At 70.2% G+C, this 47,995-nt stretch carries 38 protein-coding genes and 1 tRNA gene; 14 read left to right on the top strand and 25 right to left on the bottom strand.

Annotated elements, in window-relative coordinates:
• Positions 1 to 85 precede the first annotated feature (85 nt).
• The 5 genes from GKQ77_RS02280 to GKQ77_RS02260 form a co-directional block, all read right to left on the bottom strand.
• The gene (locus GKQ77_RS02280) at positions 86 to 1,444 is read right to left on the bottom strand and encodes a radical SAM protein (RefSeq protein ID WP_219686900.1); all 1,359 of its coding nucleotides are present in this window, start codon (positions 1,442 to 1,444) and stop codon (positions 86 to 88) included.
• Positions 1,445 to 1,629: 185 nt separating this feature from the next.
• Complete coding sequence (locus GKQ77_RS02275; RefSeq protein ID WP_219686899.1) at positions 1,630 to 2,475, bottom strand: carbohydrate ABC transporter permease; 846 nt, start codon at positions 2,473 to 2,475, stop codon at positions 1,630 to 1,632.
• Positions 2,468 to 3,403: a carbohydrate ABC transporter permease gene (locus GKQ77_RS02270; RefSeq protein ID WP_219686898.1), complete on the bottom strand. Its 936-nt coding sequence runs from the start codon at positions 3,401 to 3,403 to the stop codon at positions 2,468 to 2,470. The genes GKQ77_RS02275 and GKQ77_RS02270 overlap by 8 nt, the downstream gene beginning before the upstream one ends.
• A complete protein-coding gene (locus GKQ77_RS02265) occupies positions 3,400 to 4,656 on the bottom strand; it encodes an ABC transporter substrate-binding protein (RefSeq protein WP_219686897.1) in 1,257 nt (418 codons plus the stop codon). Before GKQ77_RS02265 ends, GKQ77_RS02270 begins: the two co-directional genes overlap by 4 nt.
• 165 nt (positions 4,657 to 4,821) lie before the next feature.
• Positions 4,822 to 5,955, bottom strand: coding sequence for an amidinotransferase (locus GKQ77_RS02260; RefSeq protein WP_219686896.1), 1,134 nt, complete (start codon positions 5,953 to 5,955; stop codon positions 4,822 to 4,824).
• 344 nt (positions 5,956 to 6,299) lie between these two features.
• Here GKQ77_RS02260 and GKQ77_RS02255 point away from each other — a divergent pair, with 344 nt between their 5' ends.
• The 3 genes from GKQ77_RS02255 to GKQ77_RS02245 all read left to right on the top strand — a co-directional run bounded on the left by GKQ77_RS02255 (position 6,300) and on the right by GKQ77_RS02245 (position 8,907).
• The gene (locus GKQ77_RS02255) at positions 6,300 to 7,391 is read left to right on the top strand and encodes a mechanosensitive ion channel family protein (protein WP_219686895.1); all 1,092 of its coding nucleotides are present in this window, start codon (positions 6,300 to 6,302) and stop codon (positions 7,389 to 7,391) included.
• A gap of 69 nt (positions 7,392 to 7,460) precedes the next feature.
• Positions 7,461 to 8,402, top strand: a complete 942-nt coding sequence (locus GKQ77_RS02250) for a cation diffusion facilitator family transporter (RefSeq protein ID WP_219686894.1) — start codon at positions 7,461 to 7,463, stop codon at positions 8,400 to 8,402.
• 82 nt (positions 8,403 to 8,484) lie between these two features.
• Entirely contained in the window at positions 8,485 to 8,907 is a 423-nt protein-coding gene (locus GKQ77_RS02245) for a hypothetical protein (protein ID WP_219686893.1), read from the top strand.
• On the opposite strand, the gene GKQ77_RS02240 is transcribed toward GKQ77_RS02245, so the two are convergent.
• From GKQ77_RS02240 to GKQ77_RS02220, 5 genes are all read right to left on the bottom strand, one after another.
• Positions 8,904 to 10,406 carry a UDP-N-acetylmuramoyl-L-alanyl-D-glutamate--2,6-diaminopimelate ligase gene (locus GKQ77_RS02240; protein ID WP_219686892.1) on the bottom strand — a complete coding sequence of 501 codons (1,503 nt, stop codon included), beginning with the start codon at positions 10,404 to 10,406 and terminating at the stop codon, positions 8,904 to 8,906. The two genes, GKQ77_RS02245 and GKQ77_RS02240, sit on opposite strands and share 4 nt — an antisense overlap.
• A 392-nt stretch (positions 10,407 to 10,798) precedes the next feature.
• Complete coding sequence (menC, locus tag GKQ77_RS02235) at positions 10,799 to 11,899, bottom strand: o-succinylbenzoate synthase (protein ID WP_258020720.1); 1,101 nt, start codon at positions 11,897 to 11,899, stop codon at positions 10,799 to 10,801.
• 27 nt (positions 11,900 to 11,926) lie between these two features.
• Positions 11,927 to 12,748: a GNAT family N-acetyltransferase gene (locus tag GKQ77_RS02230; protein ID WP_308117527.1), complete on the bottom strand. Its 822-nt coding sequence runs from the start codon at positions 12,746 to 12,748 to the stop codon at positions 11,927 to 11,929.
• Positions 12,745 to 12,999, bottom strand: coding sequence for a hypothetical protein (locus GKQ77_RS02225; RefSeq protein WP_219686891.1), 255 nt, complete (start codon positions 12,997 to 12,999; stop codon positions 12,745 to 12,747). The genes GKQ77_RS02230 and GKQ77_RS02225 overlap by 4 nt, the downstream gene beginning before the upstream one ends.
• Before the next feature lie 167 nt (positions 13,000 to 13,166).
• A complete protein-coding gene (locus GKQ77_RS02220) occupies positions 13,167 to 13,658 on the bottom strand; it encodes a YbaK/EbsC family protein (protein ID WP_219686890.1) in 492 nt (163 codons plus the stop codon).
• A gap of 76 nt (positions 13,659 to 13,734) precedes the next feature.
• On the opposite strand from GKQ77_RS02220, the gene GKQ77_RS02215 reads away from it, so the two are divergent.
• On the top strand, positions 13,735 to 14,697 hold the full coding sequence (locus GKQ77_RS02215) for a carbon-nitrogen hydrolase family protein (protein WP_219686889.1): 963 nt from the start codon (positions 13,735 to 13,737) through the stop codon (positions 14,695 to 14,697).
• On the opposite strand, the gene GKQ77_RS02210 is transcribed toward GKQ77_RS02215, so the two are convergent.
• Entirely contained in the window at positions 14,667 to 15,935 is a 1,269-nt protein-coding gene (locus GKQ77_RS02210; protein WP_219686888.1) for an ATP-grasp domain-containing protein, read from the bottom strand. The two genes, GKQ77_RS02215 and GKQ77_RS02210, sit on opposite strands and share 31 nt — an antisense overlap.
• Positions 15,936 to 15,940: 5 nt before the next feature.
• On the bottom strand, positions 15,941 to 17,479 hold the full coding sequence (locus tag GKQ77_RS02205) for a PqqD family protein (RefSeq protein WP_258020719.1): 1,539 nt from the start codon (positions 17,477 to 17,479) through the stop codon (positions 15,941 to 15,943).
• A 477-nt stretch (positions 17,480 to 17,956) separates the two neighbouring features.
• Here GKQ77_RS02205 and GKQ77_RS02200 point away from each other — a divergent pair, with 477 nt between their 5' ends.
• Complete coding sequence (locus GKQ77_RS02200) at positions 17,957 to 18,766, top strand: SDR family NAD(P)-dependent oxidoreductase (RefSeq protein WP_219686887.1); 810 nt, start codon at positions 17,957 to 17,959, stop codon at positions 18,764 to 18,766.
• A gap of 42 nt (positions 18,767 to 18,808) precedes the next feature.
• Here the strand turns inward: GKQ77_RS02200 and GKQ77_RS02195 are convergent, their stop codons facing one another.
• Positions 18,809 to 19,096 carry an STAS domain-containing protein gene (locus tag GKQ77_RS02195; protein ID WP_219686886.1) on the bottom strand — a complete coding sequence of 96 codons (288 nt, stop codon included), beginning with the start codon at positions 19,094 to 19,096 and terminating at the stop codon, positions 18,809 to 18,811.
• A complete protein-coding gene (locus GKQ77_RS02190; RefSeq protein ID WP_372459818.1) occupies positions 19,096 to 23,256 on the bottom strand; it encodes a SpoIIE family protein phosphatase in 4,161 nt (1,386 codons plus the stop codon). Before GKQ77_RS02190 ends, GKQ77_RS02195 begins: the two co-directional genes overlap by 1 nt.
• A 263-nt stretch (positions 23,257 to 23,519) precedes the next feature.
• Between GKQ77_RS02190 and GKQ77_RS02185 the strand changes: the two genes are divergently transcribed.
• Positions 23,520 to 23,876 (top strand): STAS domain-containing protein, encoded by a 357-nt coding sequence (locus tag GKQ77_RS02185; protein WP_219686885.1) that lies wholly within the window; start codon positions 23,520 to 23,522, stop codon positions 23,874 to 23,876.
• An 11-nt stretch (positions 23,877 to 23,887) separates the two neighbouring features.
• Here the strand turns inward: GKQ77_RS02185 and GKQ77_RS02180 are convergent, their stop codons facing one another.
• Positions 23,888 to 24,745 carry a SigB/SigF/SigG family RNA polymerase sigma factor gene (locus tag GKQ77_RS02180; protein ID WP_219686884.1) on the bottom strand — a complete coding sequence of 286 codons (858 nt, stop codon included), beginning with the start codon at positions 24,743 to 24,745 and terminating at the stop codon, positions 23,888 to 23,890.
• A 198-nt stretch (positions 24,746 to 24,943) separates the two neighbouring features.
• On the opposite strand from GKQ77_RS02180, the gene GKQ77_RS02175 reads away from it, so the two are divergent.
• The 6 genes from GKQ77_RS02175 (at position 24,944) to GKQ77_RS02150 (ending at position 31,080) form a co-directional block, all read left to right on the top strand.
• A complete protein-coding gene (locus GKQ77_RS02175) occupies positions 24,944 to 26,428 on the top strand; it encodes a PP2C family protein-serine/threonine phosphatase (protein WP_219686883.1) in 1,485 nt (494 codons plus the stop codon).
• The gene (locus tag GKQ77_RS02170) at positions 26,428 to 26,793 is read left to right on the top strand and encodes an STAS domain-containing protein (RefSeq protein ID WP_219686882.1); all 366 of its coding nucleotides are present in this window, start codon (positions 26,428 to 26,430) and stop codon (positions 26,791 to 26,793) included. The genes GKQ77_RS02175 and GKQ77_RS02170 overlap by 1 nt, the downstream gene beginning before the upstream one ends.
• Positions 26,794 to 26,949: 156 nt before the next feature.
• Complete coding sequence (locus GKQ77_RS02165) at positions 26,950 to 27,978, top strand: FecCD family ABC transporter permease (RefSeq protein ID WP_219686881.1); 1,029 nt, start codon at positions 26,950 to 26,952, stop codon at positions 27,976 to 27,978.
• A 35-nt stretch (positions 27,979 to 28,013) separates the two neighbouring features.
• Entirely contained in the window at positions 28,014 to 29,102 is a 1,089-nt protein-coding gene (locus GKQ77_RS02160) for a FecCD family ABC transporter permease (RefSeq protein ID WP_219686880.1), read from the top strand.
• Complete coding sequence (locus GKQ77_RS02155; RefSeq protein WP_219686879.1) at positions 29,099 to 29,932, top strand: ABC transporter ATP-binding protein; 834 nt, start codon at positions 29,099 to 29,101, stop codon at positions 29,930 to 29,932. The genes GKQ77_RS02160 and GKQ77_RS02155 overlap by 4 nt, the downstream gene beginning before the upstream one ends.
• 191 nt (positions 29,933 to 30,123) lie before the next feature.
• Positions 30,124 to 31,080 carry an ABC transporter substrate-binding protein gene (locus GKQ77_RS02150; RefSeq protein ID WP_219686878.1) on the top strand — a complete coding sequence of 319 codons (957 nt, stop codon included), beginning with the start codon at positions 30,124 to 30,126 and terminating at the stop codon, positions 31,078 to 31,080.
• 83 nt (positions 31,081 to 31,163) lie between these two features.
• Here the strand turns inward: GKQ77_RS02150 and GKQ77_RS02145 are convergent, their stop codons facing one another.
• The 8 genes from GKQ77_RS02145 to GKQ77_RS02110 form a co-directional block, all read right to left on the bottom strand.
• Positions 31,164 to 32,522, bottom strand: a complete 1,359-nt coding sequence (locus tag GKQ77_RS02145) for a glutamine synthetase family protein (RefSeq protein WP_219686877.1) — start codon at positions 32,520 to 32,522, stop codon at positions 31,164 to 31,166.
• Complete coding sequence (locus GKQ77_RS02140; RefSeq protein WP_219686876.1) at positions 32,519 to 34,360, bottom strand: IucA/IucC family protein; 1,842 nt, start codon at positions 34,358 to 34,360, stop codon at positions 32,519 to 32,521. Before GKQ77_RS02140 ends, GKQ77_RS02145 begins: the two co-directional genes overlap by 4 nt.
• Positions 34,357 to 35,841: an MFS transporter gene (locus tag GKQ77_RS02135; protein WP_219686875.1), complete on the bottom strand. Its 1,485-nt coding sequence runs from the start codon at positions 35,839 to 35,841 to the stop codon at positions 34,357 to 34,359. The genes GKQ77_RS02140 and GKQ77_RS02135 overlap by 4 nt, the downstream gene beginning before the upstream one ends.
• Complete coding sequence (locus GKQ77_RS02130; protein WP_219686874.1) at positions 35,838 to 37,253, bottom strand: lysine N(6)-hydroxylase/L-ornithine N(5)-oxygenase family protein; 1,416 nt, start codon at positions 37,251 to 37,253, stop codon at positions 35,838 to 35,840. The genes GKQ77_RS02135 and GKQ77_RS02130 overlap by 4 nt, the downstream gene beginning before the upstream one ends.
• Entirely contained in the window at positions 37,250 to 39,073 is a 1,824-nt protein-coding gene (locus GKQ77_RS02125) for an IucA/IucC family protein (protein ID WP_308117525.1), read from the bottom strand. Before GKQ77_RS02125 ends, GKQ77_RS02130 begins: the two co-directional genes overlap by 4 nt.
• Positions 39,070 to 40,686 carry a pyridoxal phosphate-dependent decarboxylase family protein gene (locus tag GKQ77_RS02120; protein ID WP_308117524.1) on the bottom strand — a complete coding sequence of 539 codons (1,617 nt, stop codon included), beginning with the start codon at positions 40,684 to 40,686 and terminating at the stop codon, positions 39,070 to 39,072. Before GKQ77_RS02120 ends, GKQ77_RS02125 begins: the two co-directional genes overlap by 4 nt.
• Positions 40,683 to 42,080, bottom strand: a complete 1,398-nt coding sequence (locus GKQ77_RS02115; protein ID WP_219686873.1) for a diaminobutyrate--2-oxoglutarate transaminase — start codon at positions 42,078 to 42,080, stop codon at positions 40,683 to 40,685. The genes GKQ77_RS02120 and GKQ77_RS02115 overlap by 4 nt, the downstream gene beginning before the upstream one ends.
• Positions 42,081 to 42,171: 91 nt before the next feature.
• Entirely contained in the window at positions 42,172 to 43,416 is a 1,245-nt protein-coding gene (locus GKQ77_RS02110; RefSeq protein WP_219686872.1) for a type III PLP-dependent enzyme domain-containing protein, read from the bottom strand.
• A gap of 1,467 nt (positions 43,417 to 44,883) precedes the next feature.
• Here GKQ77_RS02110 and GKQ77_RS02105 point away from each other — a divergent pair.
• Together GKQ77_RS02105 and GKQ77_RS02100 are read left to right on the top strand one after the other, a co-directional pair.
• The gene (locus GKQ77_RS02105; RefSeq protein WP_219686871.1) at positions 44,884 to 45,981 is read left to right on the top strand and encodes a PLP-dependent cysteine synthase family protein; all 1,098 of its coding nucleotides are present in this window, start codon (positions 44,884 to 44,886) and stop codon (positions 45,979 to 45,981) included.
• Positions 45,978 to 47,276, top strand: a complete 1,299-nt coding sequence (locus GKQ77_RS02100) for an MFS transporter (protein WP_219686870.1) — start codon at positions 45,978 to 45,980, stop codon at positions 47,274 to 47,276. Before GKQ77_RS02105 ends, GKQ77_RS02100 begins: the two co-directional genes overlap by 4 nt.
• A 107-nt stretch (positions 47,277 to 47,383) precedes the next feature.
• On the opposite strand, the gene GKQ77_RS02095 is transcribed toward GKQ77_RS02100, so the two are convergent.
• Positions 47,384 to 47,457: transfer RNA gene (locus GKQ77_RS02095), tRNA-Pro, on the bottom strand.
• A gap of 141 nt (positions 47,458 to 47,598) precedes the next feature.
• Complete coding sequence (locus tag GKQ77_RS02090) at positions 47,599 to 47,979, bottom strand: MmcQ/YjbR family DNA-binding protein (RefSeq protein ID WP_219686869.1); 381 nt, start codon at positions 47,977 to 47,979, stop codon at positions 47,599 to 47,601.
• Positions 47,980 to 47,995: the final 16 nt, after the last annotated feature.

Here is a 47,995-nt window from a genome sequence, read left to right as displayed (position 1 = left end):
GCGGGGGACCCGGGAGCCGCCAAGCGGCGGGCCAGGCCGGGACGCAGGGGCCCCGAGCCAAGCAGAACCAGGCCCCCAGGAAGCCCTACCGCCCCCGCGCAGGGGCGACGACGTCCTCCGGGGCGGCCTCCTCCGCGGGCAGGCTGTCCATGAAGGAGCTGACGGAGAAGACCGCGTTGCCGGGCCCCGCCGGCCCGTACCCGGGCGGCGAGGTGAGCCCATTGGCCTCCATCGTCGCGCGGTAGGCCTCCAGGAGACGCACGTGATACTCCAGCGGCGCCCCCTGGGGATTCGCCTTGCCCAGCGGAGTCGTCGGCTCCGGACACCACGTGGTGAAGCGGGGCGTGATCCCCCGCGACATGAAGTACTGCAACCCCTCGACGGTGGAGTCGATGGCCTCGTCGACCGTCTTGAAGCCGAACGGCTCCGCCATCTCGACGCCCGCCACGAAGTTCGGGATCACGTTGCGCGGCCCGAACACCTCCGCGGAGTCCAGGATGCGGCGGTGCCACTCGTCCCGGCCGACGTACCGCTCCTTGCCGGGGCAGTACCGCTCGAAGAGGTAGGGGTCCCACACCTCGTAGTTGGGGTGGTAGATCCGTACGCCGTAGTCGTGGAAGCGCTGCACGTCCGCCTTGGGCAGGGCCTGGGCGACGACCTTGCCGATCCAGCGGCCGGGGAAGCGCTCCTCGATGGCCTTCGCGTACTGCCCGTAGAAGTCGGCCTCGTCCTTGCCGCCGATCTGCGAGGTGATGGCGCCGCCGGTCAGGGTGTAGGCGGTGGAGGACTTGTTGGTGTCGTACTTGTCGATGATGGCGAGGGCCTCCAGGACCTCCTCCACCGGCTTCACACCCGTGTAGGGCCGCCCGGCCGCCTTGTGCTGGCGCCAGTTGTGGTTGATGTCGCAGTACTGGCACTCCTCCTTGGCGCCGAAGTACTGGCAGACGCGGAAGACCGTCAGATAGATCAGGTAGCCCCACTGGATGGTCGGCGCGACCTCCATCACGGACTTGCCGTTCTCGAGCGTGTGCCGGTAGTAGTCCGGCATCGGCGGCAGGCCCACGTCGGAGATGCGGGCGCCGTCGAGGTAGAGGCCGAGGACGCCATGGTCGTCGGCGGCGACGCGGTAGGGCGAGGAGGGGTTCACGCGCACCGAGACGACGGTGCGGCGCAGCTCGTAGGGGCCGCCGGTGAGGACGATCTCCTCCGGCGGGCGGCGCAGCGCGGCGGCGCCCAGCTCGGGGAGGGTGCCGTGGTCGAAGGAGAAGATGAAGTACGACTTCGGCTTGACCTCGCCGCCTTCGTTGTCACTGAGCGCCGACTCGTCGAAGGCGATGCCGCCGCGCAGCAGATCCTCCTTGATCACGGCTTCCCGCGGCACGTGCGGGAACCGCTCCATGAGTGACTCGATGAGCTGGGTACGGTTCTCGCTGCGGCTTGGCATGGGCCGGGCACCTCGGATCCTGTGGGTCGATCTGTCCCGTCCACGCTAATACCCTCCCGATCCGATCGGGATCCGACTCCGGTCGCAGGCGGCATCCACCCCAGGTCTAGGCTTTGGACGTCATGCCATCCGGCCCCCGGGGCCAGGTCGGGCATGCCGGGGCGCGGCGGCACGACGCGGGAGGCTCACCCCTTGGTGCCGGACATGGCGACGCTCTGGACGAAGTGTCGCTGGAGGAAGACGTAGACGAGCAGCATCGGCAGGCTCGCGATGAGGGAGCCGGCCATCATCACGGGGTAGTTGGTTTCATACTGGCCCTCCAGGGAGGTCAGGCCTGCGCTGATCGGCATTTTCGCCGGGTCGGTGTTGACGATCAACGGCCACAGCAGGTCGTTCCAGGACCACATCGCCGTGATGACGGCGAGCGCGGCGAGCGCGGGCCTGATCAGCGGCAGCATGATGGACCAGAAGACGCGGAACGAGCCCGCGCCGTCGATGCGGGCGGCCTCCTCCAGCTCCTTGGGGAGCGCGAGGAAGAACTGGCGCAGCATGAACGTGCCGAACGCGCTGAACATGCCGGGCAGGAAGAGCGCGGGCGCGGAGTTCAGCAGGCCGAGCGCCTGGATGATGTCGTACTGCGGCAGTACGAGCAGGGAGCTGGGCACCATCAGTACGGAGAGGAAGAGCGCGAACAGGACGTCGCGGCCCCGGAATCGCATTCGGGCGAAAGCGTAGGCGGCGAGCGAGCAGAAGACGAGCTGGCCGAGGGTGCGGCCGACGGTGTTGAGCACGCTGTTGGTGAGCATTTCGCGGAACGGCAGCGCGGTGAAGACCTCTTCGAAGCTCGCCCCGTTCCATTTGTCGGGCAGGAAGGTCGGCGGCACGCGCGAGGTCTCCGCGAGGGTTTTCAGCGCGGTCAGCAGCTGCCACAGGAACGGGAAGACCATCACGAGCGCGCCCAGCGAAAGGACGGCGTGGGTGGCGATGGACCCGGCCCGCCCGCGCTTCCCGCGCTTTCGGGTGTCAGCCATAGTGCACCCACCTCTTCTGGAGCCGGAACTGCAGATATGTCAGGGCGGCGATGAGGAGCATGAGCAGGAAGGCGAGCGCGGCCGCGGCTCCTTGCGCGTTCTCGATGAACGCCCATTTGTAGAAGAGGCCGACGACGGACTGCGTATCGCCGATCGCGGGGTTCTTCTCGGCCATCATGATGTAGATCAGGTCGAAGGTCTGCAGTGAGTTGATCATGCAGATGACCGAGGCGAAGAAGAGGGTCGGGCTGAGGAGAGGGAGCGTGATGGTGAAGAACCGGCGCAGCGCCCCGGCCCCGTCGATCTCCGCGGCCTCGTAGTAGTCCCGCGGGATTCCCTTGATGCCCGCCATGAAAATGATCAGGTAGTAGCCGGTGGACGACCAGACCATCACCGTGCCGATCGCGTAGACGGCGGTGGACGGGTCGGACACCCAGTAGTGCCGGTCGACGCCGAACCGGCCGAGCATTTCGTTGAGGAGCCCGAAGTCGCCGTTGTAGAGCCAGTTCCATACGAGACCGACGGCGACGGGGAGCGTCACGAACGGCACGAAGTACAGGGCGCGGTATACGGCGACGCCCCGCAGGCCGCGCCGGTTCAGGAGGGCCGCGACGACGATCGCGACCGGAAGCGCGGTGAGCCCGATGAGGCTGTAGAGGAGCGTGTTGCCGAGCGCCTGCCAGACGGTCACGTCCTTCACGACGCGGAGGTAGTTGTCGGTACCGATGAACGTATGGCCGCCGAACGCACCGAATTCGGTGAAGCTGAAGTAGAAAGTCTGGAGCAGCGGCCAGAAGTAGAAGACGGCGAAGCCGAGACCGAGCGGCGCGATGAAGAGGTAGGCGGTGCGCTGGCCCCGCGGCTTGGAGCGGGTGGCGGCCGTGCGTTTCGCCGCCTTCGCGGCGGCCGTGGCGGGAAAGACACTCATGAGGCGCGTTCCTCCTCCAGGGCCCGGTCCATCTGCTCGCCCAGCGTGCGTGCCGCGCTCTCGATGCCGCCCTTTCCGCTGAACGCGGCGCCGAGGAGCGGGTATTGGAGGTTCTCCCAGACCGCGGTGTTCTCGGAGCTCGGATAGGGAACGGCGTATTTCTGCATCTCGATGAAGTGCTTCAGGTCGAATTCCGGCATCGACTTGAGCCAGGCGTCCTGTGTCCCTTCGTACGAGGAGATGGTGGCCCCCGCCTTCGCCTGGATCTCGGCGGCTTCCCGCCCCGCCATGAAGTGCACGAACTTCCAGGCGGCCGCCTTCTTGCGGCTCTTGGCGGAGATCACGTTCGCCAGACCGTGGATGATGGTGGCCCTGCGCCGCCCTTTCGGCAGGACCGCGATGCCGCCGTGGTCCTTGAGCGCGGGAACGGCGTACATCTGTCCGGCCATCGCGGACAGGTCGTAGTTCATGGCCACCTTCTCGGACCAGTAGCGCACCCGTCCGATGGATTCGACCATCGCGCTCTGCGGCGGCGACCAGCCCCGGTCGATCATGTCGGTGAGAAAGCGCAGGCCCTCGATGGACCGCTCGTCGCCGAAGCCGGAGCGGCCGTCCGCCAGGACGTAGCCGCCCGCGCCGCAGACGGCCGGGTAGATCTTCATCTGCCGCTCCATCTCGGCGGCGAAGCCGTGCACGCGCCGTCGCGGGTCGGTGAGTTCGGCGGCCGCGTCGCGTAGGTCGTCCCAAGTCCAGCTCGCGTCCGGGTACTTGATGCCCGCCTTGTCGAAGAGCGCCTTGTTGTACCAGAGGCCGACGGTGTCGAAGTCCTTGGGAAGCCCGTACTGCGTGCCGCGGTAGGCGTAGAGCCTCACCAGGGAGTCCGGGTGGCGGTCCACGGGCGTGGCGTCGGCCTTGATGTGCCCGGAGAGCGGTTCGAGGACGCCGCCCGCCGCGTACAGCTGGAAGTTGACGGCGTTCATCCAGAAGACGTCGGGTGCGGTCCCGCCGCGCATCGACGTCTTGAGGGTGGTCCAGTAGCTCGCCCAGGGCGTCAGCTCGACGCGTACGGAGATCCGCGGATGCCGCTTCTCGAACGCGGCGATGATCTTCTCCATGCCCGGCACCTGTGCCGGGTCCCACATCCCGTACGAGAGCGTGGTCGCGCCCCCGCCGTCCGTGCCGCCGCCCCCGCCGGAGCAGGCGGCGAGCAAGGGGGCGGCCAGCGCCCCGCCGAGCAGAGTCCTTCTGCGCATACGCGCCTCCGCCTCCCAGGAGGGCGCGGGACGACGTTGGTGTCCGGCCGCCGCGGTGCGCGGCGCACGCCCTCGCGCCGAGTTCCGCAGGACACTTCCACATCCGTCCCGGCCCGGGAACCCCGCCGACGGCATGCGTGCCGCACCGTGGCGGGCGCGAGGCGGTCAGTCGAAGTACGACTCCAGCGTGCCGCGGCGCCGGACGTCGAGCGTGGCGCAGTGGAACGAGCCGCCGAACGCCGCGTAGTGCAGCAGGTCGCACGGGATCGGTTCAAAACCCCACTCTTCGAGCGCGCGCAGCATGCCGGTGTGGTGCCGGTCCGCGATCACCCGTTTCTCGTCGAGCATCAGTACGTTCATGCTGAGCCACTTGCCGCACATCGAGGTCATCTTGAGCAGGCGCTCGTCGATCGGGTCGGGCTCGGGGGCGACCAGGACGTCCCACGAGCCGAGGACGTCGGGGAGGCGGTCGACATCCACGTACTCGGGATTGACCAGGACCTTGCCGGGCGCGAGCGGGACGAACGTGGTGTCGATGTGCATGGGCGTGCGGCAGCGGCTCTCGATCTCGTGGATGCGGTAGCCGGGCCCGAGGTGGCGGCGCAGCCATTCGATGCCCATGAGGTTGGTGACGTTGCTCCGCGTGACGAACAGGTCGCGGCCCGCGCGTACGAAATCGGCCGCGTCGAATACCGGCTCGAACTCCGTGAGGATGTACCGCATCGGCTCGTCGCCCTCGGGCGGACGGAAATCCTGCTCGTACAGCGCGTCGGTGAGCTGCGGCTTAGGGGCCGAGGTCCAGCGCGCGCCACGCCGGAAGTAGTCCTTCAGCAGCTCGCGATAGGAGTGGGTCTCGAAATACCGGCAGGGCCACGCCATCGGGGTCTCGATGATCTCGTCACCGATGACCAGCATGGCGTCACGCGGACAGGAATTGCAGAATCCGCGGGAGGACCAGTCGGGAGTGCCGAAGCGCTGCTTGTGGTCGACGGCCTCCGGGCGCGTGACCGTCACGCCGAGTGACCGCAGGAGAGCGATGAACTGGTCGAGTTCCTGCTGTGCCGGCTCGATCAGCCTGCGCGGATACTCGAAACCGGCGGCGAGCCCCTGCAGCCGGGCCGCCCAGGGCGGAATGTTGCAGGTCACCACCGGATGGCTGGAGGGAATCGTCGAGCCTTCGAGACGGCCGACGATGACTTCCTCCAGCGGGTCCCACTCATTGTGTGAATTCACCGGCGAGACGAGAGCTTCGTGGCCTGTCTCCCCTGCCGGAATTCCAGGACTGCGCACTACCGTCATGCTCAACCGCTTCCGTTCGCAGAAATCAACGACTCACCGGACACGACGCGGCGCGGGAAGAGTCCCCGCGAGGCGTCGAGTACCAGCATCCGCGATATCCATGCCATCGCCACCTCTGACACCGCGTCACGGCCGACGGGTTGACAGACGTGACTGGTTTGTAAAGATCCAGGTGGGGGTAGGCGCGCCCGCCGTGTGCGGATGGGGCAGGATGACGTCCGCGCCGGGCCGCTCCCCCGTACCGGCGTGACCGAGCCCCCGGAACCGAGCAGGTATCACAAGGTGACGACACATCACATAGCCCCCGTGCCGACGCACACCTCCCGTACGGCGGGGGTGAACTGATGACCCGTGCGCTCACACCGCACGACTGGATCGTGGCCGGCATCGCGGTGATCGCCGGTGTCGGGGCCGGGCTGCTGCTACGGGCCCTGCTGCGCTGGCTGGGCGAGCGGGCGAGCCGGACCCGGTGGAGCGGCGACGACGTCATCGTCGACGCGCTGCGCACGCTCGTGCCCTGCGCGGCCATCACCGCCGGGCTCGCCGCGGCGGCGGGCGCGCTGCCGCTCACCACGCGGACCGGCCGCAATGTGACCATGACGCTGACGGCGCTGCTCATCGTGGCGGCGACGCTGACGGCGGCGCGGATCGTCGCGGGGCTCGTCAGGGCCGTGACGCAGTCGCGCTCCGGAGTGGCGGGGTCGGCGACGATCTTCGTGAACATCACGCGGGTCGTCGTACTCGCGATGGGCTTCCTCGTCGTCCTGCAGACCCTCGGCATCTCCATCGCGCCGCTGCTCACCGCGCTCGGCGTGGGCGGTCTCGCGGTCGCCCTCGCGCTCCAGGACACCCTCGCCAACCTCTTCGCGGGCGTGCACATCCTCGCGGCCAAGACGGTCCAGCCCGGCGACTACATCCAGCTGAGCAGCGGCGAGGAGGGCTATGTGGTCGACATCAACTGGCGCAACACCACGGTGCGCCAGCTCTCCAACAACCTCGTGATCATCCCCAACGCCAAGCTGGCGAGCACCAACATGACCAACTACAGCCGCCCCGAGCAGGAGCTGTCGATCATGGTGCAGGCCGGGGTCAGCTACGACAGCGACCTGGAGCAGGTCGAGCGGGTGACGGCCGAGGTCGTGGACGAGGTCATGAAGGAGATCACGGGCGCGGTCCCCGACCACGAGGCGGCCATCCGCTTCCACACCTTCGGGGACTCGCGGATCAGCTTCACGGTGATCCTGGGCGTCGGCGAGTTCAGCGACCAGTACCGGATCAAGCACGAGTTCATCAAACGCCTGCACCAGCGCTACCGCGCCGAGGGCATCAGGGTCCCCGCCCCGGCCCGCACGGTCACCGTCCATCAGGGCGAGCTGCCGCCCGCCTTCGGCATCCCGCACCAGCGGGACACCTCGACGCCGCCGAGGGTGCACTGAGCCGCGGGGCTCACGGGTGAGCGGGTCGCCGAGTGGCGGCCCCCGGACGGTCATGATCCACTCGCGGGCATGGGGCACGACCACGGCCCGTCCACCGCGGCGACGGGCGGTACAGCTACGGGCGGCACGCTCAGCGGGACGTACCGCAGGAAACTGCTGTGGACCATCGGCATCAGCGCCTCGATCACCGTCATCCAGGTGGTCGGCGCGCTCCTGTCCGGCAGCCTCGCGCTCCTCGCCGACGCCGCGCACAGCCTGACCGACGCGGTCGGCGTCTCCCTCGCCCTCGGCGCCATCACCCTCGCCCAGCGCGCGCCGACACCGCGGCGCACGTTCGGGTTCTACCGGGTGGAGATCTTCTCGGCGGTCCTGAACGCGCTGCTCCTCGTCGCCATCTTCGGCTGGGTCCTGTGGTCGGCGATCGGCCGGTTCAGCGAGCCGGTGGAGGTCAAGGGCGGCCTGATGTTCGCGGTCGCGGTCGGCGGGCTGCTCGCCAATCTGGTGGGCCTGTGGCTGCTGCGGGACGCCAAGGAGAAGAGCCTCAACCTGCGGGGCGCCTATCTGGAGGTGCTGGGCGACGCGCTCGGCTCGGTCGCCGTCATCGCGGGCGGCCTGATCATCCTGCTCACGGGGTGGCAGGCCGCCGACCCGATCGCCTCGATCGTTATCGGCGTACTGATCGTGCCGCGCGCGTACGGACTGCTGCGGGAGTCCGTCCACGTCCTCCTGGAGGCGACCCCGCAGGACGTCGACCTCGGGGAGGTACGCCGCCACCTCCTGGCGCAACCTGGTGTGCGAGCCGTCCACGACCTGCACGGCTGGACCGTCACGTCGGGGATGCCGGTGCTCACCGCGCACGTGGTGGTCACGGACGCCGCCCTCGCGAGCGGGTACGGGGACCTTCTCGCGAGGCTTCAGCGGTGCGTCGCGGGCCACTTCGACGTGGCGCACTCGACGCTCCAGCTGGAGCCGGAGGGGCACGCGGAGGAAGGCGGGGCCCTGCACATATGACGAGAGCCTGCCGCACCACACGACTGACCTGACCAGCACCTGCCGTACACGACCGGCCCACCAGACAGACAGGGATGGCACATTGCACACGACCCACGTCAAGTACGCCGCCGCGCTCTCCGGTATCGCGACCGTGGCCGTACTCCTCGGACCCCCGGCGGGCCCGGCGTCCGCCGCCGACGACTCCTCGCCGCCGACACTCACCGCGCAGACCTCCGTGAGCAGCGTGCGGGCCGCGCAGGAGTTCCGCGTCTTCGGTGAGAGCCGGCACATGCCGCCCGGCACCCCCGTCTCCCTGCAGCAACAGCAGGGGACGCGCTGGGTGGACCTGCCCGCCTCGGTGCGCACCACGCCCCGGGGGACATACTCCATGCGGGTCGTGCTCGGCATCGAGGGCCGCAACGCCCTGCGCGTCACCGGCGGGGGCGCCGTCTCGCCGGTCGTGCACATCATGGTCCAGCCCGGGAGCAAGGCGCCTGACGCGGCGCGGCCCGTCGCGCCCTAGCGCTCCGACAGCTGACCTGTCGTCAGGGCGAGTTCGCGTACGACGGCCATGTCGCTGAAGGGAATCAGCTCCTCGCGGACGGTCTGGTGCGGTTCGCTGCCCTTGCCCGCGACGAGGACGGTGTCCTCGGGACCGGCCGCCGCCAGGGCGAAGGCGATGGCCTCGCGGCGGTCGACGAGGCGTTCGAACGGCGTGCCCGTCGCGGCGAGGCCGGGGACGATCTGGTCCAGGATGGCCTCCGGGTCCTCGTTGCGGGGATTGTCGGAGGTCAGCACGCACAGGTCGGAGTGGACCCCGGCGATCCTGCCCATGTCGGCCCGCTTCGTCGTGTCCCGGTCGCCGCCGCAGCCGAAGACGGTGATGACCCGGCCGCGCGTGTAGCCGCGGATGGCGGTCAGGACCTTGTCCAGGGAGTCGGGGGAATGCGCGTAGTCCACGACCACGGAGGTGCCCTGCCGGGTCTCGAAGCGTTCGAACCGGCCGGGGACGGGCGGCATCTGGCCGAGGGCGGCGATGAGAGCGCCCAGCTCGTGGCCGAGGACGTGGCAGGCGGCCAGCGTCGCGAGGGCGTTGGCCACCGAGTACCGGCCCGGGAACGGTATCGACGCCGGATACGCGCGCCCGCCGTGGTGGAGGGTGAACCGGGTGCCGGACGCGCTCGCGACGAGGTCGGTCGCGCGGTAGTCGGCGGGTACGTCAAGGGCGTACGTCGTCACGGCGCCGGGCATCATCGCCTCGATCCCGGCGCCCACGGGATCGTCGGCGTTGACGACCGCGCGCCGGCAGAGCCCCTGGAACAGCCGGAGCTTGGCGTCCCGGTAGTTGGCCATCGTCCCGTGGTCGTCCAGGTGGTCCTGCGTGAGATTGGTGAAGACCCCGACGTCGATGAAGGTCCGGTCAACGCGGTGGTTCAGCAGGGCCATCGAGGTGGCCTCGAGGACCACGCTGCCGGTCGCGCGGTCGCGCATATGGCCCAGCAGGTACTGCAGGTCGGGCGATTCCGGGGTGGTGAGCACCGAGTGCGGCATGGGGATCAGCTCGTCGCCGATGCGGCTGCCGGCCGTCCCGATGACCCCCGTCTTAGCCCCCGCGGAGATCCGCAGGACGGATTCGACCATGTACGAGACCGACGTCTTGCCGTTGGTGCCGGTGACCGCCACCACGTCCATCGCCCGGCCCGGCTCGCCGTAGTACCGGGAGGCCACGACCGCGGCGGCCCGTCGGGTGTCCGGCACCCGTACGGCGCACCGGCCCGCGGGCGGCGGTGTCGCGCCGAACGCCGGATCCGTCCCTTCGACGAGCACGGCGGCGGCCCCGCGGGCAAAGGCGGCGGTCACGGAGCCGGGCCCGCCCTCCCGGTGGCCGGGCACGGCGACGAACACGGAACCGGGCATGACCCGCTCGACGTCGAAGGTCACCCCGGCGGTGATCACGGTCTCGCCCGGGTCCCCGTGGAGTACATGACAATCCTGTCCGGCCAGTAGGTCGCTCAGCTTCACGATGGTCCCTTCGAAGAGGCGCGACCCGGTGGTGCGGTCACAGCCAGGCGGCAGCACCGGCGGAGACCGGAGGACTGCGGTGGTGATGTGGAGCGGGAACGGAGATCACCCGGCGGGGCTGAGCGAGCCGCCACTCGGCCGGGGGGGGGCGGGTCAGGCGCGCGGCGTGAGGAACGCGGCGGCCCGGTGCCGGTGAGAAGAGCGCGGGATTGACGGCTCGCCGGAGCGCTGGACGGCTAGATCGCTAACCGTGCTCGTGCAGCTGCCTCGCGGAACCCATACGACCCATGAGCCCGAGTGTACGGCCGTTCCGGCGAGGGACGGCCCACATCGGCGCCTGCGGCCTTCAGCTCCCCTCCAGTTCCGCTAGAGAGTTCCGCTGGAGAGTTCCGCTAGAGCCGGATCCACTCCTTGGCCGTGGTCATCCGCTCGAGGATCCCGTCGAGGGGTTCGACGCCGAGCCCGGGGCCGGTGGGGACGTCCAGGTGGCCGTCGGCGAGTTCGAAGGGCTCGGTGATGTCGGTGGCGAAGTAGCGGCGGGAGGCGGAGGTGTCGCCGGGCAGGGTGAAGCCGGGCAGGGCGGCGAGCGCCACGTTGGCGGCGCGGCCGATGCCGGTCTCCAGCATGCCTCCGCACCACACCGGCACGCCGTGGGCGACGCACAGGTCGTGGATGGCCTTGGCCTCCAGGTAGCCGCCGACGCGGCCCGGCTTGATGTTGATGACGGAGGCGGCGCCGAGCGTGATGGCCGCGGCGGCGTCCTCGGCGGACTCGATCGACTCGTCCAGGCAGACAGGCGTACGCAGCTGCTTGGCGAGGGCGGCGTGCTGGACGAGGTCGTCGTCGGCCAGCGGCTGCTCGACGAGCAGCAGGTCGAAGGCGTCGAGCCTGGCGAGTCGGCGGGCGTCGGCCAGGGTGTAGGCGGCGTTGGCGTCCACCTGGAGGAGCAGGTCGTCGCCGAACCGCTCCCGTACCGCGCGGACGGGCGCGATGTCCCAGCCGGGCTCGATCTTGAGCTTGATGCGGACGTACCCCTCGTCGATGAAGGCGCCCACGGAGTCGAGGAGTTCGGGGATGGAGTCCGTGATGCCGACCGAGACCCCGCACGGCACGCGCTCGCGCCCGGCGCCGAGGAAGGTACCGAAGGACTGGCCGGTGGTGCGCAGTTGGGCGTCGAGCACGGCCGTCTCCAGCGCGGCCTTGGCCATCTTGTGGCCCTTGAACGGCTTCAGGGCGCGCTTGACCGCGTACGCGTCCGCCACGGCGGGCAGCGCCGGGATGAGGAAGCGGCGCAGCACGTCGGCGGCCCCCTCGACGTACTCGGAGCAGTAGCGCGGTTCCGACATCGCCACGCACTCGCCCCACCCCTCGCTTTCGGGGGTGACCACGCGTACGAGCAGGACGTCGCGGGCGGTCTCGACGCCGAAGGAGGTGCGGAACGGCGCCCGCAGGGGCATCGCGATCCGGCGCAGCTCAATTCCATTGATCTTCAAGGTGGTCGACTCCCGGAGAGGTGGGGGTCACGCGGTGGTGTCGCGCGTGACGACATAACTGGCGCGGTCGTGGAAACCGGTGACGCGGGCCCCTTCGGCGAGGAGACCGCCGAGCACCTCGCGCATCGCCAGCCGCCACGCCTTGGCCGCGCCCGGATCGATACGCCGCAACGCCTCGATGTCCGGCGGCACTTCGACGAATACGGTCGTGGCGTCATCGCGGCCGACGGCGGGCAGGCCGTCGTCGCGCACCGACAGCACGGTCACGGCGTCGGCGGGGATCGCCACGGGGGCGGAGTGCGATGCCGAGGCGGCGATCGCCGCGGGATGGTCCAGCTCCCAGGCGACGAGGGCCCGGTCCGTGTCGTCGCCGCCGTTGATCACGTCGTCCATCGCCCCGTAGAAGCTGGTGAGGTATTCGACCGGGCGCCCGCCGAGCTTGGCGAGGTTGAAGTGCGCGTTGCGCCGCACCAGCGGGTCGAAGGTCCACGTGATCCGACGCAGCCCGCGCTCCAGCGCCCACTCGCGCTGGTGGAGTTTGAGGGCAAGGCCCGCCCGGTGGCCGGGGAGCGCGCCGGTGACGTGCGAGTGCAGGACCTCCCCGACGGGGGCCGCGAAGAACGCCACGGACGCGCCCACCAGTTGGCCGCCCTTGAAGGCTCCGGCGACGTAGTTGCCCGCGTGGGCAAGTGCCCGCATCTGTTCCACACCCATGGGCGAACTGCCAGGGGTGCTGCCCCAGATCTTCTCGAACAAGGCGCTGACGTCGGCGAGTTCGCGCAGCTCGTGCAGGTCCCGTACGACGAGACCGTGCGGTGAAGGCGACTTGGGCATGTCGACGGCGTTCACTGGGTGGCCTCCTGGACGAGTGCGGCGAGCAGCTGGGCGCGGGGGCGTCTCGGCAATGATGACGTGGTCGGCGTGGGCTCCGGCGCCGACAGCGCCCAGGCCGTCCAGTCCGTCCAGGCATGCCGACGGTGCGGTCTCCGAGGTCGGCGGGCTCGGCTGGAGGCTTCGATCAGGCGCCGCATCCGCTGGTGCGCGGCTCCGTTGGCCGTGCCGACGCTGGTCCCGATGAAGCGGCCGGCCTTCATGAACATGCGGCCCTTCGAACCGCGAGGCGTCAGTGACCAGAACCTGATGGAGCAACCGCGGGCCAGTGACGACGTACACCAGCAGAGGCCCTACGGACGTTCTCGCGACCGGCCCGCACTGGGGCAGCGAGGCCATGAACGGCGCCCCACCGCCCTCGCACGGGCCGGTGGTGTCAGAGGGCCACCAGGGATACCAGCCGTGGCCGGGCCAGGTGCACGTAGTCCCGGGTCGCCACGACCAGTGAGCGGTCGAGGCACGCCGCGTTGAAGTAGATCTCGGGGTGCTCCAGCAGTCGCGGATCCGCCAGGAGCTCGAGGTCCGGGTTGAAGTTGAACGGCGTGATCGAGCCGCGGACGCAGCCTGTCAGACGTTCGGCGACGTCCGGTGCGGCGAGCGCGACATCAGTGCCCCCGTACAGGTGCTTGAGCCGGTGGAAGCCGATTCGGCAGTGGCCCGGGACGACGGTCAGCAGGTAGCGGCGCCGACGGTCGGCGTACCCCACCCGGACCACCAGGCACTTGGCGGCCTGCTCAAGCCGGTGCCCGCGTATGGCGCTGGCCCTGTCGGTGCGCCCTTCGGGTGGATGTTCGATGAGGCGGTACCTGACGTCGCTCCTTTCCAGGTACTCGATCAGCTGGGCGTGGCTGTCCTTGGTCGTGGTCATGGTCCGGGTCCCTTCGGCGAGAGGCCGATTCCATTGCCATGTGGCGGCGCCGGTGGTCGATCCGTAACGTTCTGGTATGGATCGTCTGGTAGTGGCTGTCGTGCAAGCGGGCTCCCGCCTCTTCGACACCTCCGAGATGCTGCGGAAGACTCTGGATCTGATCCGGGCGGCCGCACGGCAGGGCGGAGAAGTGATCGTGCTTCCCGAAGCGTTCCTCGGGGGCTACCCGAAGGGTCTCGACTTCGGGGTCACCGTGGGCCAACGGTCCGCTCCGGGACGGGAGGAGTTCCGTCGCTACTGGGACTCAGCCATCGACGTGCCCGGACCCGAGACGGACGCCGTGGCGGCGCTGACCCGGGAGCTGGGCTGCCACGCGGTCGTCGGAGCCGTCGAACGCAGTGGCCGTACGTTGCACTGTGTCGCCCTGTTCTTCGGCCCGGGAGGGTTGCTTGCCAAGCACCGCAAGTTGATGCCGACGGGTGCCGAGCGCTTCATCTGGGGGTTCGGCGACGGAGCCTCGCTCGCGGTCGTCGACAACGGCCGTGCGCGCCTGGGCTCGGCGATCTGCTGGGAGAACTACATGCCTCTGTTCCGTACGGCCATGTACGCGAAGGGAGTGGACGTATGGTGCGCGCCGACCGTGGACGATCGGGACAACTGGCAGGCGACGATGCGGCACGTGGCGCTGGAGGGGCGATGCTTCGTTCTGAGCGCCTGTCAGTACCTGCTCCGCGCCGACCTGCCCGCGGACGTCCATCCGGTGCAGGGTGAGGCCCCGGATACGGTGCTCATCGGCGGGGGCAGCGTCATCGTCTCGCCGCTCGGCGAGGTGCTCGCCGGTCCGCTGCGTGACGGAGAGGGCATCCTCACCGCCGAACTGGATCTCGGCGAACTCGCCCGAGCACGTTTCGACCTCGACGTGACCGGCCACTACGGCAGGCCCGACATCTTTTCCCTGCACGTCGACGAGCGTGCGAAGGAGGGCATTGTCCTGTGCGACCACGGTGATCAGCCCCCCTGCCCGCCCGCCGCGCAGTGATGCAGCAGGCCGCGCACCTCATCCTCACTGTCAGCCCGTAGCGTCACCCGCCCCAGGATGGCGGCGTGGCGTCGGCGGTCCGAGGCGAGGGTCTCCAGCTCATGCGCGGAGAACTGTCCCTCATCCGGAAGGGCGGGAGAGGCGTGTACGTGGACGCCCGGGTGGCTGGCGGCGAGTTCGTGAGCGCACGCCAGCTGGCGGGGGTCCGTGGCGACGAGCTGACCGACGGCCTGCCGAGTGCCCCCCGAATCCAGCCAGAGGGGTTCTTGGCGGTCCAAGTGAGCGGTGAAGGTGGCTTCCGCCCAGGAGACCCCGGTAGCCCGCTCGACGAGGGAGACCAGGCCGAACCCGGAGAGCCTGAACCCCATCTCCAGGAAGTACGGCCCTCGCCCGTCCCGGATGAGGTCGACGTGGAAGGGGCCTTCCTCGTAGCCGGTCGCGTCCAGGCACGACTGCGCGAGCGCCTTCACCTCACAGGGCGCGCGGTCTCCGGGCGCCGCCATGTGGCCGGCTTCCCTGAAACCCGGCAGCACTCCTTCTTGTTCCGGAAGCACGACCTTCTCGCATACGGACAGTATTCGCGCTTTTCCCTCCAAGGCGAGGCACTGCAGCGAGTGCTCGGTGCCCTGCACGCACTCCTCCACCAGGAGCCCGGTGAAGGCGGCCCCTCCGTAGTTGCGGGTAGCGGCGGCCTCGCGCAGCGCACGGTCGCGCTCCGACTCGTCCCGCACGAGGTAGACCCCGAGTCCTCCGGCCCCATCCACCGGTTTGACCACCTGCGGGAAAGCCAAATGGTCGAGAGATTGAGCTGGGGCGTCGAGACCCAGGTGTACGTATGCGGGCTGCAGCACTTCAGGTGCCCGCAGGGCCAGTGCCTCTCGCTGGGACGCCTTGTCCGGCGGCGTGAAGCTCATGCCGCAGTGCGGCCACGGGGCGATGCGTTCCTGGCCGGCCAGGAGGAAAGCGCTCTGGGCGTAGCGCTCGAAGCCGGCCAGGGTGAACGCCGGTGTGACGCGGGCAGCACGCAGTGCGAGCGACACCTGGTCGGCGGCTTCGGGGGCGGCCACCGGGATCTCGATGTCGAACGGCTTCAGGCCGAGGTGCTGACGCCACTTCAGAAACGCGGGGGTGTCCACGAGCACGGCGGGCATGCCCCGGCGGCGGGCGCACTCCAGGTAGGGGTCGAGTCCGTCACGTGCGGCGCCGAGCTGGACGAAGGCGTTGATCGCGTCGCTCATCGTGGTCACCGCCCCGAGATGGTTTCGGTGACTTCGGGGCCGTCCGGGGAGTGCCGGGTACGTATCGGCGCCTTGTGCGGATCGCCCTTGAGGATACTGAGCACCAATGACGGCAACATGTCGCCGGCGTACAGCCATCGCAGCTGAGCCAGTGTGAGACCGCTCAGGTTCTCCAGCTCCTGCTCCAGCCCCTGCCCCTGCCGCCCGTGCGGCGCTTCGGCGTTTCCGTCCGCTGATGGGTGCCGCAGCAGGTCATGGATGGCCGGCTGGCGCCTCACGAGATGCGGGGCCTGCCCTCTGAGGTAGCGTCCGAGTCCGCTCCCGCGGGACGTGAAGGGCGAGTGCACCATACAGACGAGCTGCTCTTCCTCGATTCCGTACGCGTCCCGGGCAAAGGAATTGCCCCTCGCGCGCAGCAGTTCGTGGGATTCAGGCCTGGCGTACCGTTCGGCCATGACATCGATCAGATGCTGCGGGAATTCCTTCCGTCGCATCAGACGCAGGGCGAAGTCGGCGTACTCCTGCAACCCCTCCCGATAGTCCCGGCCGAATATGTGCTCCACCTTGAGCCCTCTGAGATGTGCCATCAGCGCGGGATTGGCACAGTCGGACTCGGTGAAGCTGAACGCCAGGTCGTCGAAGACGAATCCCAGGTGTTCGGTGAGGAGTTTCCAGTGACTGCCCGCGTCGTAGGACGTCTCTCCGTAGATGGAGAAGAAGCGCAGTCGTGCGGGCACGTCGAAGGCGACACCGTGTTCCGGCTCGGTACCTCTTGGGTCATCACCGTGAATGCCGCGGAAATAGGCCTTGGCCACGTCGTCGAGCGCACCCAGCACCGCCGGGAAGCCGCGCCTTTCCCGCCCGTCATCACTGCGGGGTACCTGCCGCGCCAGGCGGTGGATCCATGCCGTGTAGGCGCGCTGCTCATCGGCCGAGTCGCCGGTGACGATCAGGTCGGCTCCGTCGCGGTAAGCGGCTGCCAGCCCGAACGCGTTGGCCATGCTCAGGTTGCAGGCGTTGCAGAAGGTCGGCCGGGCCTCGGCCGCCGTGCGGTGCCCTGTCATCAGGATGTCCGCCCGGTTGCGGGCAGCCACCGCCTCCGACTGAGGTGCGTCGACCTGGAAAGGCCGCACCCTGTTGCCGTCGATGGTCAGGAGTTCACAGGCCGGATCCTGGTGCATGCCCAGCGCACGGTAGGCCCGATCAATGTTCTCCATCACCGCTGCGGGCATGCCCGCGTGCCGGTTCGTGGCGGACCTCAGCAAGAAGGGCCGTCCATATTTCCGCGCGAACAGCAGTTGCACCGCGCGTACGAAGGCCAGCGTGTAACTACTGTCCTTCCCTCCGCCGTAGGCGACCAACACAGTGCCACCGTTCCGGACTCCTTGCTCTCGGAGACACGACTCAAGACGCTGCACCGTGGACCGCGCGGCCTCCTGGTCCGAAGGCGAGAGAAAGCTGAGCAATCCGTCCAATGCCTGCCTGCGCAACAGGGCCACATCGCCGCTGGAAGGCGCGAGTCGTGCGGTCGTTGAAGAATCCATGATTCCTCCTCCAGCTCGGCCATTCAGGCGAACGGACCCGGATGGAACGGTTCAACGGTCTTACCGGTGCATCTCGGCCGCATGTCGACAGGGAGGTTTCGACCACGAAGCACTGGAGTGGGCTCCTCAAATCCGTCCTCACGCGCCCTGCGGTTACTCCATTCGGGTGGATATGAGGGCGCTGCGGACGAACCTGCTCGCGGCTCGCGCTCGTCAGAAGGGCGTCAGGGAACGGAGGCTGGTCTTGTGACCCAGCGTCGCGGCACGTTGCATGGTCCCGTGAACAGCGCGTGGCTCCTGCTCGACCGGCCGCCTCATCAGGCATCGCCCCGTCGTGCGCCCCGCTGCCCGGAAGCGTCAGCTCTCCGCTGACGCGCTTTCCGTAGCCACGAGGGCGCCGTGATTTCCGCCCGGCGCCCCTTCTCCGTATCCGTACACCCAGAAGCATCCGCACACCCCTGAGCCCAAGGATCAACCATGCCCGCAGCAGACCTTTCGTCCCGCACTGTCCTGGTGACGGGAGCCACCTCCGGCATTGGCCACGAGACCGCCCGGCAGCTCGCCGAACGCGGTGCCACGGTTCTCGTGCACGGCCGTACCCCCGTGGAGGCGCAGGCCGCCGTCGGCCGGCTCATCGCCACCGGCCGCATCGACGCGACCCGGCTCCGCACGGTCGCCGCCGACTTCACCCATCTCGACGAGGTCGAGCGGATGGCCCACAAAGTGGTCGGCGAACACCCCTGCCTGGACGTCCTGGTGAACAACGCGGGCATCGCCGCCCCCGAACGCCACACCGTCACCGCCGACGGCAACGAGGTCGCGTTCCAGGTCAACTTCCTCGCCCACTACCTCCTCACGAGCCTCCTGGAGCCCGCCCTCACCAGTGACCCCGGCGGCCGGGTCGTCAACGTCTCCTCCTCCCTGCACCGCACCGCCTCCATCCAGTGGAGCGACCCCAACCGCATCCGCCGCTACTCCCGCCTCGCCGCGTACGCCCAGTCGCAGCTGGCGCTCACCGTCTTCGCCTCCGACCCGCGTGTGACGGCCGTCTCCGTCCACCCCGGGGTCTGCGACACCGCGCTCCTGCCCCTCTACGCCCACCAGGGCACCTCCCCCGCGGAGGGCGCCGCGCACGTGGTACGGCTCTGCGATCCGGCCACCGAGATCGTCAACGGCGCCTACTACGACCGCGACGAGCGCCTCGACCCGGCACCGGCCGCCACCGAGGTCCGGACCGTCCAGCGCCTCAACAAGCTGGCCGCGCTCCTCGTCGGCCACGCCGCCTGAAGGGTCGGGGTGGAGCCGCCGGCCCGGCGGCCTCCGGTGCCGCTACAGGCCGTGGACGGTGGTGAGGTCGGCGAGGCCGGAGATGCTCAGTACGGGGGCCAGGAGAGCCGTCGCCACCAGTTCGACCCGGTCGGCGCGGGCGAACAGGACGTTCAGTCCGGCGCTGTCCAGGTATTCGACGCCGGTGAGGTCGAGGACGACCGGGCCGTGTGTGGCGTCCAGCGCCTCGCAGAGGGCTTCGGCATTGGTCATGTCGATCTCGCCGACGGCGGTGAGCAGCGCGCTGCCGTCGGGCCGTCGGCCCGGGGTCAGGGTGAGTGGGGTGGTCATCACGCGATCCTTGTGCGCATCTGGACGGTGGTTCCCGCTGCGCCGGAGGTGACAGTGACGTGCTGCATCATGGCCTTCATCAGGGGCATGCCGCGGCCGCGGTGGGCGTTGGCCTCTGGTTGGGGGATCTTCCACTGCCCGGAGTCGGTGATGACCAGACGCAGGTCGTCCACGTACGCCTCGGCGCGCAGCCGCACGGGCTCCCCCGGGGTGTGCCGGTGGCCGTGTTCGATCGCGTTGGCGCAGGCCTCACCGGCCGCGACCAGGACGCTCTGGGCCGTCTGCGGGGACAGCTGGCACCGTTCGAGCCAGGTGCGCAGGGCCTGGCGGACCGGTGCGAGCTGCGACGATTCGGCGGGGAAGGTCACCTCCAGGGGGGCGGGGTGCCGGTACAGCAGCAGGGCGACGTCGTCGTCGTAGCCGTTCTCGGGGGCGAGACGGGACATCACCTGGGTCGCCAGGTCGTCGACGGTGGCGTCCCTGCCGTCCTGGACGGCCGCACCCGCTCGGTCGATGCCCTCGCTCAGCGGGCGTCGGCGGCGTTCGACGAGACCGTCGGTGTAGAGCAGCAGCGTGGCGCGGGCGGGGATCGTGCACTCCGCTTCCGGGCGTGCCCTGCCGGGCCGCACCGCCAGGGGCAGGGACCGCCCGTCCTCCAACAGCTGGGTGGTGCCGTCGTGGTGGGCGAGGATGCCCGGCGGGTGCCCGGCGCTGGAGTACGTCAGCCGGCCGGTCTCGGGGTCGAGCACGCCGCAGAAGACGGTGGTGCACAGCGCGCCGGGGATGCCGGCGGCGAAGCGGTCCAGGGCCGCGAGGGTTCGGGACGGGCCGGCGTCCTGGAGGAGCAGGGCGCGGCAGGCGCTGCGCAACTGGCCCATGACACTGGCCGCTTCAAGTCCCCGGCCCACGCAGTCGCCGACGACGATGCCGATCCGTTCGTCGGGCAGCGCCACGGTGTCGTACCAGTCCCCGCCCACCTCCAGTGGCCGGGTGGCCGGTTCGTAGCGGACGGCGAAACCGGCGGGCAGGTGGGAGGGGCCGAGGATGGCCCGCTGCAGGGCGATGGCGGTCTCGCGTTGCTGGTCGATCTGGTGGGCACGCGCCAAACCCTGGGCCAGGCGTCCCGCCAGCAACGAAAGCAGCAGCTCGTCCTCGTCCGTGAAGGGGCGGCCGGACCCCATGTCCACCCACAGCACCATGGGGCCTTCGGGGTGCTCCACGGTGATCCCGGCGCCGGTGTGATCGGTGACCGGGGCCAGCGGCGGCTGTTCGCGCAGGGCGGTCAGTGCCTCGCGCCGGTCCGCGGGCACCTCCTGCCACTCGGGTGCGGCGTCGGTGGCGGTGACCGCCGGTTCCGCGCGGGGCCCGAAGACGACGGCCATCACCTGCCGGGCGCGCCACAGTTCCTTCAGCTCGCCCAGGGCGCCGGTCAACGCCTCGGGCAGGCTGGTGGCCTGGGACACCGTCAGGCTGAGCGCCGCCAGGGCGCTGTCGCGCTGGATGGCGTGGTGCTCGGCGGTGACGTCCCGGAAGGTGCCGACGACCACACGGCGTCCGGTGTCCGGGTCCTGTGTCCGGTTGAAGGCGGCGTCGATCCACAGCCGCCGTCCGTCGCGGTGGGTGACGGGAATGGTGTAGCGGCCCCGCCCCACTTCCATCAGGCCGGCGAAGGCGAGGGCGACTTGCCGGTGGCCCTCCGGGTCGCTGTCGGCCTTGGGCCACCAGGGGTGGATCGGCCGGTAGGGCAGCCCGTCGGGGCCGTATCCGAGGATGTCGGAGAAGGCCGCGTTGATCTCGACGACCGCGCCGTCCTCGTCGCAGACGAAGAACGCCTCCTGCAGGGAGTCGACGAGCGCGGTGCGCCAGCGGGCGTGATGCGTGCGCAGGCGGGCCAGTTCCACGCTGGCCCGCACCCGGGCAAGCAGTTCGGCGGCGGCGAACGGCTTGACGAGGTAGTCGTCGGCCCCGGCCTGAAGGCCCTCGATGGAGGCTTCCTGCCCGGCCCGGGCGGACAGCAGCAGTACGGGCACGGCCGCGGTGCGGGGGTCGAGGCGCAGCTCTCGCACGAGGGACAGCCCGTCCAGGCGGGGCATCATGACGTCGCTGACCACGAGGTCGGGCGCGTCCGCACGGACGGCCCGAAGGGCTTCGTGCCCGTCGATGACCGTCTCCACGTGGTATCCGGCGCCTCGCAGGATGCGGGTGAGGTACTCGCGCATGTCGGCGTTGTCGTCCGCGATCAGCACCCGCGCCGGTACTTCGGGGCCCGAGGTGCGGGCCGTGTCGCCCGGCGCCGGCATCGCGGGTGTCTGCGTGTCGGGCGTGTCCGTGGGGAGCCAGCGCAGGGCTTCCAGGACATACGGTTCGGCGGTGGCGGAGACTGCCACGCTGGAGGGCGCCGACTCCACCGCGTCAGCGGGCAGGTGATCCTTGCCGAAGGGCAGACGAACCGTGAAGCGGGTTCCCTCGTCCGGCGTACTGTCGGCGCTGATGGTGCCGCCGTGCAGGACGACCAGCTCCTTGACGAGCGCGAGACCGATGCCACTCCCCTCGTCGGAACGGGAACGGGCGGTCTCGATGCGGTGGAAACGTTCGAAGAGCCTCGGCATCTCCTCGGCGGGCAGACCGATCCCGGTGTCGGAGACGGTGACCACGGCATGGTCGCTCCCGGCGCGGACCGCGACGCGGATGGATCCCTCGAAGGTGAACTTCAGCGCGTTGCTGAGGAGGTTGAGGACCACCTTCTCCCACATGCCCCGGTCGATGTACACCGGCTCGTCCAGCGTGGGGCAGTCGACTTCGTACCCGAGACCGGCCTTCTCCATGGCCGAGCGGAAGACACTGGCCAGCTCCGTGGTGATCGCCGACAGGTCGACCGGCTCGTACCTGGCCCTCATCCGGCCCGCTTCGATGCGGGAGAAGTCCAGCAGGCTGTTGACGAGTCTGCCCAGCCGCAGACCGTTGCGGTGCACGGCGTCCAGTTCCTCACGCACCCCGGGGTCGCCCCCCTCGAACCGCGCGCGCAGTTCGTCCACCGGTCCCAGGATCAGCGTGAGGGGGGTACGGAACTCATGGCTGATGTTGGAGAAGAACGTGGTCTTCGCCCGGTCCAGCTCCGCAAGCTCCTCGGCCCGGCGCTGCTGCGCCTCGTAACTGCGCGCGCTGGAGATCCCGGCCGCGATGTGCCCGGCGACCAGTTCGACGAAGCCGCGGTAGTTCGCGTCCAGCGGGCGGTAGCGGTTCAGCCCCGCCACCAGGAACCCGTAGGGAACGCCTCCCTGGCGCGGCAGGGGCACGGCCAGCGCCTGGGCGGGCGGCTCGGGCCACGGCCCGGCGGGCAGGGTGGTGTACGGGGCGCCGTCGAGGTCGATCACCCCGGACTCACCGGCGGCCAGGGCGGCGACCGGCCAGGGAGCGTCTTGCCCGTCGGACGGCAGCTCTGCCCGCGCCGCGGGGTGTGCCTCCGTCAGCCCGGTACACCGCGAGAGCCGTGCGGTGCCGTCCGGCTGGAAGAGGTACGTCAGCGTGAACGGCAGGTCACGCGGGTTCCGGCCGAGCTGCTGACCGGCGAAGGCCAGCATCTCCTCCTCGGTCCGCACGACGCTCGGGTCCGAGCCCAGGTCCCGCAGCGTCCCCATGCGCCGTTCGCCGATGACCCGCTCGGTCTCCTCGCTGACCACGCACAGCATCCCGACCACCGCGCCGGAGTCGTCCCACAGCGGGCTGTAGGAGAACGTGTGGTACGACTCCTCCGGATACCCCGATCGTTCCAGGAAGAGCAGCAGCGCCTCGTCCCACGTGGCCTCGCCGGTGGCCAGCACGGCGTCGATCCGGGGGCCGATGTCGTCCCAGATCTCCGCCCACACCTCACTCGCGGGCCGGCCAAGGGCCCAGGGGTACTTCTGCCCCAGGGTGTCCCGGCGGTAGGCGGCGTTGCAGAAGAACGTCAGCTCCGGCCCCCACGCCATCCACATGGAGAACCGGGACGAAAGCAGGATGCTGACCGCCGTCCGCAGGCTCTGCGGCCAGTCCTTCGGCGGGCCGAGCGGAGTGGCGGCCCAGTCCACCGCGGCAAGGTCCGCGCCGACCTCCGCGTCGGCGGCGAAGACCCCGGCCGACGCGGAGGGCGACGGGTGCTCAGCATCTGCAAGTCGCGCCACAGGAAACCCTCTCGTGCACACCGTCCAACTCCGGCCGTCCCTCGAATCAGCCCGTCGGCGTGGTGTCGCGTTCGGGTAGCGTGGCCGTCCCGCCCTCGCGCGGAGGAGCGCTTCGTAGGATAGGCGGACGAGATGGGGCGCCCGCGTTCGACTGGTGGACAATGCCCCCTGAGCGGAGGCACCCGCACCTCCCGGCGCACCCTTCCGAGCGCCGCTCGCCCTCTCCGTACCCGTACGACCCGCCTCGCCCAGCAGGAGAACCGGTGACCGATCGCACCCTGACCGTCGAACAGCTGATCCACGAGGATGGTTCCGTCCTGCTGACGGCGACCGGCGAGCTCGACCACCACACCGCGCCCCGGCTCACCCGGACACTGGCGGACGCCCCTGTCTCCCCCGGCGCGCCCCTGGTGATCGATCTCTCCGGCCTCACCTACTGCGACTCGACCGGCATCACGGTGCTCGTCACCACCTATCACCGGGTGCGAGCCGCAGGGTCTTCCCTCCGGCTCGCCGGCCTCAGCGACAGCCTCACCCGCGTCTTCCAGATCGTGGGGCTCGACCAGGTGCTCAGCCTCTACCCCACCACCGAGGCCGCCCTCGCCGCGTCACGCCACTGACCACGGCCCGCTCAGTTCGCGTTCATGCCCGTGCGGAGCTTGGCGACGACCCGGGTGATGAGACGGGAGACGTGCATCTGCGAGCAGCCCAGAATCTCGCCGATCTGGGTCTGCGTCTGCTCCTCGACGAAACGCAGGTGGATGATCCGGCGCTCCCGGTCGTCGAGTTCGGCGATCAGCGGGGCCAGGGCGTGGAAGTTGTCGATCAGGTCGAAGCGGTCCTCTTCGACGCCGATGAAGTCGGTCAGAGCCGACTCGGTGTCGCTGTCCTCCCCGCCGATGGCGGCGTCCAGCGAGACGGACGCGTAGCCGTTCGACGCCTTCTGCGCCTCGCTCACCTCGGCCGGGTCCAGCTGCATCAGTTCGGCGAGCTCCGCGGTCGTGGGCGTGCGGCCCAGACGCGTGCGCAGTTCCTCGGTCGCCTTGGACAGTTCGAGGCGGGCTTCCTGAAGGCGGCGCGGCACGTGCACCGCCCAGCTGGTGTCACGGAAGAACCGCTTGATCTCACCGGTGATGTACGGGACGGCGAAGGTGGCGAACTCCACCTCACGGGAGAGTTCGAACCGGTCGATCGCCTTGATCAGCCCGATCGTGCCGACCTGGACGATGTCCTCCATCTCCTGCACGCCCCGGTGCCTGAACCGCGATGCGGCGTACTTCACCAGGGACAAGTTGATCTCGATCAGGCAGTTCCGCACGTACTGGTATTCGTGCGTGCCCTCCTCCAGCTCTCCGAGCCGGTCGAAGAAGCGCTTGGAGATGACCCTGGCATCCCGCGGCGCGACCGACGCCGGGTCCACGTACGAACGCTCCACCAGGTCCTGCTCGGTCCGCGTCGCGGTCTGTTCCGTGGCAGTCACGGTGATCATGCGCCCCACCCTCAAATTAGTCGCCGGCTCTGTCGCCTCCCGCGTCTTCCCCGTCATCGGCTGCCCAAACAGAAGACATGTCACTGGTTGACCTTGGAGCCGATTCCGCGGCTCCGGCAATTAGCGTTCGGTCTTCCGTTCGGTCTAGGGTGCGTCGGTCCTGCCGCTCGCCGCGGCTCTCGACGGAGAGGAAAGCCGATGACCGCACAGGCTTCGGCGGCCGACCCGGCGCCCGGGCGGGGTGCCGGGCCCGTCCCCGACCAGGATGTCGAGGCGGGCCGTCTGTCGGCGGTACGCCGATACGACATCCTCGACACACCGCCCGACGGCGCGTTCGACCGAGTCGCGGCCCTGGCCGGTCGCCTCTTCGACGTCCCCGTGGCCACCGTCACGATCGTCGACAGCGACCGCATCTGGTTCAAGGCGACCCACGGCCTCGAAGGAGTCAAGGAGATCGGCCGCGATCCCGGCCTGTGCGGCTCGGCGATTCTGCGCGACGACGCCCTGGTGATACCCGACACCCTCCACGACCCCGTGGCGGCGAACAACCCGCTGGTCGCCGGGGAGATGGGAGTGCGCTTCTACGCCGCCGCACCGATCACCACCTCCGACGGCCACCGGCTGGGCACCGTCAACATCCTCGACACCAAACCGCGCTCCATCACCGAGGAGGACATCGCCACGCTCTCCGACCTGGCGGCGATCGTCATGGACGAGATGGAGCTGCGGCTGTCCGCGATGCGTGCACTGCGCGAGGAGCAGGAGCGGCGGACGGCGGAGAGCATGCACGCCGAGAGGGAACGCGCGCGTGCCGAGGCGGAACGTGCGGCGCGGGAGCAGGCGGAGAAGGACAAGGCGGCCATCGCGGCGTTCGCCTCCACTCTCCAGCGCACCCTGCTGCCTCCGGCGCTTCCGGCGGTGCCCGGCCTGGAACTCGCCTGCCACTACCGCACCGCCTCGGTCCACGATGTCGGCGGCGACTTCTACGACGTCTTCCCCGTCGACGCGGACCGGTGGGCGTTCTTCCTCGGCGACGTGTGCGGAAAGGGCCCCGAAGCGGCGACCGTGACCGCGCTGGCCCGCCACACCCTGCGCGCCGCGGCCCAGATCGACCCGGATCCGGTCACCGTCCTGAGCACGCTCAACACCGTCCTGCTCACCGATGTCGCCGCCGGGAGCCGCTTCTGCACCGCCCTCTTCGGCCTCCTGACACCCCAGGAGGACGGCGCCTTCACCGTCACCGTCGCCAGCGGCGGCCACCCCTCGGCCTACCACGTGCGCCCCGACGACGGCGGCTCCGTATGGGTCAAGGCGGTACGCCCCAAGGGCGGCATGCTCATCGGCGCCTTTCCGGAGGCCCACTTCGCCCAGAGCACCTTCCGGCTGGCTCCCGGGGAGGGGCTGTTCCTCTACACCGACGGGCTGACCGAAGCCCGTACGGCCCAGGGGGCGATGCTCGGCGAGGACGGCCTGACCGGCTTCCTCCACCAGCGCACCGGCTCCCTGACCGCCACCGCCCTGGTGGACGACACCGTCACGCTGCTGGACGCGCTGCCCGAGGGCGTCGGTGACGACGTGGCCCTGCTGACCCTGTCCGTGCCCGACTCCGAATCCGTACCCGAGGCCGGTGTCGCCGCCACCGCCCACACCACCGCCACACCCGAACACTTCGGCCAGGAGTGATGACCGACGTGACCCACACGCTCCAGCTGGCTCTCCGGCAGCCTCATCCCCACGTCACCATCGCCGCGCTCGTCGGCGACATCGACATGCTGAGCGCCCCCGCGCTGCGCGCCCAGGCCCTGGAGGTCATCCAGCAAGGGCCCCCTCACGTGGTCCTGGATCTGACCCGGGTCGGCTTCTGCGACTCCTCCGGCCTCAGCGCGCTCATCGGGATCTGGCACGCCGCCCGGGCGGCGGGCGGCTCACTCAGCCTCGCCGGCGCCCCCGACCGCCTGATACGCATGCTTGCCCTCACGGGCGTCGATTCGCTCTTCGCGGTCCACGCGACGGCTGCCGACGCGGTCACCGCCGTGACGGCCGGCTAGTCCGCTCCGGTCAGGGGGCTGGGACAACTCCGCTCGCGCTCTCCGAGCCCTCAAGTAATTCATCGCAGTCCGTTACGCGGTGGTCGCAGCTCACCCTATACTTAGGCTCGCCTAAGTTCGTGATCATTGAGGCCCCTTCAGGTCGGAATGGATGCAATGTCAGCCGCCACCATCAGCAGCCCAAGAGCCGCGCTTGTCGGCCGCCGAATAGGCTGGACGGCAGCGGCCTTTGTCGCGCTGCTGCTCGCGGTGCTGCTCAGCCTCGCCGTGGGGGCCCGTCACATCGCCCCGGGTGAGGTCTTCGACGCCTTGCTGCACGGCGGTACGAGCGAGAGCGCCGAGATCGTACGGTCGCTGCGAGTGCCCCGGACCGTCGTGGGCGTGATGGTCGGCGCGGCACTGGCCCTCGCGGGCACGGTGATTCAGGGCATCACTCGCAACCCCATCGGTGACCCGGGCGTGCTGGGCATCAGCCAGGGCGCCGCGGTGGGTGTGGTGCTGGCGATCGCTTTCGCGGGGGTGCACAGCCTCGCCGGCTATGTGTGGTTCGCGTTCGTCGGTGCCGGAGCGGCGTCGGTGGCCGTGTACGCCGTCGCCTCGAGCGGGCGGGGCGGGGCATCGCCCCTGAAGCTGGCGCTGGCCGGCGCGGCCATCAACGCACTGCTCATCTCCGTCATCCAGGGCATGCTCACGACGGACGCCGCCACCTTGGACGAGTTCCGCTTCTGGCAGGTCGGCTCGATCGCCGGACGGAGCGCGGAAGTGGCCGGTCAGATCTGGCCGTTCCTCTTGGCGGGCGCGGTACTGGTGCTTTCGGTGGCGCGGGGGCTCGACGCGCTGGCGCTCGGCGACGACGTCGCGAAGGGGCTCGGCCAGAACGTGGCGACCGTACGGATCGTGGGCGGCATCGGGGCGACCGTGCTCACCGGCGTCGGCGTCTCGGCCGCCGGGCCGATCGCCTTCATCGGCTTGGCGGTCCCGCACATCGCCCGTGCCATTGTCGGCACCGATCACCGATGGGTGCTGCCGATGGCGGCCCTGCTCGGTCCGGTCATGCTGCTCGTGTCGGACGTCATCGGCCGGATCGTCTTTCCGCCGGGCGAGGTGCCGGCGGGTGTGATGACCGCCCTGCTCGGTGTGCCGTTCCTGATCGCCATGGTCCGCCGCAAGGCGGTTTCCGCATGACGGACCTCCAACATCGAGCACAAGGCGGTGGGCACATGACGGCCTCGCTCATCGAGAGCCGGGCGGCGGCCGTGCGCCCCGGCGGATACGCGCTCGTGAGACGGGGGCGCGCGTCCTTCCTCGTCCACAGGCGCGCCGCGATCGCCTCGTGCGTTCTCGCCGTCCTTACGGCGGCCGTCTGCCTCGCCTACCTCTGCCTCGGTGAGAGATACGTGGCGCCGGACGAAGTGCTGAACACGTTGACCGGGCAGCCGTCGACGGCCGACTTCGTGGTGGGCGAACTGCGGTTGCCGCGGCTCGTTCTGGGACTGATGGTCGGTGCCGCCTTCGGGGTCGGGGGTGCCCTCATCCAGACCGTTGCCCGCAATCCACTGGCCAGCCCCGACATCATCGGTGTCTCCCAAGGGGCCAGCGCCTTGACCATCGGCGCTCTGACGTTCGGTGTCGGATCGTTCAGCGTGCTGCCGTACTTCTCGGTGGCCGGCGGAATGATCGCCGCCGCCCTCGTCTACTTCTTCGCCTGGCGCGGTGGCCTGCACGCGGCGCGGTTCGTCCTCATCGGAATCGGCGTCGCCATCGCACTGCGGTCCGTCGTCCACCTCTTCATCACCAAGGGCGACTACCTGGTGGCCCATCAGGCACAGGTGTGGATCACCGGGTCGCTCAACGGCCGCGGCTGGGACGAGGCCGCACCGCTCGGCTGGACTCTGCTCGCCCTGACGCCGTGTGTGGTCTGGGCGGCACGGGCACAGCGCAACGCCGCCTTCGACGACGACACGGCGACCGCCCTGGGCGTGCCGCTCCAGCGAACCCGGCTCGGGCTGGCGCTGCTGGGCGTCTTCCTCGCCTCGGTGGCGACGGGTGCGGCGGGCCCGGTGGACTTCGTCGCGCTGCTCGCCCCGCAGATCGCCCGCCGGCTGACCCGCACCGCGCAGATCCCGCTGCTGTGCTCGGCGCTGCTCGGCGCACTGATCGTGGTGGCCGCCGACCTCCCGGCGCGCCTGCTCTTCGCCCCGGTCGAGCTGCCCGTGGGTGTGCTGACCGCGGCGGTCGGCGCGCCGTATCTGATCTGGCTCATCGTGAAGGACCGCAGCGTCCGCGGCAGTACCGGAGGAGTAGCGTGACCGAGAGCAGGCTCACAGCCCGTGATCTGACCCTGGCGTACGAGGAACGCACCGTCGTGGACGGCCTCGACCTGGATGTTCCGCACGGCCGCGTCACCGTCATCGTGGGTCCGAACGCCTGCGGCAAGTCCACGCTGCTGCGCGCCCTCGGTCGGCTCCTCAAGCCACGGCGGGGCTCGGTCCTGCTGGACGGTACGGAGCTGAGCCGAATGGCCACCCGTACGATCGCGCAGTCGATCGGGCTGCTTCCGCAGACCCCGGTCGCGCCGGAGGCGATCACGGTGGCCGATCTGGTCGCGCGGGGCCGTCAGCCGCACCAGCACTGGTGGCAGCAGTGGTCGCAGGAGGACGAGCGGGCGGTCACCGATGCCATGGACCGCACCGACGTGACCGCCCTGGCGGCGAGGCCCGTCGACGAACTGTCGGGCGGTCAGCGGCAGCGTGTGTGGATCGCCATGGCGCTCGCGCAGGACACCGACCTGCTGCTCCTTGACGAGCCCACCACCTACCTGGACATCTCGCACCAGGTGGAGGTGCTCGACCTGGTCCGCCAGCTCAATCGCGAGCGTGGAAGGACCGTTGTGGCGGTGCTCCACGACCTCAACCAGGCCGCGCGGTACGCCGATCACCTGGTGGCGATGAAGGAGGGGCGGATCGTCGCCCAGGGCCACCCCTCGGAGATCGTCACGGTGGATCTCGTGCGTGATGTCTTCGGTCTCGCATCGGTCGTGGTGCCGGATCCGGTGACCGGCGGTCCGCTGGTCGTGCCCGGCAGCCCCTGGCAGCGAGACAGCTCCGCCGCGGCGGCGGTTTCGGCGGAGGTCGGCTGAGCTCGCCGACGGGCACTCACGTTCGTACGAACGGACACCTGTTCGCCAACAGAACGCCCAGGTCGGCCGTACTGCCGCGTAGTCCGAGTTGTGACGTAGGCGAGCTTGTCTCCATCTCAACCTAAGGTTAGCTTTACCTAAGTTCACCCCCCGCGTCGACCAGTGCATTTGTGACGAAAGGCTTTCCTCTCATGGCCCCATCCCTCAACCGTCGTGCCGCAGCTGTAGCTGTCGTGGCTGCGCTCGCCGTCAGCGCCACCGCATGCGGGTCCGACAAGGAAGACACCGAGTCAGCCGCTGGGGGCGGAAAGCACACCGTGTCGACCGCCATGGGCAAGGTGGAGGTCCCCGACAGCCCCAAGCGCGTGGTCGTGCTGGACACCGACGCCCTGGACTCGGCCATCACCCTCGGCGTCAAGCCGGTCGGCGCCGTCACCGCCGAAGCGGGTGCGCCGATCTCCACCTACCTCCCCAAGGACAAGGTCAAGGGCATCAAGTCGGTCGGGCTCATCATGGAGCCCAACCTCGAGGCGATCGACGGGCTGAACCCGGACCTCATCATCAGCAGCAAGGCGCGCGACGAGAAGAGCTACAAGGAGCTGTCGAAGATCGCGCCGACCGTCTTCACCGAGACGACCGGCCCCGACTGGCGGAAGAACTTCGAGCTGCACGCCGATGTGCTGGGCAAGAAGGACAAGGCGAAGAAGGTCGTTGCCGACTACGAGAAGCACGTCGCCGAGGTGACCGACGCGCTTGGCGGCACGGACAAGGCCGCCAAGACGAAGGTCGGGTTCGTTCGCTTCATCGAAGGCGCGGACACCCGCCTGTACATGAACGACACGTTCGTCGGCAGCATCTTCAAGGACCTGAAGGTCGGCCGCCCCGCGAACGTGGACAAGACCGGGTTCTCCCTCGACATCAGCCCCGAGCGGATCAGCGAGGGCAACTCCGACGTCATCTTCTACTCCACCTACGGTGACCCGGCGAAGGCCAAGGAGACCAGCGTCACCGGCGGCAAGCTGTGGAAGAAGCTGGACGGCGTGAAGAACAAGAAGGCGTTCAAGGTCGACGACAGCCTGTGGATGCTCGGCATCGGTTACACCGGCGCCGGCCAGATCCTGGACGAGATGAAGAAGGACCTCTCGTAACAGCGCTACCAGGCACCATGACTGCGGCCCTGGCCACGGAACATCCGTGACCAGGGCCGCAGTCGTCGCACCTGCTCAGGGCCTCACAGGCGCTCGAAGCCCCGGACCCGCTCCCAGTCGGTGACCGCCGTCTCGAAGGCGGCCAGCTCTGTGCGGGCGGCCTGCGCGTAGTGGCGGACGACCGCCTCGCCGAAGACCTTGGCGGCTATCTCGCTCTTCTCCCACCGGTGCAGGGCCTCGGTGAGCGTGGCGGGCAGCCGCGGCACCGAGGGATCGGCCAGCGCGTTGGCGGTGTGCGGCGCCGGGAGGTCGAGGCCGTTCTCGATGCCGTACAGACCGGCGGCCACCGCGGCGGCGACGGCGAGATACGGGTTGGCATCCCCTCCGGGTACCCGGTGCTCGATCCGCAGCGAGTGGCCGGAGCCGACCACGCGGACCGGGCAGGTGCGGTTGTCCCGGCCCCAGGTGATGCCGGTGGGAGCGAAGGCACCCGGCTGGAGGCGCTTGTACGAGTTGATGTTCGGCGCCATCAGCAGCGCGAAGTCGGCGAGGCAGGCGAGCTGACCCGCGACGAAGTGGCGCATCAGCTCGGACATGCCGTCCTCCGCCGCCGGGTCGGCAAGGACCGCCGAACCGTCCGCGCCGCGCAACGACAGGTGGACGTGGCAGGAGTTGCCCTCGCCCTCGTCGTACTTGGGCATGAAGGTGAGCGCGACGCCCTCCTGAGCGGCGATCTGCTTCGCGCCGTTCTTGAAGACGACATGGTTGTCGCAGGTCGTCATCGCCTCATCGTAGCGGAAGACGATCTCGTACTGGCCGGCGTGGCACTCGCCCCTGGCGGTCTCCATGTTGAGCCCGGCGCGCACCATCTCCCGGCGGATGCGGCGGACCACCGGCTCGATCTCGGTCAGGCCCTGAAGGGAGTAGTCGACGTTGTAGGTGGTGGCCGTCTCCAGGTCCTGATAACGGCGGTCCCACGCCTGGCGGTACGTCTCGCGGAAGATCAGGAACTCCAGCTCGGTGCCCGCGAAGGCGGTCAGTCCGCGCTCGGCGAGCCGGTCGAGCTGGGTCCGCAGTATCTGGCGGGGGGCCACGTCGACCGGCTCGCCGCTCGGCCAGACGGCGTCGGCCAGGACGAGAGCGGTGCCCGGGTCCCAGGGGAGGCTGCGCAGCGTCGCCGGGTCGGGGCGGAGGACGAAGTCACCGAAGCCGCTCTGCCAGGCGTCGATGGCGTATCCGGATCCGGTGCCCATCTCGACATCGGACGCGAGGAGATAGACGCAGGCGCCGAATCCGTGCTCGGCCGCCTCATCCAGGAAGTAGGGCACGGACAGGCGACTGCCCTGGAGCCTGCCCTGGAGGTCAGGGACGCTGACGATGACTTCCTCGACGCGCCCCTCCTCTGCTTCGGCGCGCAGGCGCTCGTACGGCGAGTCGGTCATATCTGCTCCTGGAGTTCCTGAGAGTCCCGCGGTTCCTGAACGGCGGCGGTCGCGGTGGCGAGGGGGTTCGCGAGGGTGCCGTGCACCATGTCGAAGCCCTCGTCCTTCTCGGCGCGGTCGTGGAAGCCACCGCCGAGCAGCTGTTCACGGTTGAGTGCCACCCGGTCGAATTCCGCGGCGAGCAGGCCGAAGTCCTCGAACCGGTGGGCCAGCTCCGGGAAGCGGGCGTGGTAGCGCTCGATCTCGGCACGGACCATGGCCCAGAATTCCTCCTCCGGTACGCCGAGGTGCTCGGCCGCGAGGGGGGCGAAGAACCGGAAGTGACCGGCGAAGACGGCGCTGAGCAGCGAGTGGGCCAGCTCGCCGGCGGGCCAGCGCAGCAGCAGCGCGTCAGCACGCTCGGAGAGTCCCGCGTACTCCGGGTGGCTGCCGGGCAGCAGGTTGACGTCCTCGGCGAAGTCCTTGACCGCGACGCCTATTGGGGTGTCGGCGGCGTCGTAGAGGACGACCGTGTTCTCGCCGTGCGGGCAGTACGCCACGCCGTACCGGTAGAGGTAGTGCAGCAGGCCGGGGAGCAGGGCGCCGAAGAAGCGCTCCAGCCAGGCGTGCGGGGAGAGCCCGGACCTGTCGACGAGTTCGCTCACCAGGGCGCGGCCGTCCGATCCGGTCTTGAGCAGGGCGGCCATGGTGCGGGCCTGTTCGCCGTCGCGCAGCAGCGCCGCGACCGGCTCGCGCCAGACCGCGCCGAGGAGTTCGTGGTAGCGGTACGGGGCGTCCTTGACCGACTCGTACAGCGGGTGGTGCACGGCCACGCCCGCCACCTCGCCGAGCGGGTGGAAGCGCAGTTCGTCGCGGAGGTACGGGTCGGCGTCGCGGATGGCGTGCAGCCAGGCGCTCACATCGGGTGCGGCCTCGGTGGGCTCGGTGGAAAGGCCGCGCCAGACGAGGGTGTTGCGGATGAGCAGCGGCACCTTCACGTTGCGGTGGTGCGGGTGGTCGAGATTGGCCAGGGTGCGGATGGACTGGAGCGGCCGGTAGCGGTCCGGGCCTTCACCGAGCAGCACGATCCGGCCGTCGGCGAGGTAAGGGGCGAAGAGGGTCGCGACGGCCTCGTCCCAGTGGAAGGGGTGCACCGGCAGCCAGCGGAAATCGGCGGGGGCATGGCCGGTTTCGGCGCAAGTCTCCTGGAGTGCCGCCCCGAATCGCTCGCGCGTCTCGGCGGCCAGCTCCTCGGCCAGAAGGGTGTCGGCGTCGAGACCGGGCATCCCTGAGTAGGAGGCGAGGCTCTTGTGGACACCGGCCCAGAGCAGGCGGACCGAGCCGGCGGCCTCGGGGGCGTAGGCGGCGGCGTCGGAGGCCGAGAAGCCCAGCCGCCCCTTGTTGAGCAGCATGCAGGGGTGGCCGTCCTGATGTGCCTCCAGGTCGAGGTGGTTCAGGTCGGCGAGTTCGGCGGCGGGCAGGGCGCGGGAGATGACCTCGGCCTCCGCCCGTCGGGTGGCCGTGAGTTCGCGCAGAACCTCGGCGGTGGTCGGCCCGTCCCAGCCGAGCACCGGGCGGGCGTCGAGCAGCAGCTGCTCAGGGCCGGCCACGCTGCCGTCGGCCGGGTCCGGGTGCCGCTGAAGGGTGTCGGGAAGGAGCCGCCAGGTGCCGAAGGTGCCGCGCGTCGCCCGGAAGGTCCAGTGGACTCCGTCGGCGAGGTCGAGCCGGTACGCGTCCGGGGTGCCGGCCGACGCGTCGGGCCCGGGGACGAGCAGTTCCTCGTACGCGAACTCCTCCACGGCCTTGACGAGCAGTCGTCGGCCGGCCTGGGCCCAGGCGTCACGAGTGGTGCGGTTCATCGGTGGTTCTCCTCGGAGTACGCAGGGGAGGCTTGGGCCATGAGTGAAGGCGTGCGATCGTCGGCGTCGTACCGCGCGGACGCCAGCTCAGTGGTCGTCGGCACGCCGTCCTGCGGCTTCGGCACAGCGACGCGACCGGTCGTCGCGAGCAGGTCCTGGGCGGGTGGAACTTGGCCCGGCTGTCGCACGGCGCTTTCCGGGGCCGCGTTGCGGAAGCGCCGAACGGACAAGGCGACGGCAAAGAGCTGCACGGCGGCGGCGATGGCGAGTGGCAGCGCCAGGTCGTGGGAGACGGCAGCCGTGGCGGCCAGCGGCGCGGCGAGCAGACCGGCGGACCGGACTGTCTCCACCGCGGTGAACGCCGGCCCCTTGGTGCCGGTCGCGCGGAACATCCGCAGCTCGACGGCGACCTGGCCGAGGCCGAGCCCGACGCCGTAAAGCACCCGGCCGCCGGCGAGTCCTGGCAGCGAGTCGGCCAGCCACGACCAGGCCATCCCGGCCGCGCCCACGGCCAGCGCGAGGGGCAGCAGTCGCTCACCGAACCGGTCGTGGCAGCGGCGTACCAGGGGAAGCACGGCCAGCGCGGAGACGCTCGGCAGGAAGAACAGCACGGCGGACCCGACCGAACCGCTGCCGAGGCTGTCGGAGAACTCGGTGAAGAAGGGCCGAGCGACATTGACCGAGAAGTCGAAGGTGACTCCGATCAGCGCGGCATAGGCGAGCATCGTGAACCAGGTGAGGCGGCTCGACGGCCCGCGCATGGTGGTACCGGGCGATGCGGGCGCCGTGACCGATGCGCCGTCGGTGTCCCGGTCGTCGGCGGCCGTGGAGCCGTCCGTGGCGGACGCGACCGATTCGGCGGCCTTCGTGTCGGGCCGCTTGCCCAGGATGCGGTACGTGAGCACGGCAAGGAGGGCGTCCAGGACCGCGAACGCCGAGATGCCGATGCGGGGTTCCGGCAGTGCGAGGACTCCGGCGCCCACCATCGTCGAGACCACGACGGACAGATGGAAGACGACCACCAGCGTGCATACGCCGGCCAGCCTGGCCCGCTCGCCGTCCTCGGACTCGTCGCCGTGCTCGGCGATGAAGGCCGGATAGGCCAGCAGCAGGGCGCTGTTGGTCATCACGATGAGCGTCGAAAGCACCGTGTACGCGGCATAGCTGGGTGCCATGCCCAGGAGCAGGTCGAGTACGGCGGACCCGCACAGCCCGGCCAGCACCAGTTTGTGCAGCGGCCAGCGCCGGGCCGCCAGCCCCCACAGAGGCAGGGCGGCGAGCCCGGCAATGCGGCAGATCCAGATGTACAGCCCGGTCGCTCCCGGATCCTCGATGTCGTACAGCCGCTCGAACAGCTGCGGAAGGAAAGGCGTCAGTGCGGTCTCGGCGACCAGGTGAAGGCCGATGACGGATATGAGCACCGTTTTGGCGTGGCGCGCCGCCCCGGGCGATACCGAGCCGGTGTTCTGCGCGACCGTCATCGCGGCGTACCGGATGGTGTCGCCGCGGCCACGTCCGGGGCCGCCGTCCGAGGCTCGGCGGATGTGGGTGACTGCGGTGCGCCGAAGGTCGTGAACGCCTGGCGTGGGGCCACGGGCAGCACGCTGCGTCCCGCGGCGGCGTTGAGGATGGTCGCGGCGCGCCAGGCGCCGAGGGTGAGGTCGGGGGCGCCGACACCGTGCGTGTGCATCTCGGCGTTCTGCACGTAGAGCGTGCCGGAGACGCGAGGGTCGAGCGCGACCCGGTACTCCCCGTCGATCTGGTAGCGGCCCCTGTCGTCCCAGTCGACGAGGTCGCCCATCGCCTCCAGGAACACCGGGCGGGAAGCGGCGTAACCGGTTGCGGAGACGACGGCGGAGGTCCGCACCTCGAAGAGAGAATCCTGCTGCTGAGTGCGGCAGGTGAGCAGGTACCCGTCGCCGTCGGCCCGCGCCGCGACGAGCTCCACGCCCGGCTGCAGCGCGGCGCGGGGCTCGCCGCCGCCGATGGTGCGCTCGTACAGCTCGTCGTAGATCTCCCCCAGCGTCTCCTCGCTCACGCCCTTGTACAGCTGCCACTGCTCCCGCACCAGCCGCTCGCGCGTCACCTCGGGGAGTGCGCGGAAGTAGCGGATGTAGTCCGGGGTGAAGTGCTCCAGGCCGATCTTCGAGTACTCCATCGGCGCGAAGGCCGTGGTGCGGGCCAGCCAGCGGACGTACGGGCCGCCCTGGCCGTCCCCGTCCTGGTGGCGGAGCAGGTCGAGCGCGACCTCGGCGCCGGACTGCCCCGAGCCGATGACGGTGACGTCATCGGTCGCGGCGAGCCGGGCGCGGTGGGTGCGGTAGTCGGCGCTGTGCAGCACACGGCCGGCGTGGTCATCGGTCAGCAGGGGGCGCAACGGCTCGGGGACGACGGGGTTGGTGCCCACGCCGAGTACGACCTGACGCGCCAGGATGCGGGTCTCGGCGCCGGAGGCGGAGCGGTGTACGACGGCGAAGGCGTCCGCGTCCTCGTCCCACTCCAGCGAGGTGACCTCGGCGTCGAAGCGGCAGGAGGGCAGGCGCTCGGCGACCCAGCGGCAGTAGTGGTCGTACTCACGGCGCGGGATGTGGAAGCGCTCGGAGAAGAAGAACTTGAACATCCGGTCGTGGGAGCGGAGGTAGTTCAGATACGACCACGGACTCGTCGGGTCGGCCATGGTGACCAGGTCCGCCAGGAACGGCACCTGAAGGGTCGTTCCCTCCATCAGCAGGCCCGGATGCCAGGAGAACGCCGGCTTGGCATCCAGGAAGAGCGACCGGAAGCCGGATACCCCGTCCGCCAGCGCGGCGAGGGACAGGTTGAACGGGCCGATTCCGACGCCGACCAGATCGTAGACGAGATTCCGGTCTTCAGAAGTCGAGAGCGCGGTCACCGCTGGGCCTCCGTGAGGGGGTTGGGAAGATCGATGTAGACGGACTGGGTGTGAACGTCGCCGACCAGTTCGTCGAGTCCGTCCACGCAGGTCAGGTAGTTGCCCTTGCAGCGCAGTACCGGTGCGTCGAGCAGCAGGTCGAGCAGGCCCTTGGCGGCGGGCTCGGCCGTACGCAGTTGTTCCAGGGCGGTGCGCAGTACGCGCAGCAGGCGGCTCTCGTCGGCCAGTCCGAGCGCGCCGAACGCTCCGACCAGACCGAGCAGGTTGTTGACGCCGAGGTAATAGGCCACCCGCTCGTCGACGAAGGCGTCGTCGAATACCAGCTCGACACCGGCTGTGGCGCCCGGCAGAAGCCGCTCGATGTCATCGGCCCGGGAAGCGGCCAGGTAGTAGCCCTGGCTGTCCCGGTACCAGCCCGCGCGGGGCAGTCCATGAGCGTCGAGGGCCACCAGGGTGTTCTGGTGATGCGGCTCCAGGGCGATGCCGTACCTCGCGTGGAGGCGGATCAGAGGAACAACCAGTACTTCCAGGTAGCGGGTCAGCCAGCGCTCGGACGCCTCGGACACCGGGACGCCCAACGCGCGAGCGGCGCGCTCGACCGCCTCGCACACCAAGGCACGGTGCCGCGGCGCGGTGCCGTCGCCCGGACCGGTCCGCTCGGCCAGCAGTCCCGCGACGCACAGGCCTTCGGGCGCGCCGTCGCCGCCGCCCCGGAAGGGGTTGTCGCGGATCGCGGTCTCCAGACCCGTTTCCGGGCCCTCGGTGCCGACCGAGATCCAGGCGAACTCGCGCAGGATGCCGAACTCGGGGTGCTCGGCACGGAGCCACTCCCCCGGCCCCGCGGCCAGCAACTGCGCGGCCCGTACGCCGAGACGCATCTCACTGCGGAGATTGTTCCGCCGGGAATTGGTGATCCGCATGCCGAGCGACAGCTTGAGCATCACCTCGGCGTCCGGCCGCTGCACGGTGCGCACGGAGGACGTCGGGTACCACACGGGACCGGCCGCACCGAGCGGCCGGAGCAGGCCGGCGTCGACGAGCGCGGCGACTTCCGGGCGGGACAGCACCTCCCGGCCCTGCCACGGATGCACGGGCACGGCGACCATGCCATCGGGCACCCTCAGCCCGGCGGCGAGCGGACGCAGCAGCTCTGCGGGCGAACGTCCGTCCACGCTCCCGCCGACGACGACATCCGGGTGGGCGGCGAACCAGTGCAGCGGGAAAGAGCCCCGAAGCTCGGGCGAGTACGCCTCCAGTTCGGCCTCCGACGCCTCCTCTCTGCTCTTGGGCGCGGGGTGGAACGGGTGGCCCAGCAGCAGCGCCTGCTCGCTGTCGAGGAACGGCGTCGGCCCCTGCCCGCCCTCGGCACGCCGGTGGGCGATGTGCGCGGCGGTGCGACGGGCGGAGTTGAGCACCCGGGCGGCGGCGTCGCCCCCGTGGTGCGGGAGCACACCGCGACCCAGCGTGGTCTGCCGGATCAGCGCCGCCGCCACCAAGGCCGCGTCGGCCGGGAGGCCCTCGCTGTCGCCGTCGCCGGTCGCGACCACGGTGGGCGCGCCGAAGCGGTGCCAGCCGGTGGCCGACCGGTAGCGCACAGGCACCCGCAGGGTGAGGCGGCTGGCGGGCAGGTCGATCAGCAGTGCCTGCCCGGCCGTCGGCACCTCGGTGCCGGTCTCCCGTACATAGGAGCGCAGCAACGTCTCCATCGCCGCGGCGTCTCCGGCGCGGAGTGGGTCGGCGTCGTCGAGCGGGTCCGGGCCGATCGGGCGTTGGCTGTGGGACGTGAGCGTCGCCGTACGGGCGTCGTCGGGCCGGTTCACCGGGTCTCCTCCTCGGCCTGGCCCGCCGCGACGACCGTGTGCAGCAGTCGCTCCACCTCGGCCGAAGTGGTGTGCGGGTTGAGCAGCGTCAGCTTCAGCCGGACCCGGCCGGGCCCCTCGCCCGGCAGCTCGGTGCGGCCGACGACCGCCCGGCCCTCGCGCAGCAGCCTGCGTCGCAGCGCCGCGTTGACTCTGTCGGTGTGCGCGGGATCAGCGCCCTCGGGCACATAGCGGAAGACGAACGCTGTCAGCACGGGATCGGCGTGCAACTCCAGCCGGGGATGGGCCCGTACGGCCTCCGCACCGCCACGCGCCAGCGCGTGGCAGGCATCCACGAGTCGGCCCAGGCCGTCGCGGCCCAGGGTGCGCAGCGTGACGGCGATCTTGAAGGCGTCGGCGCGGCGCGTGGTGCGCAGCGAGAGGCCGAGGAGGCTGGGGTAGCCCGCCTCCTCGTCGTCCTGCGGATTGAGGTATACGGCCCGTCGCGCGAGGGAGGCGTAGGTCTCCGCCTTCCGGACCAGGAAGATGCCCGCGGCGACCGGCTGCCAGCCCAGCTTGTGCCAGTCCAGGGAGACGGAGTCGGCCAGCGCGATACCGTCGACCAGCGGTGCCAGTTCGTCGGACAGTAGTGCGCCGCCGCCGTAGGCGGCATCCACGTGCAGCCAGGCGCCGTACTCGGCGGCCAGTGCCGCGCAGGTGCGCAGCGGGTCGACCGCACCGGTGTCGGTGGTGCCGGCGGTGGCGACGATGGCCACCGGCAGCTCACCGCGCGCGACACAGTCACGGAGAGCCGACGCCAGCGCCTCGGGCTTCATCCGCAGCTCGTGGTCGACCGGTACGGGGACGACCGCGTCCTCACCGAGACCCAGCAGGGCGGCCGAGCGCTGGACCGAGAAGTGCGCGGCGGCGGAGGCGAAGATCCGCGGACGCGGCCCGTTGCCCGCTACTCCACTCATCTCGATCTGGCGCCCGGCCGCGCGCCCCAGCACCCGGTCACGGGCCAGCATCAGGCCCATGAGGTTGGACTCGGTGCCGCCGGAGGTGAGCACACCGGCCGCCTCCGCCGGGTCGTACCCGACGAGCCGCGCCAACTCCTGGAGCAGCAGGGTCTCCACAGCGGTGGCGGCGGGTGCCTGGTCCCAGGAGTCCTGGGAGGGGTTGAGCGCGGCGACGGCGAGATCGGCGGCGACGGCGACGGCCAGCGGCGGACAGTGGAGATGCGCGGCGCAGGACGGGTCGGCCGGGTCGGCGCTGCCGTACGCCAGGAGTTCGGTCAGCCGGTGCAGGGCGTCGCCGCCGTCCGCCTCGGCGAACACCCGTGCGACCTCCGCCGCCAGTTCCTCGGGCGTCCCGGAGGGAACGGGCCCACCGCGCCGCACGGCACCCTTGGCCAGGGCCTCAAGCACGGCCTGCAACAGCGGCTCCAGCGCGCCAGGGCCGCCCGTGCCGCCGGACAGGGCGGTGTTCTGGACCTGGCCGCCCGACGGTACGGCGCTGCGGAGCAGCGCGGCCATGGCCTCGCCGAGAGGGTTGGTACCCGCCGAGGCGGGTTCGGAGGCGAGGCTCAAGCCGCCGCCAGCGGCCGCTCCCCGGCCACGTATCTCGCCCGTCATGCGCGCACTCCCGGAACCTGAGATGCCGTCACCGTGGCGATGGCGTCGGTCAGCCGGTCCAGCACCGCTTCGACCTGCTCGTCGGTGATGATCAGAGGTGGCAGCAGCCTGACCGTCGAGTCGTAGCGGCCTCCCAACTCCACGATCAGACCGCGCTCCAGGCACGCGGCGCGCACCTGCGCGGCCACCCGCGGGGCGGCAGGCCGGGCGCCGCAGGAGTCGGGCTCGGCCCCGGGGTCGACCAGCTCGACGCCGATCATCAGGCCCCGGCCGCGCACGTCACCGATGGCGGGGAGTTCTGCCCGCAGACCTTCGAGCCGCGCCATCATCCGGGCGCCGACAGTTGCCGCCCGCTCGGCCAAGCCCTCCTTGGCGACGTACCGCAGGGTGGCCGTGCCCGTCGCCATGGCGAGGGTGTTGCCGCGGAAGGTGCCGGTGTGGGCGCCGGGCAGCCAGCCGTCGTAGTCCTCGTGGTAGACGAGTACCGCCAGCGGCAGGCTGCCGCCGATCGCCTTGGACATCACCATCGCGTCCGGCACGATTCCGCTGTGCTCCACGGCCCAGAAGGCGCCCGTGCGTCCGACGCCGGTCTGCACCTCGTCGACGATCAGCGGGATGTCGCGCTCCGCGGTGATGCGCCGCATGTCGCGCAGCCAGGCATCCGGGGCCGGCACGGCGCCGCCCTCTCCCTGTACGGCTTCGAGGATCATCGCGGCGGGCGGGACGACCCCGCCGTTCGGGTCGTCCAGCAAGCGCTCGGTGTACACGGCGGACAGCCCCGCACCGCCCTCCCCGCCGACCCCGAACGGGCAGCGGTAGGGGTACGGGTAGGGCAGCCGGGTCACGTCCGCGGCGATCCCCGGCACCGGCTGCTTGGTGGTGACACCGCCGGAAGCGGCCAGGGCGCCCGCCGTCATCCCGTGGTAGGCGCCGGTGAAGGCGAGCAGCCCCCGCCGCCCTGTGGCGGTCTGCATCAGCTTGAACGCGGCTTCCACCGCGTCGGTCCCTGCGGGCCCGCAGAAGTGGACGCGGGCCTTGTCGGCGAAGCCGCTGGGCAGCGTGGCGAAGAGCGCGTCGGTGAACTCGTCCTTCTCCGGGGTGGCCAGGTCGAGGACGTGCAGCGGCGCCCCGCTGCTGATGGTCCGCTGAATGGCCTCGAGGACGACCGGGTGGTTGTGACCGAGGGCCAGGGTGCCGGCTCCGGAGAGGCAGTCGAGGTAGCGGCGCCCGTCGGTGCCCTCCACCGTCATCCCCTGGGCGCGCGCCGGGACGACCGGGAAGGACCGGGCGTACGTGCGGGCCGAGGACTCCCGCGTGCGTTGGCGCTCCAGGATGGCGTCGGCCTGGGCTGCGGCGCGTTCGGCATCGGTTTGTTCGGCGGGATGCACGGTCATGATGTTCGGCTCCAAAGGGAGGAAAGCAAGGAAGCGAGCGGGTGGCGGCGAGGGTCCGAGGGCCGTACTGGCCTGGACGGACTGCCGTGCCTCAGAGCAGATGGCGCTCGGCGACGGGGTGGCCGAGGAAGCTGTGCATGGCGAACTCCCAGCCGTAGGAGCCCGCGTACGGGAAGACCACCAGGTCACCGGCGCGTACCCGGTCCACAAGGACATCGCGCAGCAGGGTGTCCTCCGGGGTGCAGAGTTCTCCGACGACCGTCACGCGCGTCCCTTCGGCGCGAGGGCGGGGACATTCCTCGGGCCAGTCCTCCACGGGCATCACCGCCATGTTGTGCACGATGTCCCAGGATGTCGGGAGCTGGAAGTGGTTGATACCGCCGCGCAGCACCACGAACGCCTCGCCGTACGAGTGCTTCACGTCCGTCACCTCAGCCGCGTACCAGCCGCAGTCCGCGACCAGGAAACGGCCGGGCTCCAGCACCACCTTCACGCCCGCCGGGACCTCGACGGCCGCGGCCAGTTCGCCGAAGCGTGCGACGTCGAAGGGCTTCTCACCCTCGAAGGCGACACCGATGCCGCCGCCGATGTCGATGTGGCGCAGATCGATCCCGCTGTCCTGGGCGGTCTTTACGCTCCACTCCACGCACCAGCGCAGATACGCGGCATGGGCCTCGGCGTCGAGGTTGTTGGACGCGGCGTGGATGTGGAAGCCGATCAGGTCCAGGCCGGGCAGCCGCAGGGCCTCGCGGAGTACGCCGGGCACGTCGGGCTCGGCCACCCCGAACTGGGAGGGGACGCCTCCCATGTGCAGCGACCCGGTGACAGGAATGGTCGCGGGATTGACGCGGAGCGCCACTCGGGCTCGGACGCCCTCGGCGACGGCTATCCGGCTGATCCGGTGCAGTTCGAGCAGGCTCTCGGCGTTGATCGCCTCGGCACCGGCCAGGACCAGGGCGGTGAGGACGGGAACGGATTTGGCGGGGCCGGCGGCGACCACCGGGGCCGGGAGGTCTCCGCTCGCCGGCTTGGCGGATACGGCGAGTTCCAGCTCCGCGCGGGAAGCGACCTCGAAGCCGTCGACGTGAGGTGCCAGTGCCTGGATGATGCCCGGGAAGGAGTTCGCCTTCACCGCGTAGTAGACGGCTGCCCACTCCGGAAGCGCTTCGCGCAGCTCCCGAGCACGCTCGGCGGCGACAGCACCGTCGTAGAGGTAGGCGGACACCGGAACTTGGGCCTGTGCCAGCTCCTGCAGACGGTGACGGACCGCCACGGGGAGCACGTCCACGGGATAGGCGGATCGCGGGGCGGCGGACGGCGGCAACTCAACGGACACGGCTCTGCCTCGGGTCGGGGTCGGCAACGGAACTGAAGGGGGTGCGTAGTGGCTGGAACGAGTCACGCCGGCTCCCCTCGGGGGAATGACAGCCGGGGCACGTCCGTACCCCACTAAGGCGAGCCTAACCTAATGGTTAGCGGCACAGTTTCCAAGAGCCGCGCCGTCCAAGGCATCCTCACCGCACACGTCGGCCGCCGCCCCGTCCCGGCGGACCTCGGTTTGGAGCCGAAATGCCCGCGACACGCTTCACGGCTTGTTTACGCCTCGTTTCACGAGAGGCGCGCAGGCTCCCGCACCACAACGGTTAACATCACGTCATGATTACGCCCCCGTCGCCTTTCGGCGTACGACGTACCGGCCGCGCGCCGCGTACGTCACGCCCGTGGTGGCTGGGTGCCCTCCTCCTCGCTGTGCTCTACGCACACGGAGTCGGGGTGGAAGGCGCATCGGCGCACACGACTCCGTCGATAGTGACCTCCTCCATCGCCGCGGACCGCGCTTCCGAATCGCCTGCGGGACACACCGGCACGTCCGATCCCGCCGACGACTCCCGCGGTCATGGCCACGACGAAGGCCCTTCCCACGTCGCGGGGGAGTGCCTCTCCGGACAGCCTCAGGACGGCCCGTCCGTCGCGGCGCCGTGCGTATCGGGCCTCGGTTCGGCCTTTGAGTACGGCGGCCCGGGCGGCGGAATCGCCTCCGCGGGCGGCTCCGGGCGTGAGGCCCATGCCCCGCCCCCCTCCCAGCAGGCAGCGGTCCTACGGACCTAGAGGCGGCAGCAGCTCCAGTCGGCCGTCAACGGCGTGCGAACCGCTCCTCGTTCGCGCCGCTACGGACATGTTCGCCAGGTGACGGCCCCGCCTGCCCTCTCATCGACCCTTGATCGCTGCCCTCCGCCGCGTCGCGTTCCTCGCGCGGGCTCGGGCAGCCGTGCGGAGCCGCTGTGCTGTCATCCCCCACGCTTCATCCGACCCGTCAAGCGCCGTCCTGGGCCCGTCACTTCATCGCCGTTGTCCTCGCCGTTCTGCTGGCGAGCGCCCTCGCCTGTCCGCATCACCTGACCGCGGCAGGAGACGGGCACGGCCCCGGCATACCGCCGCTCAGCGGCGTGGAGGCGTCGTCGCCGGAGAGGTTCGAACCTCGTCAGGCGCAGCACGACTCGCCCACTTGCTCGTCCGACAGCGGCGGAGAAAGCAAGACCGCCCCGCGTAGCGCCGGCGGGCCAACTCCCCGCGACACGCCCTCCCGCACCGGAACGACCGCGGCGACAACGCACGCGCCCTCCGGACCTAAGCAGGCCGGAACGGCTTACGCCACGACCTCCAGAACAACGCTCATCGCCGTGTGTCGGTGGCGCATATAGGGCTCGCCTCCGCGGCCGTGCACACACGGCCGCCGCCCGCACCCCGGTGCGCGCGTCGAACCCCGCACCGAACACGCCATCACTTCGACGAGAGCGGAACGATGCACTCCCTGATCACCACCGATGTGACCCCCACCCGAACAGCCATCTCCGGGCTGGTCGGCAACACACCGGTCCTGCACATGTCCGCACCACTGGCCCCGGAAGGGCACGGCTTCTGGGCCAAGCTGGAGGGCTTGAACCCCGGCGGCATCAAGGACCGTCCCGCCCTGCACATGGTCGAACGCGCGCGCAGCCGCGGCGAACTGGTGCCGGGAGGCCGGATCATCGAATCGACCAGCGGCACCCTGGGCCTCGGCCTGGCGCTCGCCGGCATGGTGTACGGGCACCCCGTCACCCTGGTCACCGACCCCGGGCTCGAGCCGTCCATGACCCGGCTTCTCACCGCCTACGGCGCCCAGGTCGACGTGGTCGGCAGGCCCCACCCCGAGGGTGGCTGGCAGCAGGCGCGCCGCGACCGCGTGACCCAACTGCTCACCGAGCACACCGGGTCCTGGTGCCCGGATCAGTACAACAACCCCGACAACACCACCGCTTACACCCCGCTCGCCCTGGAACTCGCCGCCCAGCTCGGCCACATCGACGTACTGGTGTGCAGTGTCGGCACCGGCGGACACTCCGCGGGCGTCTCCCGTGTACTGCGGCAGCTCTACCCTGACCTGCGCGTCATCGGTGTCGACACCATCGGCTCGACGATCTTCGGCCAGCCCGCGCGGGCACGCCTCATGCGTGGCCTCGGCTCCAGCATCTACCCCCGCAACGTGGCGTACGAGAGCTTCGACGAGGTGCACTGGGTCGCCCCGGCCGAGGCGGTGTGGACCTGCCGCCAACTCGCCTCCTCGCACTACGCGACCGGCGGCTGGAGTGTCGGCGCGGTCGCCCTCGTGGCCGGCTGGAGCGCCAGGACCATGCCCGCCGGCACCCGTATCGCAGCCGTCTTCCCCGACGGGCCCCAGCGCTACCTCGGGACGGTCTACGACGACGAGTACTGCGCGGCTCACGGCCTGCTGGACCACCCCCCTGCTGCCGAGCCCGATGAGATCTCGCGGCCCGACGACAAGGAAGTCACCCACTGGACCCGGTGCGCGGACGTCGTCGACCCGCTGACCCTGGCCACTACGATCGAGGACGTCCGATGAAGGGCACGCTGCGACAGGTCGGCACGTACGAGCGCAGCGTGCAGCTGCTGATGGTGAATCAGTTCACCATCAACCTGGGCTTCTACATGCTGATGCCGTACCTGGCCGCACACCTGTCGGGCTCGCTCGGCCTCGCCGGATGGGTGGTCGGACTCGTCCTGGGCGTGCGGAACTTCACGCAACAGGGCATGTTCCTGGTGGGTGGTACCCTCGCCGACCGGTTCGGGTACAAGCCTCTGATCATCGCCGGATGTGTCCTTCGCACCGTCGGCTTCGCCACGCTCGGTCTGGTCGACTCGCTCCCCGCGCTGCTGGCCGCCTCGGCGGCGACCGGTCTTGCCGGAGCACTGTTCAATCCGGCCGTCCGCGCCTACCTCGCGGCGGACGCGGGAGATCGCCGAGTCGAGGCCTTCGCGCTGTTCAACGTCTTCTACCAGGCCGGCATCCTGCTCGGCCCGCTGGTCGGCATGGTGCTGACCTCCGTGGACTTCCGCACCACCTGTCTGGTGTCCGCGGGCATCTTCGCACTCTTGAGCGTGGTCCAGATCCGGTCCCTTCCCGCGCGCCGGGCCACCGACAAGAGCACCGGCACCGCCACGGAACGGGACGGCGTACTGGCGCAGTGGCGCTCGATCGTGGCCAACCGGCCCTTCCTACTCTTCTCCGTGGCCATGATCGGCTCGTACGTCCTCTCCTTCCAGGTCTACCTCGCGCTACCACTGGAAGTACGGCGGCTGGGCGGCTCCGGTGAAGCCGGCACCGCGGCGACAGCACTGCTCTTCGCCGTCTCCGGACTCGCCACCATCGCCCTTCAGACACGCGTCACGGCCTGGTGCAAGGAGCGGATGGCGCCCGGGCGCGCACTCACCTGGGGGCTCGTCACCATGGGCACGGCTTTCGTGCCGCTCCTCGCGGTGATGCCGTTGCCCGTGCCGGACGGCGGCCCGGGACGCTGGCTGCTCGCGGCAGTGCCGCCGGCGCTCTCGGCCCTGCTGCTGGCCGTGGGCACGATGATCGCGTACCCCTTCGAGATGGACACCATCGTCCGCCTCTCCGGGGACCGCCTCGTCGCCACCCACTACGGCCTCTACAACACCATCTGCGGCATCGGCATCACCCTGGGGAACCTCCTGACCGGCGCCGCACTCGACACGGCCCGGGAAGCGGGCCTTCCCGCGCTGCCCTGGCTCGCACTCCTGGCGCTCGGCCTTGCCTGCGCGGCGGCCCTCAACGGCCTGCACCGCGGCGGACGACTGACGCCGGCCGCCCCGGAAAGCCGGCACGTCACCGCCTGACACACCGAGACCGTCGAGGGACCTGGTCCCTTGACGGTCCCCGGGAACGATCGAGGGGCCGTTCCAGATTTCTCTGGAACGGCCCCTCGATCTGCGACTCTTTCGAGTCGGGACGACAGGATTTGAACCTGCGACCCCTTGACCCCCAGTCAAGTGCGCTACCAAGCTGCGCCACGTCCCGTTGCCCGTCTGACCTGGGGTTTCCCCCGGCCGAACGTGCACGGAAACAATACCGCACTCTGACCGGTGATCGCTCACCCTTTCCCCGGGCGGCCGGCTGTCGACCTGAGGAATGGTTGCGGTCGCGCGAGGCCCCGGTCACTTACTCCGGGGCCGGGAGCCCCAACCCCGGGTGCCCTTCGAGAAGTCGGGGTGGCGCGGCCTGGCGCCAGGAGTCCGAGAGGATGTCCGTCAGCTCCTCCGTGTCCAGCGCCGCGAGGCGCACCCGGACCCATGCCGAACCCGCCTCGTGCGCGGCGACCCAGAATTTGTCCGGCTCGGCCAGGACCAGCTCGTCCCGTTCGACCTTCGGGCAGCGCACCGCGATGGACGTCTCGTCGTCAGGCACCGTCACGAACATCTTTCCGGAGACGCGGAACGTGGGCATGCTCCACGCGATCTTCTCCACCGTCTCCGGCAGGGCGAGGGCGATGCGGCGCACGTCGTCGGAGGTGACGCGGGCCCGGGATCTGGACTTCGACATGCCATGAACCGTAGCT

Source organism: Streptomyces anatolicus (genome assembly GCF_019400875.1).
Lineage (GTDB): Bacteria > Actinomycetota > Actinomycetes > Streptomycetales > Streptomycetaceae > Streptomyces > Streptomyces anatolicus.
Note: the sequence above shows the minus strand (reverse complement) of the source record. Positions and strands in the feature narration are given on the sequence as shown.

What these genes read in the sequence shown, in the direction of transcription:
- GKQ77_RS02280 (WP_219686900.1), bottom strand. Translation starts at nt 1,444, where the DNA reads ATGCCAAGCCGCAGCGAGAACCGTACCCAGCTCATCGAGTCACTCATG.
- GKQ77_RS02275 (WP_219686899.1), bottom strand. Translation starts at nt 2,475, where the DNA reads ATGGCTGACACCCGAAAGCGCGGGAAGCGCGGGCGGGCCGGGTCCATC.
- GKQ77_RS02270 (WP_219686898.1), bottom strand. Translation starts at nt 3,403, where the DNA reads ATGAGTGTCTTTCCCGCCACGGCCGCCGCGAAGGCGGCGAAACGCACG.
- GKQ77_RS02265 (WP_219686897.1), bottom strand. Translation starts at nt 4,656, where the DNA reads ATGCGCAGAAGGACTCTGCTCGGCGGGGCGCTGGCCGCCCCCTTGCTC.
- GKQ77_RS02260 (WP_219686896.1), bottom strand. Translation starts at nt 5,955, where the DNA reads ATGACGGTAGTGCGCAGTCCTGGAATTCCGGCAGGGGAGACAGGCCAC.
- GKQ77_RS02255 (WP_219686895.1), top strand. Translation starts at nt 6,300, where the DNA reads ATGACCCGTGCGCTCACACCGCACGACTGGATCGTGGCCGGCATCGCG.
- GKQ77_RS02250 (WP_219686894.1), top strand. Translation starts at nt 7,461, where the DNA reads ATGGGGCACGACCACGGCCCGTCCACCGCGGCGACGGGCGGTACAGCT.
- GKQ77_RS02225 (WP_219686891.1), bottom strand. Translation starts at nt 12,999, where the DNA reads ATGTTCATGAAGGCCGGCCGCTTCATCGGGACCAGCGTCGGCACGGCC.
- GKQ77_RS02220 (WP_219686890.1), bottom strand. Translation starts at nt 13,658, where the DNA reads ATGACCACGACCAAGGACAGCCACGCCCAGCTGATCGAGTACCTGGAA.
- GKQ77_RS02215 (WP_219686889.1), top strand. Translation starts at nt 13,735, where the DNA reads ATGGATCGTCTGGTAGTGGCTGTCGTGCAAGCGGGCTCCCGCCTCTTC.
- GKQ77_RS02210 (WP_219686888.1), bottom strand. Translation starts at nt 15,935, where the DNA reads ATGAGCGACGCGATCAACGCCTTCGTCCAGCTCGGCGCCGCACGTGAC.
- GKQ77_RS02205 (WP_258020719.1), bottom strand. Translation starts at nt 17,479, where the DNA reads ATGGATTCTTCAACGACCGCACGACTCGCGCCTTCCAGCGGCGATGTG.
- GKQ77_RS02200 (WP_219686887.1), top strand. Translation starts at nt 17,957, where the DNA reads ATGCCCGCAGCAGACCTTTCGTCCCGCACTGTCCTGGTGACGGGAGCC.
- GKQ77_RS02195 (WP_219686886.1), bottom strand. Translation starts at nt 19,096, where the DNA reads ATGACCACCCCACTCACCCTGACCCCGGGCCGACGGCCCGACGGCAGC.
- GKQ77_RS02180 (WP_219686884.1), bottom strand. Translation starts at nt 24,745, where the DNA reads ATGATCACCGTGACTGCCACGGAACAGACCGCGACGCGGACCGAGCAG.
- GKQ77_RS02175 (WP_219686883.1), top strand. Translation starts at nt 24,944, where the DNA reads ATGACCGCACAGGCTTCGGCGGCCGACCCGGCGCCCGGGCGGGGTGCC.
- GKQ77_RS02170 (WP_219686882.1), top strand. Translation starts at nt 26,428, where the DNA reads ATGACCGACGTGACCCACACGCTCCAGCTGGCTCTCCGGCAGCCTCAT.
- GKQ77_RS02165 (WP_219686881.1), top strand. Translation starts at nt 26,950, where the DNA reads ATGTCAGCCGCCACCATCAGCAGCCCAAGAGCCGCGCTTGTCGGCCGC.
- GKQ77_RS02160 (WP_219686880.1), top strand. Translation starts at nt 28,014, where the DNA reads ATGACGGCCTCGCTCATCGAGAGCCGGGCGGCGGCCGTGCGCCCCGGC.
- GKQ77_RS02150 (WP_219686878.1), top strand. Translation starts at nt 30,124, where the DNA reads ATGGCCCCATCCCTCAACCGTCGTGCCGCAGCTGTAGCTGTCGTGGCT.
- GKQ77_RS02145 (WP_219686877.1), bottom strand. Translation starts at nt 32,522, where the DNA reads ATGACCGACTCGCCGTACGAGCGCCTGCGCGCCGAAGCAGAGGAGGGG.
- GKQ77_RS02140 (WP_219686876.1), bottom strand. Translation starts at nt 34,360, where the DNA reads ATGAACCGCACCACTCGTGACGCCTGGGCCCAGGCCGGCCGACGACTG.
- GKQ77_RS02135 (WP_219686875.1), bottom strand. Translation starts at nt 35,841, where the DNA reads ATGACGGTCGCGCAGAACACCGGCTCGGTATCGCCCGGGGCGGCGCGC.
- GKQ77_RS02120 (WP_308117524.1), bottom strand. Translation starts at nt 40,686, where the DNA reads ATGACGGGCGAGATACGTGGCCGGGGAGCGGCCGCTGGCGGCGGCTTG.
- GKQ77_RS02115 (WP_219686873.1), bottom strand. Translation starts at nt 42,080, where the DNA reads ATGACCGTGCATCCCGCCGAACAAACCGATGCCGAACGCGCCGCAGCC.
- GKQ77_RS02105 (WP_219686871.1), top strand. Translation starts at nt 44,884, where the DNA reads ATGCACTCCCTGATCACCACCGATGTGACCCCCACCCGAACAGCCATC.
- GKQ77_RS02100 (WP_219686870.1), top strand. Translation starts at nt 45,978, where the DNA reads ATGAAGGGCACGCTGCGACAGGTCGGCACGTACGAGCGCAGCGTGCAG.
- GKQ77_RS02090 (WP_219686869.1), bottom strand. Translation starts at nt 47,979, where the DNA reads ATGTCGAAGTCCAGATCCCGGGCCCGCGTCACCTCCGACGACGTGCGC.